Here is a 56,326-nt window from a genome sequence, read left to right as displayed (position 1 = left end):
ACCCCCTCGCCCCCCGAGGAGGACCCCGTCCTTTCCGCCCTTCGCAGGCTCAGGGCGGTGCCCTGGACGGGGCCATCCGGGCTCGCGGCGGGCCCCGGCGAGGGGGCCCCGTCCTGGTGGCGTGCGCGCACGGCACCAGGAGCCCCACCGGCCGGCGACTGATCGCCGAACTGGCCCTCGCCGCTCGGGGGCTGCGTCCCGGCCTGGTGACCACGGCCGCCTTCGTCGACGTGCAGCCGCCCACCGTGGTCGACGTGGTGGCCGGGCTCTCGGCCTCGGGACACCCCACGGTCGTCGTCCCGCTGCTGCTGTCCGGCGGCTACCACGTGCACGTCGACATCGCCGGTGCGGTCGCCGACGCCCCGGACGCCGTCGCCGCGAGGCCGCTCGGCCCGGATCCGCGGCTGGTCGAGGTGCTGCACGACCGGCTCGTGCAGTCGGGCGCCGATCCCCGCGATCCGTTGACCGCCGTCGTGCTCGCGGCCGCGGGCTCCAGCGACCCCCGCTCGGTGGCCGATGTCGAGAACACCGCCCACCTGCTGCAGCGGTCGTGGGCCGGGCCGGTGACCACCGGCTACGGCTCCGCCGCGCAGCCCCCCGTGCCGGACGCGGTGGCCGCCGCCCGGCGGGCCGGTGCCGACCGCGTGGTGGTCGCCAGCTACCTGCTGGCGCCGGGGCACTTCCACGACAAGCTCGCCGGGGCGGGCGCCGACGCGGTCACTGCTCCCCTGCTGCCCGACGACCGGATCGCGGCCGTCCTCCTCGACCGCTACGACGCCGCGGTACGGGCATCCACGTCGGTCTGACGCCCGCGCCGCGTCGGGCCGCCCGAAGGGGCAGCGTGACCACCAGCAGCCACGACGCCGCGGCGAGCACCGGGACGGCGAGGATCCACCAGGAGCCCCGGACGGCCAGCCGCAGGAGCCGCCAGGCCTGCGCGGCCCACCAGATCCACAGCGGGACGAGCACGTGGCGCGGCACGCCGGGACCGGAGACGGCGTGGACGTAGCCGACGACGAGGTGCGCCGCGGCCGCGAGGACAGCGGCGGCGAGGACACCGCGGGAGCACCGCCGCCCGGTGCTCCCCTACGTCGGGTTCATCCGCGCCAGCCGAGGACCTGCTCCCCGACGGTGATCACCACCAGGAACAGGGCCGCGGCCAGGAGCGGGACCGCCGGCGTCCACCAGGAGCGCCGGACGGCCAGGTACACCAGCCAGGCGGCGAAGGCGCCCCAGATCGCCCAGAGAGGGAACAGCACGGCGCCGGGGACCATGAGCCCGCCGGCGATGTAGAGGATCCCGACGCCCAGGTGCGCGATGCCGGCGAGAACGGCGACGGCGACGGGACCGGCGGATCGGGACCGGGTCGGCTGGGGTGAGGTCGGGCTGCTCATGACCGGGAGTCTGGTCGGGCCGGGGACCGCGGGGATCAGGGTTTTCCCGCTGTCCGCACCGTGCCGTACCGACCGCGCGGCTCAGCCGGGAGCCGGTCCGGTCGCGGCCGGCCGCCGCGGATCGGCCGACCACTGCGACCACGAGCCCGGCCACAGCGCCGCGTCGATGCCCGCGGCGGCCAGCGCCGCCACCTCGTGGGCCGCGGTGACCCCCGATCCGCAGTAGACGCCCACGGTGGTGCCCGGCCCGACCCCCAGCTCGGCGAACCGCTGCGCCAGCTCGGTGGCGGGCCGGAAGGTGCCGTCGGACGCGAGGTTTCCCGTCGTCGGTGCGCTGACCGCACCCGGGACGTGCCCGGCCCGTGGATCGACCGGCTCCACCTCGCCGCGGTACCGCTCCCCTGCCCGCGCGTCCAGCAGGACGCCGGTCGAGGGCAGTGCCGCCGCCTCGTCGATCGAGAGCACCGGCATGCCGCCACCGGTCAGTACGACGTCCCCCGGCTCGGGCACGACGTCCCCGAGCTCGACGTCGCCTCCCGCCCGGACCCACGCGTCCAGGCCGCCGTCGAGCAGACGGACGTCGCTCAGCCCGCCCCACCGCAGGAGCCACCACGCTCGCGCGGCGGCCAGTCCCCCGGTCGCGTCGTAGGCGACGACGGCGCCGCCCTCGCGGATCCCCCAGCGCCGGGCCGCTGCCTGCAGCCGCTGTACCGACGGCAACGGATGACGGCCACGCGCGGCCGACGGCGGATCGGCCAGCTCGGTGTCCAGGTCGACGAAGACGGCTCCGGGCAGGTGTCCGGCCAGGTACCGTTCACGGCCCCGGTCGTCGCCGAGCGCCCAGCGGACGTCGAGCAGCACCGTGCGACCGCGGTCGGCGGCCAGCAGCTCGCCGGCCGTGACCAGGACGCTCACTGGGGGGCGAGCAGGCCGCGCAGCTCCTCGGTGAGGGCCTCGCGCTCCTCCGGGAAGCCGTGGAAGGCGGCAGGTGTCGACTGGAAGAGCGAGATCCGCCAGCGCCCACCACCCTCGTCGACCGCCACCAGGGTGTGCACGGTGTGCAGGTCCGGATCCAGGTCGTTGCCGCCGGGCGGGATCATCCCGGCGTGCGCCAGCAGCAGGGCCACCCCCGGGGCGATCGGCCGCACGTCGCGGATGATGCCGACGTAGGCGGGGGTCTGGTGGCTGCTGAAGATCGCCCGCAGGTCGGCGGCGATGGACAGTCGACCGCGGTGGTGGCTGCCGTCGAACCCGATGATGTCCCCGTCGTCGGCGAACGCGGCCGCCACCGACGCACCGCTGCGCCGGTTCCACCCGTCGAGGAACTGGTGGTACAGCGCGCGGATCTGGGCGTCCTGCGGGTGGGCTGCGGTCACGTGCTCTCGAACTCCTCTTTCCGTACCGGGACAGGAGTGACGGTAGTGCTCAGGCCACCTCGACCGTTCGATGCTCGCCGTCCGCGAACTGCGTCCGGTACAGGTCTGCGTAGCGCCCACCGAGTGCCAGCAACTGTTCGTGCGTGCCCGACTCCGCAACGCGACCGTCGTCGATGACCAGGATCTGGTCCGCGCTGCGGATCGTCGACAGCCGGTGCGCGATCACCAGCGACGTCCGGCCGGTCAGCGCGGTGTCCAGGGCGTGCTGGACGGCGACCTCCGACTCGCTGTCGAGGTGCGCGGTGGCCTCGTCCAGGATGACGATGCCGGGCCCCTTGAGCAGCACCCGGGCGATCGCCAGCCGCTGCTTCTCCCCGCCCGACATCCGGTAGCCGCGGTCACCGACGACGGTGTCCAGCCCCTCCGGCAGCGACCGGACCAGCGCCGCGATCCGGGCACCCTCCATCGCCGACCACAGCTCCGCCTCGCTCGCCTCGGGCCGGGCGTACAGCAGGTTGGCCCGGATCGTGTCGTGGAAGAGGTGCGCGTCCTGGCTGACCACGCCGATCGAGTCCCGCAGCGACTGCAGGGTCGCCTTCCGGACGTCCACGCCGCCGACCCGCACCGCCCCGCCGGTGACGTCGTACAGCCGCGGCACCAGGTTCGCGATCGTCGACTTCCCCGCGCCCGAGTGCCCGACCAGGGCCACCAGCTGCCCGGGCTCGACGCGGAAGGAGACGTCGTGCAGGACGTCGACCGGCCCGCCGTGCTCGGGCAGCGACACCTCTTCCAGTGACGGCAGCGAGACGTCGGACGCCGACGGGTAGCTGAACGACACGGAGTCGAGCTCGATCGACCGGTCGTCGGCCGGCAGGGGCACCGCGTCGGGCGCCTCGCGGATCATCGGCTCCAGGTCCAGCACCTCGAAGACCCGGTCGAAGCTCACCATCGCACTCATCACGTCGACGCGGACGTTCGCCAGCGCCGTGAGCGGCCCGTACAGCCGCGACAGCAGCAGCGCGAGGGCGACGACGTCGCCGGCGCTCAGCGAGCCGGTGAACGCCAGCCAGCCACCGAGCCCGTAGACCAGGGCGGTCGCCAGCGCGGCGACCAGGGTGAGCGCCGTGAAGAAGGTGCGCCCGTACATGGCAGAGAGGACGCCGATGTCGCGGACGCGCGCGGCCCGCTCCCGGAAGGAGTCCGCCTCCGCCGACGGGCGGCCGAACAGCTTGACCAGCAGCGCGCCGGCCACGTTGAACCGCTCGGTCATGGTCGCGTTCATCGAGGCGTTGAGCCCGTAGGACTCCCGGGTGATCTCCTGCAACCGCCGGCCGATCCGCCGCGCCGGCAGCACGAACAGCGGCACCATCACCAGCGAGAGCAGGGTGATCTGCCACGACAGGCTCAGCATCACCCCGGCGGTCAGGGCCAGGCCGATGACGTTGGAGACGACGCCGGACAGGGTCGAGGTGAACGCCTGCTGCGCGCCGATGACGTCGTTGTTCAGCCGGCTCACCAGCGCACCGGTCTGGGTGCGGGTGAAGAAGGCCACCGGCATGCGCTGCACGTGCTCGAAGACCCGGCTGCGGAGGTCGTAGATGACCCCCTCGCCGATGCGGGCGGAGAACCAGCGGGTGGCCAGCGAGATGCCGGCGTCGACGACCGCCAGCCCGGCGATGAACAGCGCGATGCGGACGATGTCGCCGGCCGTTCCCTCGAGCCCGGCGATGCGGTTGACGATCTGCCCGGCCAGCAGCGGCGTGACCACGCCGATCAGCGACGAGCCCACCACGAGGACCAGGAAGAACGTCAGCTCCCGCCGGTACGGCCGGGCGACACCGAGGATCCGGCGCACCGTGCCCTTCGGCAGCTCCCGTGCGGTGACCGACGGATCGCGCCGGAACGACCGCATGGCGGCCATGGAGGTCATCGACGAGCTCACGTCCACACCGCCTCCTTCCCGTCGACCGGCCAACAGCGCCCGCGGCCGGGCTGTTCCGGGGGCAGTCTGCCAGCGCCCCCTGTCAGGAACGGGAGACGAGTTCCTGCAGCCGCAGCACCTGCGCGGCCCGTTCGGCGGCGTCCTGCGTGGCGGGGTCGTTGCGGACCGCGGACCGGACCAGCGCCGCCGTCGCGCGGCTGGCGGCCACCGGCGGGGCGGTGAGCGCCGCGACGAGGTCGGCCACGGTGGCGTCGAGCTCGGCCACCGGGACGACGACGTTCGCCAGGCCGAGCGCCTGCGCCTCGGCCGCCTTGACCGCCCGCCCGGTCAGGCAGATCTCCATGGCGCGCGAGTACCCGACCAGCTCCATGAGGGTGCTCGTGCCGGTCAGGTCGGGCACCAGACCCAGGGTGGTCTCCGGCAGCCGCAGCTGGGCGTCGTCCGCCAGGATCCGCAGGTCGCAGGCGAGGGCCAGCTGGGCGCCGGCACCGATCGCGTGCCCCTGCACGGCGGCGACCGAGACGATCCCCGGTGAGCGCAGCCACCGGAAACCGGCCTGGTAGGCGCGGATGCGCTCCTGCGCCTCCTCGGCCGGCAGCCGTCCGAGCTCGCCGAGACCCCCGCCGGTCGCCGGGTCGGCGCTGAATAGGCTGCGGTCCAGACCCGCGGAGAAGGCACGTCCCTCGCCGCGCACGACGACCACCCGGACGTCGGGGTCGAGCGAGGCGCCGACGCCGGCCAGGGCGGTCCAGGTGGCCGGCGTCTGCGCGTTGAGCTGGTCGGCGCGGTCGAGGGTGACGGTGAGGACGGCGCCGTCCCGTCTCGTGCGGACCCAGCCGTCGGTGTCGGCCGCGCTCACGCCTTCTTGGTGTTCCGGTTGGCCCCACCGCGGCTGCGCAGCGTGGCCCCGGACTCCGACAGCAGGCGGTGCACGAACCCGTAGGAGCGGTTCGTCGACGTGGCCAGGGAACGGATGCTCTCGCCGCCGTCGTAGCGCTGGCGGAGCTCGTCGGCCAGCGAGGACCGGTCCCCTCCCGTGATGCGCTTGCCCTTGCCGAGATCCGCAGTGTTCGAGTCGGCCATGACTCCCCTCCGTGTCAGCCGCCGGCCCACGTCAGCACCGGAATGTGGCCGGTCGCTGCCGGCCCGGTGATGGCAGTGCGTCCCGCTGGGCGCCGCCGTCCCGCTGACCACGGCGTCCCTCGACCCATGATCACCCAGGCCTCAGAGGTCGGCCACGCGAAACCGGCCCTTCTCAGGCCAGTTCGACGAGATCGGCGAGGTCCTCGCTCCAGGCGTCCTCGGTGCCGTCGGGGAGCAGGATGACCTTGTCCGGGTCGAGGGCGCGGACGGCGCCCTCGTCGTGGGTGACGAGCACGATGGCTCCGGTGTAGGTGCGCAGCGCCTCGAGCACCTGCTCCCGGCTGGCCGGGTCGAGGTTGTTGGTGGGCTCGTCGAGCAGCAGCACGTTGGCACCCGAGACGACGAGCGTGGCCATGGCCAGCCGCGTCCGCTCACCGCCCGAGAGGGTGCCGGTCCGCTGGTCGACGGCCTCGCCGGAGAAGAGGAACGCGCCCAGGATGCGGCGCAGCTCGGTGTCGGTGCTCTCCGGCGCCGACGACCGCATGTTCTCCAGCAGCGTCCGGTCCATGTCCAGGGTCTCGTGCTCCTGGGCGTAGTAGCCGACCCGCAGCCCGTGCCCCGGCTTGACCTCGCCGGTGTCGGGGGACTCGGTGCCGGCGAGCATGCGCAGCAGCGTCGTCTTGCCGGCGCCGTTCAGCCCGAGGACGACGACGCGGGCGCCCCGGTCCACCGCGAGGTCGACGTCGGTGAAGATCTCCAGCGAGCCGTAGCTCTTCGAGAGGCCCTCGGCGGTGAGCGGCGTGCGGCCGCACGGTGCCGGGGTCGGGAAGCGCAGCTTGGCTACCTTGTCGTGCACCCGGACCTCGGCGAGGCCGGCGGCCAGCCGCTCGGCCCGCTTGTCCATGCTCTTGGCGGCGCGGGCCTTGGTGGCCTTGGCGCGCATCTTGTCCGCCTGCGCGGTCAGCGTGTCGATCTTGCGCTCGGTGTTGGCCCGCTCCTGCTTGCGACGCCGCTCGTCGGTCTCCCGCTGCTCGAGGTAGCGCTTCCAGCCGAGGTTGTAGATGTCGACCGTGGCGCGGTTGGCGTCGAGGTGCCACACCTTGTTCACGACGGCCTCGAGCAGCTCGACGTCGTGGCTGATCACGATCAGCCCGCCCTTGTGGCTGGAGAGGAAGCCCTTGAGCCAGGTGATCGAGTCGCCGTCCAGGTGGTTGGTGGGCTCGTCGAGCAGCAGCGTCTCGGCGTCGGAGAAGAGGATGCGGGCCAGCTCCACGCGGCGGCGCTGCCCACCGGAGAGGGTACGCAGCGGCTGGGCGAGCACGCGGTCGGGCAGGCCGAGGTTCGTGCAGATCCGGGCGGCGTCGCTCTCGGCGGCGTACCCGCCCATCGCGGCGAACTGGTCCTCCAGCCGGCCGTAGCGGCGTACCGCCTTGTCGCGCTCGTCGTCGTCGGCCGGCTCGGCCATGGCGACCTGCGCCTTGACCAGCTGCGCCCGCAGGACGTCGAGGCCGCGCCCGGAGAGCACGCGGTCGCTGGCGGTGATGTCCAGATCGCCGCTGCGCGGGTCCTGCGGGAGATAACCGATCTCGCCGACCACCTCTACCTTGCCGGCGTGCGGGACCCGCTCGCCGGCCAGCGTGGTGAGCGTGGTGGTCTTGCCGGCGCCGTTGCGGCCGACGAGGCCGATCCGGTCGCCGGGCTGCACGCGGAGGTTGGCCTCGCTGATGAGGATGCGGGAGCCGGCGCGCAGCTCGAGGCCGGTCGTCGTGATCACTGGTCCCAGGATAGGCGGCCTCCGGTCCTCGACCGACCGGTTTCCGGGGTGCGGCGGATCACCCCACGGGGCACGTCGGGGGAAAACCCCGATCCGCGGAGCCGGCCCGCACGGCGAACCTTCCGTCATGACGACGTTCTCCGCCCTGCAGTGCCCGGTCTGCGGACGTCCCGTGGAGGATCCGCCGCCCCCGGCCTGCCCGGCCTGCGGCCTCCCGGGTGTGGGCCAGGCGGCGCGGGTGATGACCCGTATCGGCGTCACGCTGCGCGACCTCGCCGCCGAGCGGGACGCGTTCCTGCAGACGCTCCACGCCGCGGCATCGGCCCGGACGCCCGTCACCGGCGAGGCGCCCGGACGGCCGCCCCAGGCGCCGGTCCCGGCGCCCGCCCCACCGGCCGGGTGGCGACCGCCTGCCCCACCGACCGGATGGCGACCGCCCGCCCCGCCGCCGCTCCCTCCCACCCCGCGCCGACGGCTCACCCCGCAGGAGGTGCTCCTCGGCCTCGGCGCCCTGCTCCTGGTGGCGGCCGCCGTCGCCTTCGTCGCGGTCGCCTGGACCCGCCTCGGCGTGGGCTTCCAGGCCGGCGTCATGTCGGTGGTGACCGCGGTCGCCTGCGGGGCCTCGGGCTGGTCGGCGCGGCGCGGTCTGCGGGCGACCGAGGAGGCCCTGGCCGCGGCGGGTGTCGCGCTCCTGGCGATCGACCTGGCCGCCGCACGATGGCTGGGCCTGTTCCGGCTGGAGGACGTGCCCCTGCGCACGTGGACGGCCGTGTCCTGCACGGTGGTCGTCGCGGCCGGACTGCTGCTCGGCCGGCTCACCCGCAGCACCACGACGTGGCCGTTGGCGGCCCTCGTCGCCGCCCAGCCGGTGCCCTTCCTGCTGCTGCCGACCGACGCCGTGGACGGCCCGGCCGGCGTGGCCGCCGCCCTCGCCCTGGCCACCACCGACCTGCTGCTGGTCCTGCGGCTCCGCTCCGGGCTGCGGATCCTCGCACGGGTGCTCGCCGCGGGGCAGGCCGCGCTCGGCGGCGTCGCGGGGCTGCTGCTCAGCGGTCTGGGGACGCCGGCCGAGTCCTGGACCGCCACCGCGATGCTCGCCGCGGCCGGCGCGGCCGCCGTCGCTGGCGCGTCGCTGCGGCCGGAGCTGCTCCCCCGGCCGGACGCCGTCGCGGCATCCGCCGCGATGGTGGCCGCGCTGTCGCTGGCGATGTCCCTGGAGCGGCTGGGCGACGAGGGCCCCGTCGTGGCGGCCGGGCTCGGGATCGCCGTCCTCACCGGCGCCGTCCTGCTCGTGGGACGGCGGGCCGGCGAGGTCGCCGCCTGGGCCGGTGGCGCCACCCTGACCCTCGTCGGCGCCGGGCTGCTCGCCGAGGAGGAGCGCTGGGCGGCCCTGTCCGTCCTCGCGCTGGCCGCCGTCGTGCCCAGCCTGCTGGCGGCCGTCCGGAGGGAGGACCTCCGATCAGGGGCCACCGGCACGGCGCTGCTGGCCGCCGCCGCGTCGATCGGGCTGGCTCACGGCGGTGACCTCCTCGAGGCCACCCGGGCCGGTCTGCTCCTGGCCCTGGTCGCAGCCCTCGGCCTGGCGGTCGCGACGCTGCGGGCCGGAGGTCCCGAGGAGCGGGTCGCCGCCGGGGCCGCCGCGGTCGCCGGGCTGGCCGCGGCGGTCACGAGCGGCACCGTGGGCGCGTGGGGTCAGGTGGGTCTGCAGCTGGCCGTGGTGGGTGCCGCGGGGGCGGGGTACGCGCTGATCGCCGGCCGGCGGCCGGTCGCCGTCCTGGCGGTGGCCGACCTGGTCGTCGCCGCATGGATCGCCCTCGCCGGGGCCGACGTCACCACGCCGGAGGCGTACACGCTGCCTGCGGCGGCCGGGCTGCTGCTGCTCGCGCTCCCCGGCCTGCGCGCCGGTGCGCCGTCCTGGTCGGCGGAGGGCACCGGCCTCGCCGTGGGTCTGGCGCCGTCGGCGATGGTGGTGGTGGCCGATCCGACCGCCCTGCGCCTGGTCCTCCTGGTCGCCGCGGCGGGCGCCGTCACCGTCGTCGGGACCCTGGCGCACCGCCAGGCACCGTTCCTCGTCGGGGCGGCGGCGCTCGCGTTCGTGGCCGTCGGCCTCCTCGGACCGGACGTGCTGCTCCTCCCCCGATGGCTGACGCTGGGCACCGTGGGGCTGCTGCTGCTGGTCGTGGGCGCCACGTACGAGCGGCGCCGCCAGCAGGCGCGGGAGGCCGTGGCCTGGGTGGCGCAGATGCGCTGACCGGCTGCCGGACGACGGCCCTGCCCCTACCGTGAGGAACGCGTCGGGGAACGGGAGGGGCGTGGTCATGGCGGGTCCGGCCCGGACGACGACGCCCGTGCCACCGCTGCCCTACCGGGCGCGGCCGCCGCAGGTGGTGCTGGTGGTCGGCGCGGTGCTGGTGGTCACGGCCGCGGCGACGCTGGCCCGGGTCCATGCGGGTGCCCTCGCCCAGCTGCTCCTGCTGACGGCGGCCGGTGCGCTGGCGGCCCTGTCGCTCGGCGGATCGGGCGTCCGGCTGCGCAGCTCGGCGGAGACCCTGGCCGCAGCGGCAGCCACGCTCGGGCTCGCGGCGGCGCTGGCGGACGGTCCGGCGACGCCCGGGGACCCGGTGACGTCGCTGGTGCTGGCGGGCGCGTTCCTCGGTCTCCACGTCGTCGCCCCGGACACCGTCACCTGGCCGCTGGCCTCGTGGGCCGCCCTCCAGCTGGGGACGCTGCGGCTGCTCGACGTCCTGCCGGGCGGCGTCGCCACCGAGGTGCAGCTCGGCGTCGCGCTGGTGGGACTGGGCGTCGCCCTGTCCGCGCGCCGGTTCGTCGCCCGCGTCGTGCTGGTGACGACGGCGCCGTGGTGGGTGGTCGGGGTGGTGAGCGGCTCGGCCGACGCCTGGGCGGGCGGCCAGGGTAGCCGCTGGTTCGCCGCCGTCCTGATGGTGGCGGCCGGGGCCGGGCTCGTGGCGGCGCGCCTGCGCCGCGAGCTGGAACCCCTGCTGGGGCCCCGCGAACTCGCGCCCGTCGTGGCCGGGGTGGTGTCGGGTGCGGCGGTGACCGGGGCCCTGTCGCCCAACGGCACCGGCGCGCTGGTGGCGGCCGGCTGGACGGGCGTGGCCGTCGCCAGCCTGGCGGCCGTCTTCCTGACCGGCTGGCGACGCGGCCTGCTGCTACCCGCCGCGGTCGCCGGCGGCACCACCACGACCGCGCTGTGCGTCGGCCAGCTCGTGCAGGACCGCGCCTGGGGCGCACTCAGCCTGCTGCTGCTCCTCGTCGCGCTCCCGCCGGCGGGAGTCGCCCTGCTGCGGCGCTCGACCCGCCACGTCACGGTGCCCGTGTCGGTGTGGTGCCTGTCCGGCTCGGTGCTCCTGGCGCTGCCCGCGGACCTGGCGACGGCGCCGGGCGCCGGCATCCTGCTCGCGGCGGTGTACGCGGCGGCCATGGCGCTGGGCTCGGGGCTCGAGGCGGACGTACGGCGCCCGACGGCGCGGGCCGCGGCCGGAACCGGAGCCATCGCGGTCCTGCTGCCGGCCGTGGCCGGGGACCGCGGAGGCCTGCTCGTCGTCCTCCTCGTCCAGGGGCTGGCCACGCTGGCCTGGGCGGTGCGCACCCGGCGACGCACCGGCGCCGACGTGGTGGCTGCTCCGCACGATCCCGTCGCGGAGGAGATCTCGCGAGGCTGGCGGGTCGGCGCCGCCCATCTGGTGGTCGCCGGCTGGACCGGGGTCGCGCTGGTCGACCTGCGCCTCCTGGAGGGCTGGACGCTTCCTCTCGCCGTGGGCCTGCTGGTTGCCGCCGGGCCGCACCTGGTCCGCGACCGCTCGTGGCCGTCCTGGGGACCCGGGCTCCTCGTCGCGCTGGCCCCCTCCACCGTGTGGGGGGTGGTCGAGCCCGACGGCTGGCGATCGGTCTGGGTGCTGTCCCTCGCCGTGGTGGCACTCGTGGCCGGCAGCACGAAGGGGGTGCTGGCGCCGCTCGTCGTGGGCGCCGGCACCGCGGTCGTCCTGGTGCTGGGACTCGCCGTGCCGGCGCTGCCGTGGCCGCTGACGGCGGCGCTGCTGGTGGGCGCCGGGCTGCTGGCGCTGGGCACGCTCCGCGAGTGGCGGCCGGTGGCCGGCTTCCGGCTCCGGCTGGCCCAGCTGCGCTGACGCACGCAGCGGCCTCGGCCGGTGGACGGAGCGCCCCCATGACGACGTCCTCCGGACCTCGGCGAGCAGGCCGGTGCGAGCGAGCCCGGCCGCACCTGGCCGCCCGGGTCAGCGCAGCGACGGGGACCCTCTACCGACGACGACTGCCCGCGCCCCGGGAGGCGCGGGCAGCACGGTGACCGATGCGTCGGCCGGGGCTACGAGCCCCGCCGGCGCGCGGTGCTGGATCGGCGGCCCCTGCAGGCCCCACCGCGAGCTCGCGAGCGGTGGGGCACGAGGGTGTTCTCAGACGCGGAAGCCGAGCGCGCGCAGCTGCTCGCGCCCGTCGTCGGTGATCTTGTCCGGCCCCCACGGGGGCATCCAGACCCAGTTGATCCGGATGTCGTCGACCAGGCCGGGCCCGGGACCGCCGGTCAGGGCCTGCCGCGTCTGGTCCTCGATGACGTCGGTCAGCGGGCAGGCCGCCGAGGTCAGCGTCATGTCCAGGATCGCGACGTTGTTGTCGTCGACGTCGATGCCGTAGACGAGGCCGAGGTCGACGACGTTGACGCCGAGTTCGGGGTCGACGACGTCGCGCATGGCCTCCTCGACGTCCTCCAGCAGCGCCGACTTGTAGGCAGGCAGCTCGGCCGGGGTCTCGTCGGCGGTCACGTTCTCCGTGGTTTCGCTCATCAGTTGGTGCCTCCAGCCGGGGCGGTGGGGTGGGCGGCCGACAGGGCTCGGGCGCTGGCGTCCTTGAGCGCCATCCAGCTCATCAGCGCGCATTTGATGCGGGCCGGGTACTTGGACACGCCGGCGAACGCCACGGCGTCCTCCAGCTCGTCCTCGAGCTTCTCGGCGACGCTCGGGTCGCCCTTCGCCTGCATCAGGGTCATGAAGTGCTCGCCGGTCTCCAGCGCCTGCGGCACGGTCCTGCCGACCACGAGGTCGTACATCGCCGACACCGAGGCCTGGCTGATCGAGCAGCCCATGCCCTCGTACGAGACGTCGGCGATCGTGTCGCCGTCGACCTTCAGCCGCAGGGTCACCTCGTCGCCGCAGGTGGGGTTGACGTGGTGCACCTCGGCGTCGAACGGCTCCCGCAGCCCACGCCCGTGGGGGTTCTTGTAGTGGTCCAGGATGATCTCCTGGTACATCGACTCGAGCTGCATCAGCGGATCGACCTCACACCGTTCCGAAGAACTTCTGGGCCGCGCGAATTCCGTCCGCCAGTGCGTCGATGTCGTCGTACCCGGTGTGCACGTAGAACGTCGCCCGCGTGGTCGCCGGCACGCCGTAGCGGCGGACCACGGGCCAGGCGCAGTGGTGCCCCACGCGGACGGCGATCCCCAGGTCGTCGAGGACCTGACCGACGTCGTGCGGGTGGATGTCCTCGACCGTGAAGGACACCGCTCCGCCGCGGGCGACAGTGTCCGGCGGGCCGATCACCGTGACCCCGGGGATCTCGGCGAGCTTCTCCAGCGCGTAGGCGGTCAGCGCCTTCTCGTGCTCCTCGACCTTGTCCATGCCGAGTGCCTGCAGGTAGTCGACCGCGGCGGCCAGGCCGATGGCCTGCGCGGTCATCGGCACGCCGGCCTCGAACCGCTGCGGCGGCGCGGCGAAGGTGCTGGCCTCCATGCGGACGACCTCGATCATCGAGCCGCCGGTCAGGAACGGCGGCAGCTCGTCGAGGACCTCGTACCGGCCCCACAGGACGCCGATGCCGGTGGGCCCGAGCATCTTGTGCCCGGAGAACACCAGGAAGTCCGCGCCCAGCGCGGTCACGTCGACGGGCTGGTGCGGCACCGACTGCGCGCCGTCGACCAGTACGAGCGCGCCGACCTGGTGCGCCCGCTCGACGATCGGCGCGATCGGGTTGATCGTGCCGAGGATGTTCGACTGCTGGGTGACCGCGACCAGCTTCGTGCGCTCGTTGACGACCGTGTCGAGGTCGGAGAGGTCGAGCCGGCCGTCGTCGGTGAGCCCGAGCCAGCGCAGGGTCGCCCCGGTGCGCTCGCACAGCTGCTGCCACGGCACGAGATCGGCGTGGTGCTCCATCTCGGTGACGACGATCTCGTCCCCCTGACCCACGGCGTAGGTGCGGAACTCCGGCTCCTTGGCGGTGGCCGCGTTCGACAGCGCGTACGCCACCAGGTTGATCGCCTCGGTGGTGTTGCGGGTGAAGACGATCTCCTGGGCCGGCGCGCCGATGAAGGCGCCGATCTTCCGCCGCGCCTCCTCGTAGGCGCCGGTCGCCTCCTCGGCGAGCTGGTGGGCTCCCCGGTGCGGCGCGGCGTTGACGTTCTCGTAGAACCAGCGCTCGGCGTCCAGGACGCTGCGCGGCTTATGCGACGTGGCCCCGGAGTCGAGGTAGACCAGCCGCTTCCCGTCCCGCACGGTGCGGGACAGGATCGGGAAGTCGGCCCGGATCGCCTCGACGTCCAGAGGCAGGGGCGCCTTCTGCGCCCCTTCGGGACGCGAGACGGTCTGGGTCATGCCTGTGAAACCTCCAGGGCGGCCTTCTCGGCGCTCGCCTGCTCGTTGGAGTCCTTGACGTAGGCGGCGTAGCCCTCGTCCTCCAGCTTCTCCGCCAGCTCCGGGCCGCCCTCCTCGGCGATCCGGCCGTTGACGAACACGTGCACGAAGTCCGGCCTGATGTAGCGCAGGATCCGCGTGTAGTGCGTGATCAGCAAGACGCCCACGTCGCTGTCCTCGCGGCTCTTGTTGACGCCCTCGGACACCACGCGCAGCGCGTCGACGTCGAGCCCGGAGTCGGTCTCGTCGAGGATCGCGATGCGCGGCTTCAGCAGCCGCATCTGCAGGATCTCGTGGCGCTTCTTCTCACCGCCGGAGAAGCCCTCGTTCACGTTGCGCTCGGCGAACGCGGGGTCCATCTCCAGGCCGGCCATCTCGGTCTTGACGTCCTTGACCCAGGTGCGCAGCTTCGGCGCCTCGCCCTTGACCGCGGTGGCCGCGGTGCGCAGGAAGTTCGACACCGAGACGCCGGGGACCTCGACCGGGTACTGCATGGCGAGGAACAGGCCGGCGCGGGCGCGCTCGTCGACGGTCATGGCGAGGACGTCCTCGCCGTCGAGGGTCACCGTGCCGCCGGTGATCGTGTACTTCGGGTGGCCGGCGATCGAGTAGGCCAGGGTCGACTTGCCCGACCCGTTCGGCCCCATGATCGCGTGGGTCTCGCCCGAGCGGACGGTCAGGTCGACGCCGCGCAGGATCTCCTTGGCGTCGTCACCCTCCCCCACGCTGACGTGCAGGTCGCGGATCTCGAGAACGGACACTTCGCTCCTCAGTTGCTGGCTCAGTTGGCCGCACGCATGGCGGGGAGGCTGTCGTCGACCGACACGTCGACGTACACGTCCTCCCCCTCCACGCGGACCGGGTAGACGGACACCGGCTCGGTGGCCGGCAGGTTGGTGGGCTCGCCGGTGCGCAGGTCGAAGCACGACCCGTGCAGCCAGCACTCGATGGTCGGGGCGCCGTGGAACTCCTCGACGTCGCCCTCGGACAGCGGGACCTCGGCGTGCGAGCAGAGGTCCTCGATCGCGTAGACGCCGCCCTCGAACCGGACGACGGCGATGTCGACGTCGTCCAGCTCGACCCGCAGGGAACCGGGCTCGGGGATGTCGTTCAGCGAGCAGACCCGCTCGAAGCTCATGCCGACTGCTCCACCGGCTGCTCGTCCAGGCCCGGGAGTGCGCCGAGCCGGGTCTCGATGGAGGCCATCAGCCGGTCCTGCAGGGCGTCGATGCCGATGAGCTGGACGACGTCGGCGAAGAAGCCGCGCACCACCAGGCGGCGGGCCGTCTCCGCGTCGATGCCGCGGGAGCAGAGGTAGAACAGCTGCTCGTCGTCGAACCGGCCGGTGGCGCTGGCGTGGCCGGCGCCGACGATCTCGCCGGTCTCGATCTCCAGGTTGGGCACCGAGTCGGCGCGGGCGCCGTCGGTGAGGACGAGGTTCCGGTTCAGCTCGTAGGTCTCGGTGCCGGTGGCGGCCGGGCGGATGCGGACGTCGCCGATCCAGACCGTGCGGGCGTTCTCGCCCTGCAGCGCACCCTTGTAGAGCACGTTGCTGCGGCAGTTCGGGACGGCGTGGTCGACCCAGAGCCGGTGCTCCTGGTGCTGGGTCTCGTCGGCGAAGTAGACGCCGAAGAGCTCCGCGCTGCCGCCGGGGCCCGCGTACTGGACGTTGCTGACCAGCCGGACGAGGTCGCCGCCGAGGGTGACCACGACCTGCTTGAAGGTCGCGTCCCGGCCGACGACGGCGTCGAACTGTCCCCCGTGCACCGCACCGGGCGCCCAGTCCTGCACGGAGACGAGCGTGACCTGCGCGCCGTCGCCCACGAGCACCGCGACACCGGCGGCGTAGCGGGCGAGTCCGCTGTGGTCGAGCACGACGGTGGCCTGCGCGAAGGCACCGACCTCGATGACGAGCTGGCCCCACACGACTGCGTCATCAGGGCTGTCCGAGCCGGCGCCCGCCAGGCCGAGGGTGACCGGGCGGTCGAGAACCGCCTCCTTGGCGACCCGCACCACCGCAGCGCCGCCGCTGCGCTGCCGGGCGAGCGCGGCCAGCCGGTCGGCCGGCTCGGGCAGGCCCTTGAGCAGCGGGTCGTCGGCCTCGACGCTGGTCAGCTCGACGCCCTCGGGCAGGTCGGTGGTCCAGGTCAGGTGGGCGTCGGAGGGGGCGCCGTCCAGCAGCGGACGGATCCGCTTCATGGGCGTGAACCGCCAGGTCTCCTCCCGGCCGGTGGGCACGCCGAACGCGTCGGGGTCGGTGGAGGTGAACCGCTCGGCGGGCGAGCCGGTCGGCGCCGGACCGCCGTGCGAGTGCGCACCGGGGGTGGCCTGACCGGCGGTGCCGGTGCCGGCGGCCGGGGTGGTGGGCGGGCCCGCCTGGGCGCCCACGCCGTCGGCGAAGATCTCGCCGGCGAGCGTGGACGACTCCGTGGTCAGGCCCGTGGCGTTCGTGTGGTCGGACGGCATCAGCCGACGGCACCTTCCATCTGCAGCTCGATGAGCCGGTTGAGCTCGAGGGCGTACTCCATAGGCAGCTCGCGGGCGATCGGCTCGACGAACCCGCGCACCACCATGGCCATGGCCTCGTCCTCGGAGAGGCCGCGGCTCATCAGGTAGAACAGCTGGTCGTCGCTGACCCGGGAGACCGTGGCCTCGTGGCCCATGGCCACGTCGTCCTCGCGGACGTCGACGTAGGGGTAGGTGTCCGAGCGGCTGATCGTGTCGACGAGCAGGGCGTCGCACTTCACCGTCGACTTGGAGCCGTAGGCGCCCTCGTCGATCTGCACCAGGCCGCGGTACGACGTCCGGCCGCCGCCGCGGGCCACCGACTTCGACACGATCGTCGAGGAGGTGTGCGGCGCGGCGTGCACCATCTTGGCGCCGGCGTCCTGGTGCTGGCCCTCGCCGGCGAAGGCGATCGAGAGCACCTCGCCCTTGGCGTGCTCGCCGGTCATCCAGACGGCCGGGTACTTCATCGTGACCTTGGAGCCGAGGTTGCCGTCGACCCACTCCATGGTCGCGCCCTCGTGGGCCACGGCTCGCTTGGTGACCAGGTTGTAGACGTTGTTCGACCAGTTCTGGATGGTCGTGTACCGGCAACGCGCGTTCTTCTTGACGATGATCTCGACGACCGCGGAGTGCAGCGAGTCCGACTTGTAGATCGGCGCGGTGCAGCCCTCGACGTAGTGCACGTAGGCGCCCTCGTCGACGATGATCAGCGTCCGCTCGAACTGGCCCATGTTCTCGGTGTTGATCCGGAAGTAGGCCTGCAGCGGGATCTCGACGTGCACGCCCTTGGGGACGTAGATGAACGAGCCGCCCGACCAGACGGCGGTGTTCAGCGCGGCGAACTTGTTGTCGCCGGAGGGGATCACCGAGCCGAAGTACTCCCGGAAGATGTCCTCGTGCTCCTTGAGCGCCGTGTCGGTGTCGAGGAAGATGACGCCCTGCTCCTCGAGGTCCTCACGGATCTTGTGGTAGACGACCTCGGACTCGTACTGGGCGGCGACGCCGGCGACCAGCCGCTGCTTCTCCGCCTCGGGGATGCCCAGCTTGTCGTAGGTGTTCTTGATGTCCTCGGGCAGCTCCTCCCACGAGGTCGCCTGGGCCTCGGTGGAGCGCACGAAGTACTTGATGTTCTGGAAGTCGATGCCGGAGAGGTCCGAGCCCCAGTCGGGCATGGGCTTCCGGTCGAACAGCTTCAGCGCCTTGAGCCGCCGCTCGAGCATCCACTCGGGCTCGTTCTTGCGCGCGGAGATGTCGCGGACGACGTCTTCGTCCAGCCCGCGGCGCGCCGACGCCCCGGCGACGTCGGCGTCAGCCCAGCCGTACTCGTAGCGGCCGAGCTGCTCGATCTGCTCGTCCTGCGTCAGCGGCGTGCTGGTCACCGGCTGCTGGGTGCTGGTCATGCGGGCGTCCTCTCCCGGTCGTTCGCGGGGGCGTTGCTGGTGGGTGCCGTGCTGGTGGTGGACGACGCGGAGCGCTCGCGAGGGGGCGCTGCTCGCTCACCGTGTACAGGGCGTTCGGGGGCCGTTCTGTTCCCCGGACGTACCGGCCCGGGGATGTGTGTGGTGCAGATCCCGTCGCCGTGGGCGATCGTGGCCAGCCGCTGGACGTGGGTGCCCACGAGCCGGCCGATCACCGCGGTCTCCGCCTCGCACAGCTGGGGGAACTCCGCCGCCACGTGCGCCACCGGGCAGTGGTGCTGGCAGAGCTGCCCCCCGCCGGAGATCGCCGAGGCCGAGGCAGCGTAGCCCTCGGCCGTGAGGGCCGCTGCGAGCGCCTGGGCCCGGTCGACCGGCGCTCCCCCGCTGCCGCTGACCGCCGCGTCCACGGCGCTGGAGGCACGCGCCTCCAGACCGGCCAGCTGCTGCTCGGCCACGGCGCGGACGGCGTCGGCGCCACCGGAGGCGGCGACGTACCGGAGCGCGGTCAGGGCCAGGTCGTCGTAGGCGTGCGGGAAGGTGGCGCGACCGGCGTCGGTGAGGTGGAAGCGCCGGGCCGGGCGGCCGCGGCCGCGGTGGGCGTCCCGGGTCAGCCGCTCCTCCAGCCGGCCGGCGGCCACCAGGGAGTCCAGGTGCCGGCGGACGGCGGCCGGCGAGATGCCCAGCCGCCCCGCGAGCTCGGTCGCGGTCTGCGGCCCGTGCTCCAGGAGCAGGGCGCTGACGCGGTCACGGGTACGCCCGTCGTCGGCCGGTGCCGACGAACGAGGGTGTGCCGCGACGGTTTCCACAACACGAGTGTGTCCTATTTCGGCGACCTCGCAAGGAAGGTGGACCTAAGAACGGAGCTCCTGGAGCACCGTCGGTGAGCAGGCTCACGCGCCGGCCCGCTGCGGGGGCCGCCGCGGGCCTGGTGAGGTGCTGGAACAGCCCCGTTGCAGGGCCCCGCGGCGAGCCCGCGAGGCGCGGGGGGCAGCGGGGTCCTGCAACTAGCATCGGTGACGTGCCGGTCCTGCCCACGTCCTTCTCCCCCTCGACCGTCTCCCGCGTCGCGCTGATCAACGCGGTGGCCAACGGGCTGATCGTGGTGACCGGCGGGCTGGTGCGGCTCACCGGGTCCGGGCTCGGCTGCCCGACGTGGCCGCGATGCACGGACGAGAGCTTCGTCGCGACGCCCGAGCTGGCCGGCCACGGCGCGATCGAGTTCGGCAACCGGCTGCTCACCTTCGTGCTCACGGCGGCCGCGATCGCGACGGTCGTCGTCGTCTGGCGCTCCCCCCGGCGGGACCTGCGCGCCCTCGCCGTCCTCACGTTCCTGGGCATCCCGGCGCAGGCCCTGCTCGGCGGCGTCACGGTGCTGACGGGACTCAACCCCTGGACGGTGGCCGCGCACTTCCTGGTGTCGGCGGTCCTCGTCGCGTTCGCGACGACGCTGTGGCTGCGCTCGCGCGAGCCCGGGGTCGGCCAGCCGCTGCTGCGCCGCCCCTTCGTCCTGCTGGTCGGCGGCATCGCTGCCGTCACCGCCCTCGTGCTCGTGCTCGGCACCGTCGTCACGGGCAGCGGTCCGCACAGCGGCGACGTGCCCGACGACCCCGACGCCGCGCCGGTCCGCATGGGCTTCGATCCCGAGCTGGTCAGCCAGCTGCACGCCGACGTCGTCTTCCTGCTCCTCGGGCTGACCGTGGCGTTGCTGGTCGCGCTCCACGCGACCGACTCCCCCGCCCGGGTCCGCCGGGCCGCCCGCGACCTGCTGGTCGTGCAGCTCGCGCAGGGGGTGGTTGGCTACGTGCAGTACTTCACCGACCTGCCGATCGCGCTCGTGCTGCTCCACATGCTGGGTGCGGTGCTGATCACCGCCTACACGGCGCGGCTGGTCTGGTCGGTCCGCGGCCCGGCGTCGGAGCTGCCGCTCAGCGCGACGTCTGGAGCAGCGACCGCCACCCGTTGAGTCGGGTCGTCAGCGTGCGCCGATGCGCGATCCGGGGCCTCGATGCGCGCATCCCCGCACACCGTCGGCGCGACCACGCTGACTCGTGCCGGGGAGGAGCCGCCCGTGGGCGCATCGGCCAGCTCGCGGCGCACGCCGCTCAGACGATGGCGTCAACGACGATCGCGACCATCAGCAGCGCCAGGTACGAGATCGAGACGTGGAACAGCTGCATCGGCTTGGTCTCGCCACCGCGCTTGATGCGCGCCAGGAGACGGTGCGACTCCAGGACGAACCAGCCGCCGAGGAACGCCGCGGGGATCGTGTAACCCAGGCCGATGCCGTAGCCGGCGGCGACCGGCCACAGCAGCAGTGAGACCGCCACGGTCACCCACGCCCAGGCGACGGTCTGCCGGCCGACCGATCGCTCGGTCGTCACGACCGGCAGCATCGGCACGTGCGCACGGGCGTAGTCGGCCTTGAACCGCATGGCCAGCGCCCAGAAGTGCGGCATCTGCCAGCAGAAGACGATCCCGAAGACGACGACGGCGGGCCAGTCGAGGGAGCCGGTGACGGCGGCCCAGCCGATCAGCACGGGTGCCGCCCCGGGCACCCCGCCGAACTCGGTGCTGCGCCGGGTGTGCCGCTTGAACACCATCGTGTACAGGACGGCGTAGTAGAAGATCGCCCCCGCCGCCAGCGCCGCGGCCAGCGGCGTGGTCGTCAGCGCGAGCAGGACCACCGACGTGACGGTGAGCACCGCACCGAAGACCAGCGCCGCCCGCGGCGAGACCTGCCCGGTCACCAGTGGGCGCTTCTGCGTCCGGTGCATCAGCCGGTCGATGTCGCGGTCGAAGTAGCAGTTGAAGACGTTGGCCGCCCCCGCGGCGAGCGTGCCCCCGACGAGCGTGGCCACCAGCAGCCGCCACGACGGCCAGCCGCGCGCGGCCAGCATCATGGCCGGCACCGTCGTCACCAGCAGGAGCTCGATGATGCGGGGCTTGGTCAGCGCGACGTAGGCCCCGACCCGGGCGCGCAGCTGGGCGGGGAGCCGGGGAGCGGGATCGGTCCGGCGCTCGGACAGCGCCGTCACCGGGTGCCCTCGTGCGCGGCGGCGCGCGGGCAGCAGGGCGCTGCAGGCCTGGCGGAAAGCACGAGGGGGCCTACTCCGAACCGGGGATGGGAACGCGAGCCACTGTAGTCCGGCGGGCGCGCCGGCGATGTCACCGCATGGCCGCAGATGACTAGGGTTGATCACGTTGTTGCCGCGTGTGCAGCGGGTAGGGCCGACATCGACGTGACGACGGTGTGTCCCCGGCCCGGCGCCGGTCCGGGCGCAACGCTCAGCCACACGACGCTCAGCCACACGACGCTCAGCCACACGACGAGGGCCACATTCGAGGGAGCACCCAGCAGATGACGCAGAGCACCCGCTCCGAGGCGCCGGCCGAGGCCGCCACCGACAGCCCCACCGGAAGCCCGGCCCAGCCGCGGCCGACCCTTCCGGCCGACTTCGGCGACCTCGACCGGCGCGCCATCGACACCGCGCGGGTGCTGGCGATGGACGCCGTCCAGAAGGTGGGCAACGGGCACCCGGGAACGGCGATGAGCATGGCGCCCACCGCCTACCTGCTCTTCCAGAAGTGGCTGCGCCACGACCCGACCGACCCGAACTGGGTGGCGCGGGACCGATTCGTGCTCTCCATGGGTCACTCCAGCCTGACCCTGTACATCCAGCTCTACCTGTCCGGCTACGGCCTCGAGCTGGACGACCTGAAGGCGCTGCGCACCTGGGGCTCCAGGACCCCCGGCCACCCCGAGGTCAACCACACCCCGGGCGTCGAGACCACCACCGGCCCGCTGGGGCAGGGCGTCGGCAACGCCGTCGGTATGGCGATGGCTGCCCGGCGCGAGCGCGGCATGTTCGACCCCGACACCGCCGAGGGCGAGAGCCTCTTCGACCACACCATCTGGTGCTTCGCCTCCGACGGCGACCTGGAGGAGGGGGTAAGCGCCGAGGCGTCGTCGCTGGCCGGGACCCAGCAGCTGGGCAATCTGGTCGTCGTCTACGACGACAACCAGATCTCCATCGAGGACGACACCGACGTGGCCTTCACCGAGGACGTCGGCACGCGGTACGAGGCCTACGGGTGGCACGTCCAGCACGTCGACGACGGCGAGGACCTCGCCGCGGTCGACGCCGCCTTCGCCGCGGCCAAGGCCGAGACCGGCCGGCCCTCGCTCATCGTGCTGCGGACGATCATCGCCTGGCCCGCCCCCAACAAGCAGAACACCGGCGCCGCCCACGGGTCCGCCCTCGGGGACGAGGAGGTCCGGGCCACGAAGGAGATCCTCGGGTTCGACCCGGAGCAGACGTTCGAGGTCGCCCCCGAGGTCATCGACCACGCGCGGAAGGTCGTCGACCGCGGCCGGGAGGCCCACGCGGCCTGGCAGGAGCGCTTCGACGCCTGGAAGGCCGGCAACCCGGACGGCGCGGCGCTGCTCGACCGCATGCGCACCCGCACCCTCCCGAAGGGCTGGGCCGACGGGCTGCCCTCGTGGGACGCCGACCCCAAGGGCATGGCCACCCGCAAGGCGTCGGGCGAGGTCCTCGCGGCCGTCTACCCGGTGCTGCCGGAGCTGTGGGGCGGCTCGGCCGACCTGGCCGAGAGCAACAACACCGCGGTCAAGGGCGAGCCGTCGTTCCTGCCGGCCAACCGCCAGACCAAGATGTGGTCCGGCGGCCCGTACGGCCGGATCCTGCACTTCGGCGTCCGCGAGCACGGGATGGGCGCGATCATGAACGGGATCGCGCTGCACGGCGGCACCCGCGTCTACGGCGGCACGTTCTTGACGTTCTCCGACTACATGCGCGGCGCGGTGCGGCTGGCCGCCCTCATGCAGCTCCCGGTCATCTACGTGTGGACGCACGACTCGATCGGTCTCGGGGAGGACGGCCCGACCCACCAGCCGATCGAGCACTTCGCCGCGCTGCGGGCCATCCCCGGCCTCGACGTGGTCCGCCCGGCCGACGCCAACGAGACCGCCGTCGCCTGGCGGACGATCCTGGAGAACAACGACCGCCCGGCCGGGTTGCTGCTGTCGCGGCAGAACCTGCCGGTCTTCGACCGCACGCAGTTCGGCTCCGCAGAAGGCGTGGCGCGGGGCGCGTACGTCCTGGCGGAGGCCTCGAACGGCAGCCCGGAGGTCATCCTCATGGGCACCGGCTCGGAGGTGCAGATCGCGGTCGCCGCCCGGGAGCGGCTGGAGGCCGACGGCGTGCCGACCCGCGTGGTCTCCGTCCCGTGCGTCGAGTGGTTCGCCGACCAGGACCAGGCCTACAAGGACGAGGTGTTCCCGCCGTCGGTCCGCGCGCGGGTCAGCGTCGAGGCCGGCGTGCCGATGGGCTGGCGGGAGTTCGTCGGCGACGCCGGCCGGATCGTCGGCCTCACCCACTACGGGGCCAGCGCCGCCTACAGCGTCCTGTACGAGGAGTTCGGCCTCACCGACGAGGCGGTCGTCGCCGCCGCGCGCGAGAGCATCGAGGCGGCTGCCTCCGGCACCGCAGTCCCCGCCGGACCGGTCGCCGCGACCGGCGGGCTCCCCTATCCCACCGGCGATCGCTGAGCGACCCAGCCGCCCCCACCACTCGCAGGCTCGCGGCGGGACCCTCCAGCCGGGCCGTTCCCCACCCCATCGAGAAGGGCACAGAGACATGGCACAGAACGAGAAGCTGGCCGAGCTGTCCGAGGCCGGGGTCGCCGTCTGGCTGGACGACCTCTCCCGCGACCGCATCCGCAGCGGCAACCTGCAGTCCCTCGTCGACGAGTACTCGGTCGTCGGCGTCACCACCAACCCCACGATCTTCGCCGCGGCGATCAGCGGATCGGACTCCTACGACGACCAGTTGCACGCCCTCGCCGTGCGCAAGGTCAGCGTCGAGGAGGCCCTGCGGACCATCACCGCGGCCGACGTCCGGGACGCCTGCGACCTGCTGGCCCCCGTGGCGGAGGCCTCCCCCGGTGACGGCCGGGTCTCCTTGGAGGTTGCCCCTGGGCTGGCGCACGACACCGACGCCACGGCCGCCGAGGCCGGGCACCTGTGGTGGCTGGTGGACCGGCCGAACCTGTACATCAAGATCCCCGCGACGGAGGCGGGCCTGCCCGCGATCACCGAGTCCATCGCCAACGGGATCAGCGTCAACGTCACCTTGATCTTCAGCCTCGACCGGTACCGCGCGGTCATGGACGCGTACCTCTCCGGGCTGGAGAAGCGGGTGGCGAACGGCGCCTCCCTCTCGGGCATCGCGTCGGTGGCCTCCTTCTTCGTCTCCCGGGTGGACACCGAGATCGACAAGCGCCTCGACAAGGCCGGCGCCGACCCGTCCCTGAAGGGGAAGGCCGGGATCGCCAACGCCCAGCTCGCCTACCAGGCCTACGAGGAGGTCTTCTCCTCCGACCGGTGGCGGGCGCTGGAGGCGCAGGGCGCCGTGCCGCAGCGGCCCCTGTGGGCGTCGACGGGCGTGAAGAACCCCGAGTACTCCGACACGATGTACATCAGCGAGCTCATCGCACCGGGCACGGTCAACACCATGCCGGAGAAGACGATGATGGCCTACGCCGACCACGGCAGCCCTGGCACGCCGGTGCAGAAGGCCTACGACGAGGCCGCCGCGGTCATGCAGTCGGTCCGGGACGCCGGGGTGGACCTCGACGACGTCTTCCGGGTGCTGGAGAAGGAGGGCGTGCAGAAGTTCGCCGACTCGTGGGACGAGCTAACCGAGTCCGTCCGCACGCAGCTGGAGGACAAGGCCTGAGCCCGGCCACCGACGCCGACCGCACGCCGACGGGCAACGGCCGCTGCTTTCCCTGACCCACGACGCCGCGCCGGCTCATCGCGGCGCAGCGCCGGGGGAACGGGTACAGCCGCACGATCCGACCGCTGATCCGCCCCGTCGCCCGGTCCACCGCCGGGCCGGCGACGGGTTCCCTCCGACCTCGAGGACCGACATGATCCCCAACCCGCTGCGCGATCCGCGCGACCGGCGGCTGCCGCGGGTACCCGAGCCCTGTGCACTCGTCGTCTTCGGCATCACCGGCGACCTGGCACGCAAGAAGCTGCTGCCCGCGGTCTACGACCTCGCCAACCGCGGGCTCCTGCCGACCAACTTCGCGCTGCTGGGCTTCGCCCGTCGCGACTGGGGGGACCAGGACTTCGCGGAGCTGTCCCGCAAGGCCGCCCGGGAGCACGCCCGCACCCCGTGGCGGGAGGACGTGTGGGAGCAGCTGGCCGCCGACATCACGTTCGTGCAGGGCTCGTTCGACGACGACGACGCCTTCGACCGGCTGGCCGCGACGCTGGCCGAGCTGGAGGGCAGCCACGGCATCGGGGGCAACGCGGCCTTCTACCTCTCCATCCCCCCGGCCATGTTCCCCACCGTCCTCAAGCAGATGCAGCGCACCGGGATGGCCGAGAGCACGCCCGACCGCTGGCGACGGGTGGTCGTCGAGAAGCCCTTCGGCGAGGACCTGCCCTCCAGCCGTCAGCTCAACGAGCTGGTCGACTCGGTGTTCAGCGCCGAGGACGTCTTCCGCATCGACCACTACCTGGGCAAGGAGACGGTCCAGAACCTGATGGCGCTGCGGTTCGCCAACACCCTCTTCGAGCCGGTCTGGAACGGTCACCACGTCGACTCGGTGCAGATCACGATGGCCGAGGACGTCGGCATCGGCGGGCGGGCGGGCTTCTACGAGAAGACCGGCGCCGCCCGCGACGTCCTGCAGAACCATCTTCTGCAGCTGCTGGCCCTGACGGCCATGGAGGAGCCGGTCGAGTTCTCCGCCGAGGAGATCCGCACCGAGAAGCTCAAGGTGCTGCGGGCCATCTCGGTGCCGGAGGACATGGAGACCTTCGCCGTCCGCGGGCAGTACGAGCAGGGCTGGCTCGCCGGGGAGCGGGTCCACGGGTACCGGCAGGAGGAGGGCGTGGACCCCGAGTCCACGACCGAGACGTTCGCCGCCGTGCGGCTGGGCGTGGAGACCCGCCGGTGGGCCGGCGTGCCCTTCTACCTCCGCACGGGCAAGCGACTGCCCCGCCGGGTCACCGAGATCGCCCTGGTGTTCAAGCGCGCACCCCACCTGCCCTTCGCCGACACCGACACCGAGGAGCTCGGCAACAACCAGCTCGTCGTGCGGGTCCAGCCCGACGAAGGGGTCACCCTCAAGTTCGGGTCGAAGGTTCCGGGGAGCGTGATGGAGGTCCGGGACGTGTCCATGGACTTCCTGTACGGCGAGCAGTTCACCGAGAGCAGCCCCGAGGCCTACGAGCGACTGCTGCTCGACGTGCTGCTCGGCGACGCGACGCTCTTCCCCCGCAACGCCGAGGTGGAGGCGTCCTGGGCGGTGATCGACCCCCTGGAGGAGTTCTGGGCCGGCTCGACGCCGCACCCCTACCGCGCCGGCGAGTGGGGTCCCCGCGCGGCGGACGAGATGCTGGCCGCCGAGAACCGACGGTGGCGGCGTCCGTGAGCGGTGCCGGACCCGGTACCGCCCGCACCCGAGCAGAGGAGACGCCATGACGACGCTCTGGGACACCACCGGCTCGGCCGTGGTGAAGGAGCTGGCCGCGCAGCGACGCACCGGCGGCGCGGTGCTGTCCGGCGTCGCGCTCACGCTGATCGTCGTCGCCGACGAGAGCCGGGTCACCGAGGCGGAGGAGGCGGCGACGCACGCGGCCGAGATGCATCCGTGCCGGCTGCTGGTCGTCGTCCGCCGGCAGATCGACGCACCGGTCCCCCGCCTCGACGCCGAGGTGCAGATCGGGGGCCGGCTGGGCCCCGGCGAGGCCGTCGTGATGCGGATGTACGGCCGGCTGGGCTTGCACGCGGAGTCGGTGGTGCTGCCGCTGCTGGCCGCCGACGCCCCGGTGGTGGCCTGGTGGCACGCCGCTCCCCCGGAGCAGCTGGCCACCGATGCCCTCGCCGTCTTCGCCGACCGTCGGATCACCGACAGCTCGATGGCCGAGGACTGCCTGGCGGCGCTGCGCACCCGCGCGATCGACTACGCCCCCGGTGACACCGACCTGGCGTGGACCCGCAGCACCGGCTGGCGGGCGATCCTCACCTCGACGCTGGACTCGGTGTCCGGCCGGCGCGGCGCCCCCGTGCAGGTGCACGGCGGCCGGGTGACCGGCGACCCGGCCAGCCCGACCGCCCAGCTGCTGGCCGGGTGGCTGTCCTCCCGCTGCGGCTGCGCGATCACGGTCGAGGAGGCGTCCCGGACGCCCGGCCAGAGCGGGGTCGAGTCCGTCGTCCTCACCCTGGACCAGGACGAGGAGGTGCGGGTCCATTCCGACCGCAAGGGCGGGGCGGTGATCAGCCAGCCGTTCCGGCCGGACGCGGCGGTGCCCCTCCCCGAGCGCGACCTGGGCGACCTGCTCAGCGAGGAGCTGCGCCGCCTGGATCCCGACGAGCCCTACAGCGACGCCCTGGAGGCGGCGACCGGTGTGACCGGGCTGGCCGAGCGCCCCTCCCAACGCGAGTACGTCTGGTTCGACCCGGCCGAAGCCGAGAACGGCAACGGACGGCCGCGCAAGCGGGCGGCGGCGGCCAGGCGGGGCGACGGCTCGTGAGAAAGGACCCCCCTGCCCCCCACCACTCGCAAGCTCGCGGCGGGCCCCTGCAGGAGGGCCACGTGCCGGACGTGGTGGTCGAGGTCGACGCCGCGCACCTCGCGCGGTCGGTGGCCGAGGCCCTCGTCGCGCGGCTCGCCGCGGCCCAGGCCGTGCACGGGACGGCGTCGGTCGTGCTCACCGGCGGCGGGATCGGCACCGCCGTCCTCGAGGAGGTCGCCGACGTGGCGGCCGAGCCGGTCCGCGAGACGGTCGACTGGGCGGCGGTCGATGTCTGGTGGGGCGACGACCGGTTCGTCCCCGCGGCCGACGACGAGCGCAACGAGAAGGCGGCCCGCCGGGCGCTGCTCGACGTCGTCGGGGTACCGGCGGCACGGGTGCACGCCATGCCGGCCTCGGACGGCGAGTTCGCCGAGCCGGAGGACGCCGCCGCCTGGTACGCCGACGAGCTCGCCGCCGCGGCCGGGGACGGGCGTGCCCTGCCCCGCTTCGACGTGCTGCTGCTGGGCATGGGCCCGGAGGGGCATGTCGCGTCCATCTTCCCCGGGACGCCGGCAGCCCGGGACGAGCGTCCCGTCGTGGCGGTGCGCGACTGCCCCAAGCCCCCGCCCACGCGCGTGAGCCTCGGCTTCTCCGCCATCAACGCCGCCGAGGAGGTCTGGCTGCTGGTGTCCGGCGAGGCGAAGGCACCCGCCGTCGCCGCGGCCCTGGCCGAGGGCACGGACCCGGTGCAGCTCCCGGCGGCCGGCGTCCGGGGCGTGCGGGCGACCAGGTGGTTGCTCGACCGCGCCGCCGCGGGCAAGCTGCCCGCACCACCCGGCTAGCCGACCGGCGGGCCGGGATCCGGACGACGGACGGGCCCATGACAGAGACGACGGCCGGACCGGTGCGGGACCGGCTGCTCGACGTCCGGCCGGGTGACCGGTGGCTGGTCGCCGTGGCACATCCCGACGACGAGTCGTTCGGCTGCGGTTCGACGATCGCGCATGCCGCCGCCCGGGGCGCCGAGGTGACGGTGGCCTGTGCGACCCGGGGCGAGGCCGGTGAACCCGCGCCGGGCTCCCCGGACGGCGACCTCGGCACGGTGCGGGAGGGCGAGCTGCGCCGCGCGGCCGCCCGGCTGGGCGTGGGCCGCGTCGAGCTCCTGGGCTACCGCGACTCCGGCTTCGACGGCGATCCGCCGGCCGGCTCGCTCTGCGCCGCGTCCGTCCCCGAGGTCGCCGACGTCCTCCGCCGGCTGGTCCGCGAGCTGCGTCCCGACGTGCTGCTGGTCCTCGACGGGAGCGACGGTCACCGGGACCACCTGCACGTGGGGGCCGCCGCACGGGCCGCGCTCCAGGGCATGGACGGCGGCGCGCCGCTGCTCGTCGAGCACTGCCTGCCCAACAGCCTGCTGCGCCGGTGGCTGCAGGAGATGCGGTCGCTGCGTCCCGACACCGCCTACCACGCGCTCGACCCCGCGACCCTGGGCCGGGACGACGCGGACATCACCGACGTCCTCGACACCGCCGGTGTCCTCGACCGCCGGGAGGCGGCCATGGCCGAGCACCGCTCGCAGGCGTCGCCGTTCGACGGGCTCAGCCCGGACCTGCGCCGGGCGTTCCTGGTGCGCGACCACCTGGCGCGGGTCGACGTCCCCGGTGACCGGGCGTAGCGACCAGCCGCAGGCGGCGGCGCACGCACGTATCCGGGGGGACGGCGCGTGCCCTCTTCCCGGCGGGCGCGGCATGCTGCCGCCCAGTCCGGCCGTGCCGGACTCATGTGCACCAGGAGCGCACCCATGACCCTCGACGACCAGACCGTCCCGGACCTCGCCGCCGCCGACCTCGTCCCGGCGCCCCGCGCCTCCGTCGCCTGGACCGAGCCAGGGGCGCTCCCCCGGGGCCCGCGTCCCCGGTCGGAGTACTGGGACGTCGAATCGGCGCGGTGGGTCGCCCGCTCACCCGTCCCCGGCCCCCGTCGGGGCGACTGAGGCGGGCGGCCGCCGGCCTCAGGCGCCGCGGCGCTGGTGCAGCCGGGTGAGGGCTTCCTCGAGCAGGGCGTCACCGTCGGCGTCGCTGCGCCGCTCCCGCACGTAGGCCAGGTGGGTCTTGTAGGGCTCGGTCCGCGGCGCCGGCGGCGGGTTCTGCTGGTCCTGTCCGGCCGGGAGGCCGCAGCGCGGGCAGTCCCAGAGCTCGGGCACGTCGGCGTCCGACGCGAAGGCGACCCGCGTCTCGTGCCGGTTCGCGCACCAGAACGAGATGCGGTTCCGCGGTGCCGCCTCGCCGCGCTCTGCCTCACCCATCGGACCTGCTCCGACCCGGGTGCCCCGGATCGCGTTGCCACCAGCCACGAGCGCCCCCTGCATCCTCCGCCGATCGCGCCGCCGATCACGGCCGCGCGGGCAGTCTAGGGCCTCGAAGGACGATCTCCGGTCACGTTTTCGTGCCGGATGGATTCGTTCTGCGACCGGGGCGCACGAGAGCCGGCTACACCTTGAGCAGGATGCCGAGCCCGACGATGCAGACGGTCCAGATCAGGGCGCAGAACACCGTCAGCCGGTTGAGGTTCTTCTCCACGACCGAGGAGCCGCTCAGCGAGGAGGACACCGCGCCGCCGAACATCGAGGACAGACCGCCGCCCTTGCCCCGGTGCAGCAGGATCAGCACCACGAGGAGCGCGCTGGTGAGCACCAGCAGCACGTTGAGGACCAGCTCGATCATGAGTTCTCCAGGCTAGGCGGCCGGCAGGACGACACCGGGCTCTGGCCTCCGAGCGTAACCGACGCCCGGCGGCCCCCGGCCCCGGCGCGCATCCGCCCCGCTCCGTGCCTCACCGGCACCTGGTCGTCCCCAGCCCGGACCGGTCAGCGCACGCCGGCGGTGGCCAGGTCGTAGCCGCTGTAGGGCTGCATCACCACGCCGTTGCGCAGTCGCTGGCCGGCGACCAGCTGCACCCGTGTCTCGGCCAGCGGGACGTACACCGACATGGACTGCACCGCCGCGGCCACCTCGCGCCAGTCGGCCGGGTCGCCCGTCGTCCGCGCCGTGTCCACCAGCGCGTTGACCGCCGGGTCGTCGAGCCGGGCGTAGTTGGTGTTGCCGACGTCGCGGATGCTGCGCCCGTCGACCAGCGGCGTCAGGAAGGAGGCCGGCGTCGGGAAGTCCGCCGTCCACGTGGCGAGGACGAGCCCGAAGCCGTTGGCGGCCACGCTGGCGGGGTTCCCGACGTCCGTGGCGTAGAAGGTGGTGGCGCTCAGCGGCCGGACCTCCACCTGGATCCCGACCTCGGCCAGCTGCGCCGCGATCTGGTCGGCGACGTCGACGCTGGTCGGCGTGTCGGCGACCGCCAGGACGGTGCTGAACCCGTCGGGCTGCCCGCAGGCCTGGAGCGAGGCGCGGGCCGCGGACAGGTCCCGTTCCGGATCCGGGTCCTCGGGACCACCGCCCAGGCCGCGCGGCCACAGCTGCGACCGGCGGACCGCGTTGACCGCGCCGCCGAGCCGCTCCTGCACCGCCGCGCGGTCCACCGCCGCGGCCACCGCGGCCCGGCAGTCGGCGTTGTCCATCGGCGCCACGTCGGTCGGCAGCGCCAGCAGCCGGAGCGCCCCGGTGGTCGTGTCGTCGACCCGGTCGCGGACCGGGTGGTCCTCGTCCAGGGCCAGCCGGGCCGTGGTCGCCGGCTGGACGCCGGTGCCCGTCATGTCCACGTCGGCAGAGCCGGCCAGCAGCGCCTGGTCACGCTCGACCCCGGTCAGCCCGGTGCGGACGACGACCCGGTCGGGCAGCGCGGTCCGGACGGCGTCGGTGTCGGGATCCCACTCGGGATTGCGCTCGAGCAGGATGCCGGTCGCGGGGTCCACGGAGCTGACGGCGTAGGGCCCGGAGGAGACCGGGTCGCGGCCGTACTCGGCGGCGGTGTCGGCCTCGATGGGCACGGGGCTGCTCGACGGCAGGGCCATGACGAAGGGGAAGTCGGGTTGCGGCGCCCGGAGCCGGAAGACGATCGTCCGGTCGTCGGGGGTCTCGATGGCGGCCAGGCCCAGCTTGTCCGGCGACTCGTCCTGATAGGGGCCGGCGTAGGGGTTGGCGGGATCGTCGAGCAGGTCGACGACGTAGGTGGGTCCCCCGACGATCACGTCGGACGCGAAGGAGCGCTCGATGCCGTACTTGAGGTCGCGGCTGGTGACGGACCGGCCGTTCTCGAACCGAACGCCGTCGCGCAGGGTGAACGTCCAGGTCCGCCCGTCCTCGGACGCCGTCCCGAGGTCCGTGGCGAGGTCGGGGACCAGTTCGTCGGTGTGGCCGGGCTCGGAGGAGTACGTGACCAGCGTGCGGGTGTAGAGCCGCATGAGGTTCCAGACACCGGGCAGGTAGGACCGCTGCGGATCGAGGCTGTCGACCTCGGCCGACACCACCCGCAGCGTGTCCCCGGTCTGCGTGGAGGGTGCGCGCACACCGGTCACCCCGGCATCGGGGGTTCCCTCCACCACGGGGACGTCGGCGCGGCCGCCGGATCCGCCACCGCAGCTGACGGCGATCACGACCACGAGCAGGACGCCGGCCGCGGCGGCCAGGACGCGCCGGCGGGGCCAGTCGCGCGCCCACGCCGGGAGCCGCCTCCGCAGCCGCTCCAGGGTGCTCTCCACTGCCTGCTGCCCGCCCCCACCCACATGCGGCCGGCGGCGGCAGCGGGGCTCAGCTGCCGTCGGCGGCGATCCGACAGATCTGCGCGAACTCGTCGGCGTCCAGGCTGGCGCCGCCGACGAGTGCACCGTCGATGTCCGGCCCGGCCAGGATCCCGGCCGTGCTCGCGGCCTTCACCGACCCGCCATAGAGGATACGGACGGAGGCGGCCGTCTCCGGGCCGAACCGCTCGGCGAGCCGCGCCCGGAGTGCTCCGCAGACCTCTTGCGCGTCCTCGGGGGTGGCGACCTCGCCGGTTCCGATGGCCCAGACCGGCTCGTACGCGATGACGATCGGCGCACCGTCCGGGCCGCCCCCGCCGATCTGCTCCGCAGTCAGGCCCTCCAGCGAGGCATCGAGCTGGCTGGTGCAGAAGGCCACGTGCTCCCCGGCGCGCCGGACGTCGAGCCCCTCCCCCACGCAGACGATCGGCACGATGCCGTGCCGCAGGGCCGCCTGCGCCTTGGCCGCGACCACCGCGTCGTCCTCGTGGTGCATGGCCCGCCGCTCGGAGTGGCCGACGGTGACGTACTGGCAGGCCAGCGCCGCGAGCATCCCGCCGCTGACCTCACCGGTGTAGGCGCCGGAGTCGTGCACGGACAGGTCCTGCGCGCCGTAGCCGACGGGGAGCTTGTCGCCGGTCACCAGCGTCTGCACGCTGCGCAGCGCGGTGAACGGCGGCAGGACGACGACCTCGGCGGTGTCGAGCACCGCTTCGGGAACGCTGAACGCCAGCTTCTGCACCAGGCCGATGGCCTCGAGGTGCGTCAGGTTCATCTTCCAGTTGCCGGCGATGAGCGTCCGCCGGTCCTCCCCCTGGAAGGCGCCGCGCCTCGGCGCCGACCGTTCCTTGCGCGCCATCACTGCCCCGATCCGTCGGCGAGCACGACCAGACCGGGCAGCTCCCGGCCCTCGAGGTACTCCAGCGACGCGCCGCCGCCGGTGCTGATGTGGCCGTAGGCGTCCTCGTCCAGACCGAGCTGACGGACGGCGGCGGCGGAGTCGCCCCCACCGACGACCGACAGCCCGTCGACCGCGGCGACGGCCTGCGCGACGCCGCGGGTGCCGGCCTGGAAGGGCGCCAGCTCGAACACGCCCATCGGGCCGTTCCAGAACACCGTGCGGGCGTTGCCCAGTTCCGCGCCGAACGCCTCGACGGTGCGCGGGCCGACGTCGAGCCCCATCTGGCCGTCGGGGATCGCGTCGACAGGGACGACGGTGGTCTCGACCTCGGCGCTGAACTCCGGCGCGCAGACGACGTCGACCGGCAGCACGATGCGGTCGCCGGCCTCGGCCAGGAGCCGGCGACAGGTGTCGACCTGGTCGGCCTCGAGCAGGGACCTGCCCACCCCGTGGCCCTGCGCGGCGAGGAAGGTGAAGCACATCCCGCCACCGACCAGCAGCCGGTCGACCTTGGGCAGCAGCGCCTCGATGACCGCGAGCTTGTCGCTGACCTTGGAGCCGCCGAGGACGACGACGTACGGCCGCAGCGGGTCGGTGGTCAGCCGGGTGAGCACCTCGAGCTCGCGGGCCACCAGCCGGCCGGCGTAGCGCGGCAGGCGCTGCGCCACGTCGAACACGGACGCGTGCTTGCGGTGCACCGCCCCGAAGGCGTCGTCGACGTACACGTCGGCGAGGGCGGCGAACCGGTCGGCCAGCTTTCCGCGCTCGGCGTCGTCCTTCGACGTCTCCGCGGCCTCGAAGCGCACGTTCTCCAGCAGGAGGACGTCGCCGTCGCCGAGGGCCTCGGCCTTCGCGCGGGCGTCGTCGCCGGCGACGTCGGCGGTCAGGGGGACCGTCGTGCCCAGCAGCTCGCCCAGCCGCGCCGCCACCGGCGCGAGGGAGAACTGCGGGTCGGGGGCGCCCTTGGGCCGCCCGAGGTGCGCGGAGACGATCACCCGCGCGCCGGCGTCGCGCAGCGCCTGCACCGTGGGCAGGCTGGCGCGGATCCGGCCGTCGTCGGTGATGGCCCGGGTGGTCTTGTCCAGCGGGACGTTCAGGTCGGCGCGCAGGAACACGCGCCGGCCCGAGACGCCCTCGGCGAGGAGGTCGTCCAGAGATCGCATCGTCAGAGGGACTTGCCGACCATCGAGACGCAGTCGACCAGCCGGTTGGAGTAGCCCCACTCGTTGTCGTACCAGCCGAGCACCTTGGCCATCGGCCCGAACACCTTGGTGAGCTTCGCGTCGTAGATGCACGACGAGGGGTCGGTGACGATGTCGGAGCTGACGATCGGCGCGTCGGTGTAGGTCAGGTACTTGCCCAGCGGGCCGGCGGCGGCCTCCCGGTACGCGGCGTCGATCTCCTCCGCGGACGCCTCACGGGTCAGCTGGACGGTGAGATCGGTGGCCGAGCCGGTCGGCACCGGGACGCGGATGGCGTAGCCGTCCAGCTTGCCCTTCAGCTCCGGCAGCACCAGGCCGATCGCCTTCGCGGCGCCGGTGGAGGTCGGCACCATGTTGAGGGCGGCGGCGCGGGCGCGGCGGAGGTCCTTGTGCGGACCGTCCTGCAGGTTCTGGTCGGCCGTGTACGCGTGGATGGTGGTCATCAGGCCGCGCTCGATGCCGAACGCGTCGTTGAGGACCTTCGCCAGCGGCGCCAGGCAGTTGGTGGTGCAGGACGCGTTGCTGATGATCGTCTGCGAGCCGTCGTAGAGGTCGTCGTTGACCCCCATGACGATCGTGATGTCGTCGTCGGTGGCCGGCGCCGAGATGATGACCTTCTTGGCGCCACCGGCGTCGACGTGCTTGCGGGCGTCGGCGGCCTTGGTGAAGAAACCGGTGGACTCGACGACGACGTCGACGCCCAGGTCGCCCCACGGCAGGTTGGCCGGGTCGCGCTCCGACAGCACCTTCATGGTGTTGCCGCCGATCTTGATGCCCTCGCCGTCGGCGGCGACGTCCTCGGACAGCTTGCCGAGGATGCTGTCGTACTTCAGCAGGTGCGCCAGGGCCTCCGGGCTGGTGAGGTCGTTGACCGCCACGATCTCGATGTCCTGGCCGCTGGCCGCCGCGGCCCGCCAGAAGTTGCGGCCGATCCGGCCGAATCCGTTGATGCCCACGCGGACCGTCACTGCAGACCTCCCATTGACCGATGAAGTTCCCGCACCGGGGGCCGCGCATCGGCGCGCGGCCTCGCTCGCGGAAACCCTATCGGTCCGGCTCCGAACCGGCTCCCGTCGCCCGGGCAGGCGCCCCCGCTCGTCCCGGCCCGCCCTCGGGGCGGAGGGGATGCGGACGCACGGCTCCTGCAGTGCCCCGCCGCGAGCTTGCGAGCGGTGGGGGCAGGGAGTCCTCTTACTGCGCCAGCATGTCGTCGGTGACGACGGACTCCGTGTCCGGGATGCCGAGGTCCTTGGCCCGCTTGTCGGCCATCGCGAGCAGGCGGCGGATCCGCCCGGCGACCGCGTCCTTGGTCATCGGCGGGTCGGCGCGCTGACCGAGCTCCTCGAGCGACGCCTGGCCGAACTCCAGCCGCAGCCGGCCGGCGACGAGCAGGTGCTCGGGGGCGTCGTTGGCGAGGATCTCCAGCGCGCGCTCCACGCGGGCGCTGGCGGCCACGGCGGCACGGGCGGAGCGGCGCAGGTTCGCGTCGTCGAAGTTGGCCAGCCGGTTGGCCGTGGCCCGGACCTCGCGGCGCATCCGCCGCTCCTCCCAGGCGAGGACGGCGTCGTGGGCACCCATGCGGGTGAGCAGCGCGCTGATCGCGTCACCGTCCCGGATGACGACCCGGTCGGCGCCGCGGACCTCCCGCGCCTTGGCGGGGATGCCGAGCCGGCGCGCGGCACCGACGAGCGCCATCGCCGCCTCCGGGCCGGGGCAGGTCACCTCCAGGGAGGAGGACCGGCCCGGCTCGGTGAGCGACCCGTGGGCCAGGAACGCGCCGCGCCAGGCGGCCTCGGCGTCGTTGATACCGCCGGAGACGACCGCCGGCGGCAGGCCGCGGACGGGCCGTCCGCGCTGGTCGACCAGCCCGGTCTGACGGGCCAGGCCTTCACCGTGCTTGGCGATCCGCACGAGGTAGCGCACGCCCCGGCGGATGTTGCCGCCGGCGAGCACGCTGACCCCGCTGGTGTAGCCGTACACCTCGCTGATGTCGCGGCGCAGGCGCCTGGCCACCGAGCCCGTGTCGAGCTCGGCCTCGATGACCACCCGCCCGCCCACGATGTGCAGGCCACCCGAGAAGCGCAGCAGCGCGGTGACCTCTGCCTTGCGCTCCGAGGTCTTCGTGCACTCGACCCGTGAGAGCTCGTCCTTGACCATTGCGGTCATCGCCATGTGCGGCGTCTCCTTCCCCCTCGTACCGACCGCCCGGGATCGGAAGCTATCGCCGTCAGTTCCGGTACCCGGTCGGACATCCGTACTCCTTACCGCGCACCGACCACGGAGGCCAGCGCCGCCGACAGGCGCACCGGATCGTGCCGTGGTGCGCCGTCGAGCTCGGCGACCGAAGCCAGGACGAGCTCGGCACCGCACTCGCGCACTGCTGACAGGAGACCACGACGGTCAACCACCGAGTCAGCATCCGCGATCACCGTGTGCAACGCCACCCCGTTCAGGTGCGCCTGCAGCACGCTGAGGTGCTCCTCGGGCGAGAAGCCGTCGGTCTCACCGGGCTGCGGAACGAGATTGAGCACCACCACCACCCGTGCCTGCGTCGCGGCCAGCGCCGCACGCAGCCGCGGGACCAGCAGGTGCGGCAGGACGGAGGTGTACCAGGACCCGGGGCCCAGCGACACGACGTCGGCCGCGGCGATGGCCTCGAGCACGGCGGGGTGCACCGGCGGGTCCGGCGGTGAGACGAGGATCTCGCTGACGTGCCCGGGCGTCGCGGCGATGGCGACCTGCCCGCGGATCGTGCGGGTGCGCTCGGGGTCATCGGGGTCGGTGGTCTCGACGCGGGCCACGAGGTCGAGCGGGACGTCGGCCATCGGCAGGACCCGCCCGCAGCAGCCGAGCAGCTCCCCCAGGTAGTCGAGGGCCCGGGTGCTGTCGCCGCCGTGCATCTCGGTCAGGCCGGTGAGCATGAGGTTGCCCACCGGGTGCCCCGCGAGCACGCCGGTACCGCCCAGCCGGTGCTGCAGGAGCGCAGCGAGCTCCTGCCCCCGCGCGCTGTCCCCGGCCAGGGCCGCCAGCGCCATCCGGAGGTCGCCGGGAGGCAGCACCGGCATCTCGCGGCGGATCCGGCCGGAGGACCCGCCGTCGTCGGCCACGGTGACGACCGCGGTGAGCTCCGTGGTGATCCGCCGCCAGGCCCCGAGCGCGGCAGCCAGCCCGTGGCCACCGCCGAAGGCGACGACCCGGGGGTTCGTACCGCCCACTACTCGCGGCCCAGATCGCGGTGGCGGGCGGCGGCGGTGAGTCCCTCCGCGGTGAGGCGCCGCGCGAACTCCTCGGCGATGGCCACGCTCCGGTGCTTTCCGCCGGTGCAGCCGACGGCGAGCGTGAGGTACCGCTTGCCCTCCCGGCGGTAGCCCGGGATCAGCAGCCGCAGCACGTCGGTGTACCGGTCGAGGAATTCCCTGGCGTCGGGCTGGCCCAGGACGTAGTCGCTCACGTCCGCGTCCTTGCCGGTCTTGGGGCGCAGCTCGGGGATCCAGTGCGGATTCGGCAGGAACCGGGCGTCGACGACCAGGTCCGCGTCCAGCGGCAGGCCGTACTTGAAGCCGAAGCTCATGACCGTCGCGGTGAGCGGCGGGGTGCCACCCTCGCGGGCGAAGGCGTTCTCGAGCGTGGCCCGCAGTTGGTGCACGTTGAGGTCGCTGGTGTCGACCCAGAGGTCGGCCTCCCCCGCGATCCCCGTCAGCAGAGCCCGTTCCTCGGAGATTCCGTCGATGAGGGTGCCGTTGCCCTGCAGCGGGTGCTCGCGGCGCACGGACTCGTACCGCCGCACGAGGACGTCGTCGCGCGCGTGGACGTAGATGACCCGCGGCCGGTTACCGGCGTCCGCGAGGACGCGGATGGCCTCCTGGAGGTCGCTCGAGAAGGCACGGCTGCGCACGTCGACGACGGCGGCGAACCGCCGGATGTCCCCGCGCGCGCCGAGCTCCACCATCGGCTGGAGCAGCGCCGGCGGAAGGTTGTCGACGACGAACCAGCCGAGGTCCTCGAGGACGCGGCCGGCGCTGAGCTTGCCCGCGCCGGAGAGGCCGGTGACGACGACGATCTCGAGTGGCTGGACCTCCGTCGTGGTGGGGTCCAGCCCGGGCGGTACGTCGCTCTGCGGTCCGGCGGGGCCGTCCGGAGCTGCCGGTCCGGGCGCGGCCGCGGTGTCGTCCAGACCGCTGCGGGCACCGGTGGTCACGACGCCACCCGGCCGACCTCGGCGGTGGCGCCCGCACCGGCGCGCGCGGTGCCGCGTTCGGCGGGCCCCTCGGGGGCCGTCGTCGACTCCACCGGGCTGCCCTGCCCAGCGGGGTCCGAGTGCGCGCCCGACGCCCCCTCGGCCGCCGGCGGGGCGATCGCGGCCTGCACCGCCTCGGCCGTGCGCCGGCCGATGCCCGGCACCGCCATGAGCTCCTCGACGGTCGCGGCCCGCAGCCGCTTGAGCGATCCGAACTGCTTCATCAAAGCCTTCCGCCGCGACTCCCCGAGACCCGGGACGTCGTCCAACATCGAGACCAGCATGCTGGTGGACCGCTTCTGCCGGTGGTAGGTGATCGCGAACCGGTGGGCCTCGTCGCGTACGCGCTGGAGCAGGTACAGGGCCTCCGAGGTGCGGGGCAGGATGACCGGGTCGCTCTCCCCGGGCAGCCACACCTCCTCCATGCGCTTGGCCAGGCCGCACACGGCGACGTCCACGATGCCCAGCTCGTCGAGGGACCGCGCCGCGGCCGCGACCTGCGGCGCGCCGCCGTCGACGACGAGGAGGTTCGGCGGGTAGGCGAACCGGCGGGGCCGGCCCTCCTCCGCTGCGACCCCCTGCTCGTCCCTGCGGTCGGCCTCCTCCTTGAGATGGCGGGCGAACCGGCGGCGCACCACCTCGGCCATCGCGGCGGTGTCGTCGGTTCCGTTCGTGACGCTGAACCGGCGGTAGTCGGACTTCTTGGCCAGGCCGTCCTCGAACACCACCATCGAGGCCACGACGTTCGTGCCCTGGACGTGGGAGATGTCGATGCACTCGATGCGCAGGGGCGCATCGGGCAGCTCCAGCGCCTCCTGCAGCTCGGACAGGGCGAGCGACCGCGCCGTCAGGTCGCTGGCGCGCTTGACCCGGTGCCGGGCGAACGCCTCCTTGGCGTTGCGCTCCACCGTCTCCAGGAGGCTCCGCTTGTCGCCGCGCTGCGGCACCCGGAGGGAGACCTTGCCGCCGCGCAGCTCCTCGAGCAGCTCGGTGTAGACGTCGGCGTCCTCGGGGAGCTCGGGGACGAGCACCTCGCGCGGCACCGCCTCACCGGCCTCCCCCACGCCGGTCTGCTCGTCGACACCCCCGTACACCTGCAGCAGGAACTGCTCGACGAGCTCGCCGGTGGTGACCTCCTCCACCTTGTCCACGATCCAGCCGCGCTGCCCGCGCACCCGGCCGCCACGGACGTGGAACACCTGGACGGCGGCCTCCAGCTCGTCCTGCGCGAACGCGATGACGTCGGCGTCCGTCCCGTCGCCGAGGACGACGGCCTGCTTCTCCATCGCGCGCTTGAGGGCACCCAGGTCGTCGCGCAGCCGGGCGGCCTTCTCGAACTCGAGGGCCTCGGACGCCTCGGCCATCTCGCGCTCGAGGCGCCTGATCATCAGGTCGGTCCGGCCGGCCATGAAGTCGCAGAAGTCGTCGACGATCTGCCGGTGCTCCTCGGCGCTGACGCGGCCGACGCAGGGAGCCGCGCACTTGCCGATGTAGCCGAGCAGGCAGGGCCGCCCGATCTGGCCGGCACGCTTGAAGACGCCGTTGGAGCACGTCCGCGCCGGGAAGACACGGGTGAGCGTGTCGAGGGTCTCGCGGATGGCCCAGGCGTGGGCGTACGGGCCGAAGTACCGGACGCCCTTGCGTTTGGGCCCGCGCATCACCTGCAGCCGGGGGTACTCCTCGTTGAGGGTCACCGCGAGGCTGGGATAGCTCTTGTCGTCCCGGTACCGGACGTTGAACCGCGGGTCGAACTCCTTGATCCAGTTGTACTCGAGCTGGAGCGCCTCGACCTCGGTGCCGACGACCGTCCACTCGACACTGGCCGCCGTGGTGACCATCTGCCGGGTGCGCGGATGGAGGCCCGCGACGTCGGCGAAGTAGCTGTTCAGCCGCTGCCGGAGGCTCTTGGCCTTGCCGACGTAGATGACCCGGCCGTGGGGGTCGCGGAACTTGTACACCCCCGGCGACTCGGGGATGGAGCCGACCGCCGGGCGGTACGTGGACGGATCGGCCATGGCTCCAGCCTAGGTCGCGGGAACGACACGCCGTCGGGGCGCTCGGCTCTCCTGCGCCACCCGCCACGGACGTCACAGCGCTTCCTGCGAGGCCGACATCTGCCTGTGGACGGCGGTCCCGTGGAGCGGGCCTCTCCTGACACGCTCTCCGCTCCGGAAATGACCAGGGAGGGCAGGGTGCGGAGGACGGTGACGGACGCGTCGGGCGTCCGCTGGACGGTGCGGCTCCGGCGGTTGCGCGGCGCGGGAACGCCACCGCCGCTGCCGGGACCGGAGGTGGAGTCGCTGCGCCGGAGGCTGGCCGGCGTCCTGGCGCGGCGCCCGGTTCCGACCGCCGACCGCCGGCCCGGCGGACCGTCCCCCTGGCCGCTGCCCGGGGACACCGCCGACGTGGAGATGCGGGCCACGCTCGCCGAGTTCCACCGTGACCCGATGCGGACGAGCACCGAGGTGTGGGCGCTGCGCCAGCTCGTCCGGATGTTGCGCGAGGCCGTGGACCATGTCAGGACGCCGCCGTCCGACACCTGGCAGGTCGAGCTCGTCGCCCGTGGCCGGATCCGGCGCTGGGCCCGGTGGGAGGTCACCGGTCAGGAGGCCGCGACGCAGACGGCCGCCACGGTGGCCGCCGGCGTACGGGACGGCCGGGTCCCGGAGCCGTGGGGCGCCACGCTCGTCGACGTCGTCGACCAGCGGCCGCTCCCCCTGCCGCTGCCGCGCCGGCCGGTCGCCTGACCCGGGCGGTCCCCACCCGGGCCGGACGACGGTCGTCGCGGTCAGCTGGCCTTCTTGCGGGCCCGCTTCCTCGGCGCGGTCGCGGCGGCGATCGCCTCGGGGTCGAGGATCTTGGCGAGGTACCGACCGGTGTGGCTCTCCGCGACGGTGGCGACGAGCTCGGGGGGCCCCTCCGCCACGACCGTGCCGCCCCGGAAGCCGCCCTCGGGCCCCATGTCGATCAGCCAGTCGGCACTCTTGATCACGTCGAGGTTGTGCTCGATGACGATGACCGAGTTGCCCTTGTCGACCAGCCCCTGCAGGACGAGCAGCAGCTTGCGGATGTCCTCGAAGTGCAGGCCGGTCGTCGGCTCGTCGAGGACGTAGATGCTGCGGCCGTTGGACCGCTTCTGCAGCTCGCTGGCGAGCTTGACCCGCTGCGCCTCACCACCGGAGAGCGTGGTCGCCGGCTGCCCGAGCCGCACGTAGCCCAACCCGACCTCGCTCAGGGTGCGCAGGTACCGCGCGATCGCGGGGATGGCCGCGAAGAACTCGGCGGCCTCCTCGATGGGCATGTCGAGGACCTCGGCGACCGTCCTGCCCTTGTAGTGCACCTCCAGGGTCTCCCGGTTGAACCGGGCGCCCTTGCACACCTCGCACGGCACGTAGACGTCCGGCAGGAAGTTCATCTCGATCTTCAGCGTGCCGTCTCCCGAGCACGCCTCGCAGCGCCCGCCCTTGACGTTGAAGGAGAACCGGCCGGGCAGGTAGCCCCGCATCTTCGCCTCGGTCGTGCTCGCGAAGAGCTTCCGGACGTGGTCCCAGACACCGGTGTAGGTGGCCGGGTTGGAGCGCGGGGTGCGGCCGATCGGCGACTGGTCGACGTGCACGACCTTGTCCAGCTGGTCGAGGCCGGTGATGGTGCGGTGCCGGCCGGCGACGTGCCGCGCGCGGTTCAGCTGGTTGGCCAGCGTGGTGTAGAGGATGTCGTTGACCAGGGTCGACTTGCCGGAGCCGGAGACACCGGTGACCGCCACCAGGCAGCCCAGCGGGAAGGCCACGTCGATGCCGCGGAGGTTGTTCTCGCGGGCGCCCTTGACCACCAGCTCCCGTCCCGGGGTGGGCTCCCGCCGTTTCTCCGGGACGGCGATCTCCTTGCGCCCCGACAGGTACTGGCCGGTCAGCGAACGCTCGCTGGCCAGCAGCTCCTCGACGGTGCCGCTGACGACGACCTCACCGCCGTGCTCGCCGGCGCCCGGGCCGATGTCGACCACCCAGTCGGCGGTCTTGATGGTGTCCTCGTCGTGCTCGACGACGATGAGCGTGTTGCCCATGTCGCGCAGCCGCACGAGGGTCTCGATCAGCCGGGTGTTGTCCCGCTGGTGCAGGCCGATGGAGGGCTCGTCCAGGACGTAGAGGACGCCGACCAGACCGGACCCGATCTGGGTGGCCAGCCGGATCCGCTGCGCCTCGCCACCGGCGAGCGTGGCCGCCGGCCGGTCGAGGGACAGGTAGTCGAGGCCGACGTCGACGAGGAAGGACAGGCGGGCCTGGATCTCGCGGAGCACGCGGTCGGCGATGGCCCGCTCCCGCTCCCCCAGCTCGAGGACGTTGAGCCACTCGGAGGCGTCCCCGATGGACAGGTTGGTCACCTCGGCGATGGACCGGCCGTTCAGCTTCACGGCCAGGATCTCCGGCTTCAGCCGCGTGCCGTGGCAGACGGGACAGGGCACGTCGCGCATGTAGCCCTCGTACTTGTCCCGCATGTAGTCGCTGTCGGTGTCCTCGTGCCGGCGCTCGAGGAAGGGCAGCACGCCCTCGAAGGCGGCGTAGTAGCTGCGCTCGCGGCCGTAGCGGTTCTTGTAGCGGACGTGCACCTGGTCCGGGGACCCGTGCAGGATCGCCTTCTGCGCCTTGGCCGGCAGCCGCTCCCACGGGTCGTCCATGGAGAAGCCGAGCTGCTGCGAGAGACCGGTGAGCAGCCGGGTGAAGTACTCGTTGCTCATGGACGTCGACCACGGCGCGACCGCGCCCTCGGCGAGGCTCTTCCCGGGGTCGGGCACGACGAGCTCGGGGTCGACCTCCTTGCGGGTGCCGATGCCCGTGCACTCGGGGCAGGCGCCGAAGGGCGAGTTGAAGGAGAACGAGCGGGGCTCGAGGGCCTCGAACGACAGCCCGTCGTCGACGCAGGCGAGGTGCTCGGAGAAGGTGCGCTCGCGCTGCGGGTCGTCGTCCGGCAGGTCGACGAAGTCGAGGACGACCAGACCGCCGGCGAGGCCGAGCGCGGTCTCCACCGAGTCGGTGAGCCGGCGCTTGGCGCTCTCCTTGACCGTCAGCCGGTCGACGATCACCTCGATCGTGTGCTTCTCCTGCTTCTTGAGCTTCGGCGGCTCGGTCAGCGGGTGCACCACCCCGTCGACGCGCACGCGCGAGAAGCCCTGCGTCTGCAGGGAGCTGAACAGGTCGACGTACTCGCCCTTGCGGGCCCGGACGACGGGGGCCAGCACCTGGAAGCGGGTGCCCTCCTCCATGGCGAGCACCTGGTCGACGATCTGCTGCGGCGTCTGCCGGGAGATCGGCTTGCCGCAGTTCGGGCAGTGCGGCTGGCCGGCGCGGGCGTAGAGGAGGCGGAGGTAGTCGTAGACCTCCGTGATCGTCCCGACCGTCGACCGCGGGTTGCGGTTGGTCGACTTCTGGTCGATGGAGACCGCCGGGGACAGCCCCTCGATGAAGTCGACGTCGGGCTTGTCCATCTGCCCGAGGAACTGGCGGGCGTACGCCGACAGCGACTCGACGTAGCGCCGCTGCCCCTCGGCGAAGATCGTGTCGAAGGCGAGGCTGGACTTCCCCGACCCGGAGAGGCCCGTGAACACGATGAGCGCGTCGCGGGGCAGGTCGAGGTGGACGTCCTTGAGGTTGTGCTCACGGGCGCCGCGGACGACGAGCCGGTCCATGTAATCCCTGTCGGTCGCTGTGTCTGGAGTGCGGTGGAGCCCCGGCCGGCCGTGGTTCCGGCCGAGGTGGTGCCGGCCGCGGACGCCGCGGCGCCGGTGTCTCCTCGGAAGCAAGGCGCTGCAGCCGGTGACTGTTCCCCCGTTTCCGCGCGTCCCGGTGTCACCCAGGTCACCGCTGCCCGACCCCGGTGACACCACCGGGTCAGCCCCGGATCCGGGGCACCTAGGCCGGTGTCACGGTGGGATCGAAGACGGGTGCATGACGCCGCCAGGGCTGCAGGCGCTCCAGCTCTCCGGCCAGCCAGAGTAGTCGTCCTTCGGCGCCCGGGGGACCGCCGAACTGCACGCCCACCGGTAGCCCGTCGGGGCGCACCCCGGCCGGCACCACCGCCGCCGGGAGGCCCGCCAGGTTCCAGGCCGCCGTCCACGGTGCCCAGCGGGCGTTCGCCGTGACGTTCGCCAAGAAGGAGCGCTCGTGCCACGGGCGGGCCGCCAGCGGAGGACCAGTCGTGACCGGGCTGAGGAGCACATCAAGGACCTCCCCGCCCCCCGGCCCTCGCACGCTCGAGCCGGGCCCCTGCGCCGAGGCCTCCTGACCGAAGAACGCCACCATCCGCTCCCGGAACCGCTCCGCCGTCCGCGGGCGCACGAGCCCCGCCCGGCGGACGACCCGGCCGATCCGCGCGTGGGTGCGGCTCCGCGGCTGCAGCGCCCGGCGGTCGAGGCCCAGGTGCTCGGCGTCGTCGTGGGCACCCGCCATCCATCGGGCGATGGCCCCGGCCGCGGCCCCCGGGGTGATCGGCGGTTCCCGGCGCACCACCGTGTGGCCGGCCGCGGCCAGCAGTGCGACGACCGCGTCGACGGCGGCCCGCGTCGGCTCGTCGGCGCGGACGCCCGGAACCGGGGAGCGGGTCGACAGCGCGATCCGCAGCGGCCGGTCCGGAGCCGCCGGCTGTGTGGCGGCCTCCCCCGCCATGACCGCCTGCGCGACCACCAGGTCGGCCACGGTGGTCGCCAGCGCCCCGTTGACCCCCATGCCCGACCAGCTGTCGGCGCCGAGCCCGGCGGGCACGACCCCCGTACCCGCCTTCAGCGTGACCAGCCCGCAGGCCGCGGCCGGGAGCCGGAGGGAACCCATGCCGTCGTTGCCGTGCGCGAGCGGCACCGCTCCGGAGGCCACCGCCGCCGCGCTGCCACCGGAGCTGCCGGCCGGCGACCGGGCGGTGTCCCAGGGGTTGCGGGTGACCGTGCCCGGGGCGTCGGTCGCCGCGTAGAGGCAGAGCTCGGGCACGCGCGTGATGCCCACGATCACGGCCCCGGCCTTGCGGAGGCGGGCCACCACCGGGTGGTCGCGCGACTCGGGACCGGCGGTGCGGGCCGCCGAGCCGTCGGTGCAGGTCTCCCCGGCGACGGCGACGTTGTCCTTGACCGCGATGGGGACGCCGGCCAACGGCAACGCGAAGCGGGTGAGCGCGGTGTCGACGGCGTGGGCCTCGGCGAGCGCGGCCTCCCTGCGCACGACCCGGAAGGCGCCGATCCGCGCGTCGACGGCGTCGATGTGGTCGAGGTGCGCCCGCACGATGTCGACCGCGGTCACCTCCCCCGAGCGCACCAGGCGCGCGATCTCCGTCGCCGGCAGCCCGACCGTCCGCGCCGCGCTCGCCGGAGCCGATGGGGCACGGTCGAGGGCTCCGCTAGCGTCCATGCCCTGGACCGTAACGGCGGTCGCTGACACTTTCGATCGGAGTCCCCATGAGCGCTTCTCCCCCGGCCGGCGAGCACCGTTACACCGGAGACGTCGAGGTCGGCGGCCCGGCGGACGTGCGGGAGCTGCCCGGCCTGACCATCAGCAAGCTCGCCGTCAGCGAGATGGCGAACAACGCCTACCTCCTCCGCTGCACGGCCACGGGGCAGGCGCTGCTGGTGGACGCGGCCGCCGAGCCGGAGGCGCTGCGCGCGCTGATCGGGGACGCCGACCTGCGCACCGTCGTCACGACCCACGGCCACTGGGACCACCACCGGGCGCTGCCCGAGATCGTGCGGGCGACCGGCGCCGAGACCGTCGCGCACCCTGCGGACGCCGCCGACCTCCCCGTCCCCGTGCAGCGGGCCGTCGAGCACGGCGACACCGTCCCGGTGGGCGAGCAGACCCTGGAGGTCGTGCACCTGCGCGGCCACACGCCCGGCAGCATCGCGCTGGTCTGGCGTGGGCCGGGGAACGCCGGGGTGCACGTGTTCACCGGCGACAGCCTCTTCCCCGGCGGGGTCGGCAACACACAGCAGGACCCGGAGCGCTTCGCCAGCCTCATCGCCGACGTCGAGGAACGCCTGTTCGGCGCGCTTCCGGACGAGGCGTGGGTGTACCCCGGGCACGGCAAGGACACGACCATCGGCGCCGAGCGACCTCACCTCGGGGAATGGCGCGCGCGCGGTTGGTGACCCTGGAGACGGCTTCATGGACATCTCGACTCAGCGCCCCCAGTCCCTATGGCGCAGAGCGAGTCGACTACGACAACGTTTGCGCGCGGTTGCCATTCGGCTCACGGATGATGCGAACGAACGCGAGACCGCTGGGGGCGGACTTCGCCCTCTCGCTGGCTACGGCAGCGATTCCACCCGATCCTTGATGATCCGGATCTCTTTCTCCATGGTCCTGCGAACACCGGGCGCAATCAGTGGCGAGAGGAGCCGAAAGGTGCCCCTTGGCTCAGCTTCAACCTCGTAGAAAATGCGGGTGCTCGCCTCTCCGATTGGTTCCAGACGCCAGCCGAACCGGATGGGGAAGGGGATCACTTTCGTGAAGCGAATCCGCCGTTCCGGCTCATGCGCATCCACGGTGAGCGTGGCTTCGCGCTCCCTGCCGAGGAGGCGCAGCACCTGGCGTGCCGTCTTCCCGACCTCAGTGGGGCCCGCTGCGTCCCAGCTGCATGAACGGATGTCCGGCTGCCACTCAGGCTGCCGCTCGACGTCGCAAAGGTAGGACATGGTCTTCGCAGACGTGGCATTGACATCGATCGTCGTCTGATACCGGAACACGGCGCCCTCCAGCGGAAGAGGACTCGCTGTCGAACGCAGCGTTGCACCCGGTGGGACACCTCGTCAACGTCGCACGCCACCACGGTGCACCACTCCCCAGATCGACCTACTGATGGCGCAACCCGCGAAGCACGCAGGAAAATGTCTCGACCCCGAGAAGCGCAACGACAGCAGCATGCGCAAGCGCGGTGCCATTATTCTCACAAGGCGCGACGAGAAAGAGATTCCAGCACAGTCACCGGTCGCCGTCGAACTCCGAAGACCGGCCCGCACGGCGCTTCGTGGCGCGCCTGTCCGGGCACGCTCCCGGACGAGACGTGGGTGTACGCCGGGCACGGCAAGGACACCACCATCGGCGCCGAGCGCCTGCACCTCGCCGAGTGGCGGGCGCGGGGTTGGTAGCGGCCGAACGGGCGCGAGCGCGCTGTCCCTGGTCGGCAGACGAAACCGGCCTGCCGCAGATCCGACCGTGTCACCGGGGTCGGGGTCACCCGACCCCGACCTCGACACGAATCCGAACCGGAACCGGTCAGGCCATGGGGCCGGCCGGAACCTCCTGGCGCGGGATCGACGGGACGCCGGCGCCCGTCCACGCCCACATGGTCCAGTGGTAGCTGCCGTACTCCTCGACCTCGTACTCGCCGAGCGCCCACCTCGCCGAGCGGCGGGCCCGGCTGGTGACCATGAAGGCGGCTCCAGGGTCACCGCGGGCCTTGTCGTCGCCGACGTCGTCCCGTGGCCGGCGCGTTCCCTGCCGCCACTCGTCCGGAGATGGAGGAAGGGGGGCCACAGGCACTTCCCGGTCCGGCGCCCCGGCACCAGGATGTCGGGCATGACCGGCCCGGATGACGCCTTCTTGGCGCCCGACGACGCGCTGCAGGACTTCGACGAGGCCGTCGACCTGACGGCGGACGAGGACGAGGCCCCGACCGCACCCCCCGCCGACGACGAGGCCGACCCGCCCGGCGCCGTCGGCACCGAAGTCGCCCCCGGGTAGCGGCCGACCGGGACACCTGCGGCGCCCAGCGAGGGACGTCGTCGACTCGCGCAACCCGCAGGTTCGAGTCGAGGTGCCCATCGGTGAGCGGTACGCCGCCAGCCGTACCGCGGCAGGAGCCGCGCGCTACTCCTCGTCGAAGAGCTCCACGACCTCCTCCACGGTCCCCGGCTGGTAGAGGGGGACCACCGAGACCATCCACTCCGGCCGGCGCTCGTCGACGCCGACCGCCAGGTCCCAGGCGGCCCGTGCCGTCAACGGGCCGAAGCACCCGTCGTCGCCGTCCTCGCCGACGGCGACCTCCACCAGCCACTGGTCGGAGAGATCCGCGGCGAGCTCGGCGAACATCGGTTCGGCGTCCTCGTCGGGGTCGGGTGCGTCGGCCTGGACGGGATAGATGAGTGCCATGAGCGCACGCTAGAGCTTCGTCGTGCTGTCTGCGGATCAGAGTTGGATGCCGCGGGTCAGGGCGCCGTCGATCACCAGGTTGGTCCCCGACGTGAAGCTCGAGACCGGGCTGGACAGGAAGACCACGGCCTTCGCCATCTCCTCGGGAAGGCCCATGCGGCCGGTCGGGTTGAGGGCGAGGGAATCGGCGTAGAGGTCGGGATCGCCCTGCTTGATGCCGTCCCAGATGCCGCCCGTGAAGAACGTGTTGCCCGGCGACACGGTGTTCGCCCGCACACCGCGGCCGGCCAGCTGGAACGCCAGCCCACCGATGTAGCCGACGATCGCTGTCTTCATCGTCCCGTACGGACCGGAGGCGAAGTCGGCCTCGCGGCCGGTGACGCTGGACAGCGCGACGATCGAGCCCCTGCCGCTGGCCTCCAGGTAGGGCAGCGAGGCCTTCGCCAGGCGGACCGTGTGCATCAGGTCCACCTCGAAGGAGAGCTGCCAGTTCTCCTCGGTGTCCGGCACGGCGAGCGCGCTGACGTTGGCGACGACGGCGTCGAGCCCGCCCAAGCGCCCGGCCGCCGCCTCGACCCAGCTGATCAAGGAAGGGCCGTCGGCGACGTCCACCTGGACACCGGTGGCCCGCCCGCTCCCCCGGTCGGCCACGGCCTTCTCGGTGGCCTCGATCTCCCCAGCGTCCCGGGCGCAGAACTCCACGACGGCGCCCTCGTCGACGAACGCCTCGACGATCGCCCGGCCGATGCCCCGGGTGCCGCCGGTGACGAGCACGCGGGCTCCGCTGAGCTGCAGGTCCATGACGGTGTCCTCCGGGGTCTGGGGGTCAGAGCAGCGTCGCCGCGCGGCGGCGCAGGTCGTCGTGCACGCCGTCGTACGCGAGGGCGGGTGGGAGCAGCTCCTTGCGGGCCTTCACCACCGCGCTGTAGTTGGCGTCGACCACGTTCGCGATCGGCGCCTCGCTGATCTGCGAGAGCAGCTGGTAGGCGTCCATGGGGTGCAGCCCGTAGAGCTCGCCGAACCACCGCACGAGCTCCACCGCTGCGATCCGCCAGGCGTCCTCGAGCGGGCGGCTGGACCCCACGGTCATCCAGTGGGTGTCGTCCTCGATCCGCGGCCATGCCGGGAGCGCTTCCGGCGCCCCGCCCTTGATCAGCTCCACGATCAACGTGGTGGACATCGCGCCCTCGACGGCGGTACCGCAGGCCTCGCCCTCACCCTGCCGGTAGTGCCCGTCACCGATGGAGAACAGGGCGCCCTCGACGTTCACCCGCAGGAAACAGGTGGAGCCCGCCCGCATCTGCGGAGTGTCCATGTTGCCGCCGAAGCGGTCGGGCACCAGCGAGCTGCGCACTTCTGCCCCGGCCGGGGCCACGCCGACCGTGCCGAGCATGGGTTCCACGGGCAGCTCGACGCTGAGGTCGCTGTGCTGGGCCACGAAGGTCACCGTGTTGCGCGCCCGGTCCAGCTCGTAGATCCACGTCGTGTCCGGCAGCGCGTCCTGGAGGGTGGCGACGCGGTCGGTACTGGTCAGCCCGCCGAAGAACGGGATGGCCGCGGAAGCCCCCCAGTCGCGGGCCGGTTCGACCGCCACGAAGTGCAGCGCCAGGGTGTCGCCGGGCTCGGCGCCCTCGACGAAGAACGGTCCGGTCTGCGGATTGACGAAGCGCAGGTCGACCTTCTCGCTGGAAAGGTCCTTGGCCGAGCGGAGTGCGCCGCAGAAGGCGTCGTCGGACCACAGGCGCAGCGCGGTACCCGGCCTGACCCGCCGCAACGGCGCCACCCCACCGAAGGTGAACGCGTACTCCTCGAACGACGGGACCACCTCGACGACGTCCATGCCGCACCCTAGGAACCCGCAGGTCCGGGGGCAACACCTGGCCGGACGCCCCGACGGTCACGAGCGGAGACGCACCCGGTCGGGCGTGAGCTCCGCGATCGACGTGACGCCCAGCAGCTGCAAGGTGTTCACCACGTCGCGGGCGAACATGTCGGCGACGCGCTGCACCCCGCGCTGGCCCCCGGCCATGAGGCCGTACAGGTAGGCCCGGCCCACGAGGGCGGCGCGGGCGCCCAGCGCGACGGCCGCGACGACGTCGGCGCCGTCCATGATCGCGCCGTCGATGTAGACCTCGGCGCGGTCGCCGACCGCCTGCACGACCGCCGGCAGCTGCTCGAGCGGCGTGGGCGCGCGGTCGAGCTGCCGGCCGCCGTGGTTGGACACGATGACCGCGTCGGCGCCGGCGTCGACCACGGCCCGCGCGTCGTCGGCTCCCTGCACGCCCTTCACGACGAGCGGCCCGGCCCAGGTCTCCCGCAGGGCCCGGACGTCGGCGAGGGTGGCGGCCGGCTCGAACACCCGGTCGACCAGCTCGGCAACGGTCCCGCCCCACGACCGCAGCGACGCGAACTCCAGCGGCTCGGTCGTGAGCAGGTCGACCCACCAGCGCGGATGCACGGCCGCGTTGGCCATGGTCCGCAGCGTCAGCGACGGCGGGATGGTGAACCCGTTGCGCACGTCGCGCAGCCGGGGTCCGGCGACCGGGGTGTCGACGGTCAGGACCAGCGCCTCGTAGCCGGCCGCCCGGGCGCGGTCGACGAGCGCCGCGCTGGCCTCGCGGTCCCGCCACAGGTACAGCTGGAACCACCGGCGGGAGCCGGGGGCTGCCGCCGCGACCTCCTCCAGAGAGGTCGTGCCCATCGTCGACAGGGCGTAGGGGATGCCGGCGCGCTCGGCGACGCGCGCGACCGCGGTCTCGCCCTCGGTGTGCATGAGCCGGGTGAACCCGGTCGGCGCGAACGCCAGCGGCAGCGCCGCCGGTGCGCCGAGCACGGTGGTGGACGGATCGACGGACGACACGTCCCGCAGCACGCTGGGGCAGAACTCCACGCGCTCGAACGCCTCGCGGGAGCGGCGGAGGCTGATCTCCGCCCCCGCCGCGCCGTCGGTGTAGTCGAAGACCGCCCGTGGCACGCGACGCCGCGCGAGCTCCCGCAGGTCCTCGACGGTCACGGCCGCGGCCAGCCGCCGCTCCGTCGCGTTCCCGACCAGCGGACGCGGCCGGACGACCTCCCGCACCTCCGACCAGCGGGGCATCCGGCGCTGCACCACGGCGAGGCCTCCTCCGGCGACGGGGAACGCGGCAGTGCGACGCTAGCGCGAGTCGACCCGGGTGGCGCGCACGGTGAGCGGCTGGGCATCGGGCTCCGCGGCCGTCGTACCGGCGTCGTCCTCACCGGTCCCCGGGACCGGCGGCCCCTCGACCAGCTCCGCCGCCGGTCCCGGGTTCTGCGCGCTCGGCAGCCACCGTGCCCACCACCGGAGGATGTGCTCGAACCGGGCGAGGCGGTGACGGGGCCGTCCCGACCGCGACAGCTCGTGCCCCTCCCCGGGGAAGAGCAGCAGCTCCGACGGGACGCCGCGCCGCTTCAGCTCCACGTACAGGCGGGCGCCCTGCTCGACGGGACAGCGCCAGTCCTCCTCGGAGTGGATGACGAGGGTCGGGGTGGTGATGGCGCCGGCGGAGGCCATCGCGCTCTGCGCGGCCACGCGGGCGGGGTCGGTGCCGAGGTACTGGTCGGGGAAGGCCCAGCCGATGTCGGACGACCCGACGAAGCTGACCGGGTCGAGAAAGGCGCGCTCGCTGATCGCTGCGGCGAAGCGGGGCGTGCGGCTGATCAGCAGCGTCGTCAGGTAGCCGCCGTAGGAACCGCCCATGATGCCGACGCGGTCGGCGTCCAGCTCGGATTCCTCCAGCGCGGCGTCCAGGAAGGCGAGCACGTCGGCGGCGTCCAGCTCGCCCCATCCGCCGCGGATGGCCCGCCCGTGCGCCGCGCCGTACCCCGACGAGCCCCGGGGGTTGCACTGCACGACCGCGTAGCCGGCGGAGACGTAGACCTGCGTCTCGTCGAACAGGCTCCAGCCGTACTGGGTGAAGGGGCCGCCGTGGATGGTCAGGAGGACCGGGTGCGGGCCGGGCCCGGGCGGGACGGTGACCCAGCCGTGCACCGGGTACCCGTCGGGGGCGGTCGCGGTCCGCTCCCGCACGCGGTGCACCCGACCGGTCTCGCCCAGCCGCCGGCCGAACGCGGTCAGCAGCCGGCGGCGGCCGGACGTGATCGCGATGAGCTCCCCGGCCGACCGGTCGTGCGCGACCACCGCGACCACGACGCCACCGGCGGCGGCGAAGCTGCGCACCGTGAAGGGGCCGTCGACCAGGGCCTCCGGGGCGGCGCCGTCCAGCGGCACCCGCACCAGCTCCACCGCGCCGCGGCGCTGCAGTCCGACGAGCACCGCCCCGTCCACGAGCACCGTCGCCGGCGTCTCGTCGCCGCGATGCTCCAGCTCCGGGTCCAGCAGCGGCACCAGGACCCCGCCGTCGGCGTCGACCCGGCACGGCACCGCCTGCCGCGCGACGAAGTCGAGCCCGTCAGGGCCCAGGTCGGGAACGGCGGTCACGTAGATCAGCCGACCGGTGGGGTCGTAGGCGGGCACGGCGCAGTCCCCACGGGAAGCGGTCACCCTCCGCAGGCCGGTCCCGTCGGGCCGGACGGCGTAGACGTCCCGCACCAGGTCGCGGTCGGCCCGCGGATGGCGGGCGGACACGAAGGCCAGCTCGGCGCCGTCGGGCCGCCAGGTCACGTCGGCGCAGTCGGCGTCGCCGGTGGTGACCTGGCGCGCCGGGGGCAGGGGTGCGCTGTCGTCCGCGAAGTCCTCGGGCAGGTCGAGGACGAACACCTGGCTCCGGCGGTCGGTCAGGAAGCCGACGTCGTCCTGCCGGTACTGCAGCGTGGTGATCAGCCGCGGCGGTTCGGCCTCGGGCCCGACCCCCTCGACCGTTCCGTAGCGACCGTGCTCCGGGACCCGCACCGTGTAGGCCAGCCGCCGGGAGTCCGGCGACCAGACCGGTGCGCCGGCCCCCAGGTGGTGGTCGGTGAGGCGTCGTGGCGCACCACCCGCGGTGGGCAGCAGCCACACCTGCGGCCGGCCGCCGGGCTCGGCGCCGAGATAGGCCAGCCACCGCCCGTCCGGGGAGAAGACGGGGGCGGAGTCCCGGTGCCCGGACGTCAGCGGCCGCGCCGGCGCGGAGGCGTCCGTGGGCACCGCCCACAGCTGGCTGCGGTACGCGTCGCCCTCCACATCCGGACGGGCGACGGCGACGACGGCGATCCGGCCGTCCGGGGAGACGGTGGGCGCCCCGGGCGTGCGCAGGAGCGCGAGGTCGTGCGGCCGCATGACAGGCGAACGTAGCCGAGCGTGCCGGCACGTCGGTCAGCGGACCGACGTGCCGGCGGCGGGCTCAGTGGCGGCTGCGCTCGTCCGCTTCGACCTGCTCCTTGATCCGCGCCTCGGCCTGGGCGGCCGCCTCCGGGCCGCGGCCGGCGAGGCCGCGGGCCTCCTCCGGCTCGATGACCGGCTCCTCCGAGGTGAACTGGCCGCGGGTCTTCACCAGGCTCGCCACGGTGGCGATCACGAGCACGCCCAGGATGATCGTGAGCGACAGCCAGATCGGGACCGTGGGCACGGCGTCGATGTGCTCACCGCCGTTGATGAACGGCAGCGTGTTCTCGTGCAGGGCCTCGAGGACCAGCTTCACGCCGATGAAGGCGAGGATCACGGCGAGGCCCGTCGACAGGTAGACCAGCCGCTTGAGCAGGCCGCCGAGCAGGAAGTACAGCTGCCGCAGCCCCATCAGCGCGAACACGTTCGCGGTGAAGACGATGAACGGCTCGCGGGTCAGACCGAAGATCGCCGGGATGCTGTCGAGCGCGAAGATCAGGTCGGTCGTGCCGATGGCGATGAAGACGATGACGAGCGGGGTGAAGAAGCGCTTGCCGTTCTCCTTCACCCGGATCTTGCTGCCCTGGTAGTCCTGCGTGAGCGGCAGCACCCGCCGCATCCGGCGGATGAGGGCGTTCTCCTCGTACTCCTCCTCCTCGTCCTTGTGCCGGACGAGGTTGATGGCGGTGTACACCAGGAACGCGCCGAAGATGTAGAAGACCCAGGTGAACCGGGAGATCAGCGCCGCGCCGGCGAGGATGAACAGGCCGCGCAGGACCAGCGCGATGATGATGCCGATCATCAGCACCTCCTGCTGGAGGTACCGGGGCACCCGGAAGCGCGCCATGATGATCACGAAGACGAACAGGTTGTCCACCGAGAGGCTGTACTCGGTCAGCCAGCCCGCGTAGAACTCGGTCGCGTACTGGCCGTTGGTGAACGCCAGCAGCAGGACGCCGAACAGCAGCGCCAGCGTGACGTAGAAGCCCACCCAGAGACTGGCTTCCTTCATCGACGGCTCGTGCGGACGACGGACGACAAGGGCCAGGTCGGCGAGCAGCAGGACGGTGAGCCCCACGAACGTCGCGATCTCGAACCAGACGGGCAGCTCCACGGGGCCTCACTCTACGGGGGACGTCCTCGCGCCGCGCTCGGGCGAAGAGGTGATGGATGGTGGGTCCGGCCACGGCGGAGACGTCGTCGGCTCCGCAGTGACCGTGGTGCGGTGACTTACCGGGACGGGGGAACGGTGAGTTCGGGGACGGGCCGTGCGGCGGTCGGGTGGTGATCGTGGGCCGGGAACGCCTCCACCGCCGACGCCACGGACCCGGCCTCGGTGGCGAGCCGCTGCGCGCGGTCCCGCCGGCTCCTGGCCAGGCTCGCCAGGGTCGTCACCAGCAGGGTCGCCAGGATCACCGTCAGGGACAGCCAGGTCGGGATCTCCGGGATGAGCGTCACGTGCTCGCCGCCGTTGACGAACGGGAGCTCGTTGGTGTGCAGCGCGTGGATGACCAGCTTGGCGCCGATGAAGCCGAGGATCACGGCCAGCCCGTAGGAGAGGTACACCAGGCGGTCGAGCAGCCCGTCGATGAGGAAGAACAGCTGCCGCAGGCCCAGCAGCGAGAAGGCGTTGGCGGTGAAGACCAGGAACGTCTCCTGGGTCAGGCCGAAGATGGCGGGGATCGAATCGACGGCGAAGATCACGTCCGCGGTGCCGATGGCGATCAGGGCGATGGCCAGGGGGGTCAGGTAGCGGGTGCCGTCGATCCGGACCGCCATCTTGTCGGAGTGGTACTCCTCCGTCGTCCGCAGGTGCCGGCGGGCGAACCGCAGGACGCCGTTCTCCTTGTAGTCCTCCTCGTCGCTGTGCCCACCGCTGCGCGCCTGCACCCAGGCGGTGTAGATGAGGATCCCGCCGAACAGGTAGAAGACCCAGCTGAAGTTCTCGATGGCGGCCGCGCCGACGAGGATGAACACGGTCCGCAGGACGAGCGCGAACGTGATGCCGAAGAGCAGCACCTTCTGCTGCAGCTCCCGTGGCACTCCGAACGCGGCCATGATCAGCACGAACACGAAGAGGTTGTCGACCGAGAGGCTCTTCTCGGTGATGTAGCCGGCGAAGTACTCACCGGCGAATCCGCCGCCCCAGCCCCACCACACGAGGAAACCGAAGACCACCGCGATGCCGAC

Annotated in this window: 52 protein-coding genes (1 of these 52 cut by a window edge); 15 read left to right on the top strand and 37 right to left on the bottom strand. The window is 73.3% G+C overall.

Features of this window, described 5'->3' with window-relative positions; translation table 11 throughout:
- Positions 1–116: 116 nt before the first annotated feature.
- On the top strand, positions 117–806 hold the full coding sequence (locus ACFSHS_RS22125; protein ID WP_376880960.1) for a sirohydrochlorin chelatase: 690 nt from the start codon (positions 117–119) through the stop codon (positions 804–806).
- A 35-nt stretch (positions 807–841) separates the two neighbouring features.
- Positions 842–1,009, top strand: coding sequence for a hypothetical protein (locus ACFSHS_RS22120; protein WP_376880957.1), 168 nt, complete (start codon positions 842–844; stop codon positions 1,007–1,009).
- An 88-nt stretch (positions 1,010–1,097) separates the two neighbouring features.
- Here ACFSHS_RS22120 and ACFSHS_RS22115 read toward each other — a convergent pair whose 3' ends face one another.
- The 7 genes from ACFSHS_RS22115 to ACFSHS_RS22085 all read right to left on the bottom strand — a co-directional run bounded on the left by ACFSHS_RS22115 (position 1,098) and on the right by ACFSHS_RS22085 (position 7,569).
- On the bottom strand, positions 1,098–1,394 hold the full coding sequence (locus tag ACFSHS_RS22115; protein WP_376880955.1) for an ECF transporter S component family protein: 297 nt from the start codon (positions 1,392–1,394) through the stop codon (positions 1,098–1,100).
- Positions 1,395–1,475: 81 nt separating this feature from the next.
- Complete coding sequence (locus ACFSHS_RS22110; RefSeq protein WP_376880953.1) at positions 1,476–2,309, bottom strand: sulfurtransferase; 834 nt, start codon at positions 2,307–2,309, stop codon at positions 1,476–1,478.
- Positions 2,306–2,770, bottom strand: coding sequence for an SgcJ/EcaC family oxidoreductase (locus tag ACFSHS_RS22105; RefSeq protein ID WP_376880951.1), 465 nt, complete (start codon positions 2,768–2,770; stop codon positions 2,306–2,308). Before ACFSHS_RS22105 ends, ACFSHS_RS22110 begins: the two co-directional genes overlap by 4 nt.
- A gap of 49 nt (positions 2,771–2,819) precedes the next feature.
- On the bottom strand, positions 2,820–4,712 hold the full coding sequence (locus ACFSHS_RS22100) for an ABC transporter ATP-binding protein (protein ID WP_376880949.1): 1,893 nt from the start codon (positions 4,710–4,712) through the stop codon (positions 2,820–2,822).
- Positions 4,713–4,794: 82 nt separating this feature from the next.
- Positions 4,795–5,571 carry an enoyl-CoA hydratase/isomerase family protein gene (locus tag ACFSHS_RS22095; protein ID WP_376880947.1) on the bottom strand — a complete coding sequence of 259 codons (777 nt, stop codon included), beginning with the start codon at positions 5,569–5,571 and terminating at the stop codon, positions 4,795–4,797.
- A complete protein-coding gene (locus ACFSHS_RS22090) occupies positions 5,568–5,795 on the bottom strand; it encodes a helix-turn-helix domain-containing protein (RefSeq protein ID WP_376880944.1) in 228 nt (75 codons plus the stop codon). The genes ACFSHS_RS22095 and ACFSHS_RS22090 overlap by 4 nt, the downstream gene beginning before the upstream one ends.
- Positions 5,796–5,967: 172 nt before the next feature.
- On the bottom strand, positions 5,968–7,569 hold the full coding sequence (locus ACFSHS_RS22085) for an ABC-F family ATP-binding cassette domain-containing protein (protein WP_376880942.1): 1,602 nt from the start codon (positions 7,567–7,569) through the stop codon (positions 5,968–5,970).
- A gap of 127 nt (positions 7,570–7,696) precedes the next feature.
- Here ACFSHS_RS22085 and ACFSHS_RS22080 point away from each other — a divergent pair, with 127 nt between their 5' ends.
- Both ACFSHS_RS22080 and ACFSHS_RS22075 read left to right on the top strand, forming a co-directional pair.
- Positions 7,697–9,820, top strand: a complete 2,124-nt coding sequence (locus ACFSHS_RS22080) for an SCO7613 C-terminal domain-containing membrane protein (protein WP_376880939.1) — start codon at positions 7,697–7,699, stop codon at positions 9,818–9,820.
- A gap of 67 nt (positions 9,821–9,887) precedes the next feature.
- Complete coding sequence (locus ACFSHS_RS22075; protein ID WP_376880936.1) at positions 9,888–11,717, top strand: SCO7613 C-terminal domain-containing membrane protein; 1,830 nt, start codon at positions 9,888–9,890, stop codon at positions 11,715–11,717.
- Between the two features lie 285 nt (positions 11,718–12,002).
- On the opposite strand, the gene ACFSHS_RS22070 is transcribed toward ACFSHS_RS22075, so the two are convergent.
- From ACFSHS_RS22070 to ACFSHS_RS22035, 8 genes are read right to left on the bottom strand one after another with little or no spacing between them, the layout of a single operon-like run.
- Positions 12,003–12,389 (bottom strand): metal-sulfur cluster assembly factor, encoded by a 387-nt coding sequence (locus ACFSHS_RS22070; RefSeq protein ID WP_376880933.1) that lies wholly within the window; start codon positions 12,387–12,389, stop codon positions 12,003–12,005.
- On the bottom strand, positions 12,389–12,868 hold the full coding sequence (gene sufU / locus ACFSHS_RS22065) for a Fe-S cluster assembly sulfur transfer protein SufU (RefSeq protein WP_376880930.1): 480 nt from the start codon (positions 12,866–12,868) through the stop codon (positions 12,389–12,391). Before sufU ends, ACFSHS_RS22070 begins: the two co-directional genes overlap by 1 nt.
- A gap of 13 nt (positions 12,869–12,881) precedes the next feature.
- On the bottom strand, positions 12,882–14,192 hold the full coding sequence (locus ACFSHS_RS22060) for a cysteine desulfurase (RefSeq protein WP_376880928.1): 1,311 nt from the start codon (positions 14,190–14,192) through the stop codon (positions 12,882–12,884).
- A complete protein-coding gene (sufC, locus tag ACFSHS_RS22055; protein ID WP_376880925.1) occupies positions 14,189–14,992 on the bottom strand; it encodes a Fe-S cluster assembly ATPase SufC in 804 nt (267 codons plus the stop codon). Before sufC ends, ACFSHS_RS22060 begins: the two co-directional genes overlap by 4 nt.
- Positions 14,993–15,012: 20 nt before the next feature.
- Positions 15,013–15,369 carry a non-heme iron oxygenase ferredoxin subunit gene (locus ACFSHS_RS22050; RefSeq protein WP_376880923.1) on the bottom strand — a complete coding sequence of 119 codons (357 nt, stop codon included), beginning with the start codon at positions 15,367–15,369 and terminating at the stop codon, positions 15,013–15,015.
- Positions 15,366–16,697: a Fe-S cluster assembly protein SufD gene (gene sufD, locus ACFSHS_RS22045; RefSeq protein ID WP_376880921.1), complete on the bottom strand. Its 1,332-nt coding sequence runs from the start codon at positions 16,695–16,697 to the stop codon at positions 15,366–15,368. The genes ACFSHS_RS22050 and sufD overlap by 4 nt, the downstream gene beginning before the upstream one ends.
- The gene (gene sufB, locus ACFSHS_RS22040) at positions 16,697–18,139 is read right to left on the bottom strand and encodes a Fe-S cluster assembly protein SufB (protein WP_376880918.1); all 1,443 of its coding nucleotides are present in this window, start codon (positions 18,137–18,139) and stop codon (positions 16,697–16,699) included. Before sufB ends, sufD begins: the two co-directional genes overlap by 1 nt.
- Positions 18,136–18,963 (bottom strand): helix-turn-helix transcriptional regulator, encoded by an 828-nt coding sequence (locus ACFSHS_RS22035; protein WP_376880916.1) that lies wholly within the window; start codon positions 18,961–18,963, stop codon positions 18,136–18,138. Before ACFSHS_RS22035 ends, sufB begins: the two co-directional genes overlap by 4 nt.
- A gap of 212 nt (positions 18,964–19,175) precedes the next feature.
- On the opposite strand from ACFSHS_RS22035, the gene ACFSHS_RS22030 reads away from it, so the two are divergent.
- Positions 19,176–20,120, top strand: a complete 945-nt coding sequence (locus tag ACFSHS_RS22030) for a COX15/CtaA family protein (protein ID WP_376880913.1) — start codon at positions 19,176–19,178, stop codon at positions 20,118–20,120.
- Between the two features lie 139 nt (positions 20,121–20,259).
- Here the strand turns inward: ACFSHS_RS22030 and ACFSHS_RS22025 are convergent, their stop codons facing one another.
- Positions 20,260–21,192: a heme o synthase gene (locus tag ACFSHS_RS22025; protein WP_376880911.1), complete on the bottom strand. Its 933-nt coding sequence runs from the start codon at positions 21,190–21,192 to the stop codon at positions 20,260–20,262.
- A 323-nt stretch (positions 21,193–21,515) separates the two neighbouring features.
- Here ACFSHS_RS22025 and tkt point away from each other — a divergent pair, with 323 nt between their 5' ends.
- From tkt to ACFSHS_RS21990, 7 genes are all read left to right on the top strand, one after another.
- Positions 21,516–23,726 carry a transketolase gene (gene tkt / locus ACFSHS_RS22020; RefSeq protein WP_376880909.1) on the top strand — a complete coding sequence of 737 codons (2,211 nt, stop codon included), beginning with the start codon at positions 21,516–21,518 and terminating at the stop codon, positions 23,724–23,726.
- 88 nt (positions 23,727–23,814) lie between these two features.
- Positions 23,815–24,915 (top strand): transaldolase, encoded by a 1,101-nt coding sequence (gene tal, locus ACFSHS_RS22015; RefSeq protein WP_376880906.1) that lies wholly within the window; start codon positions 23,815–23,817, stop codon positions 24,913–24,915.
- A 193-nt stretch (positions 24,916–25,108) separates the two neighbouring features.
- A complete protein-coding gene (zwf, locus tag ACFSHS_RS22010) occupies positions 25,109–26,626 on the top strand; it encodes a glucose-6-phosphate dehydrogenase (protein WP_376880903.1) in 1,518 nt (505 codons plus the stop codon).
- A 46-nt stretch (positions 26,627–26,672) separates the two neighbouring features.
- Complete coding sequence (locus ACFSHS_RS22005; RefSeq protein WP_376880901.1) at positions 26,673–27,728, top strand: glucose-6-phosphate dehydrogenase assembly protein OpcA; 1,056 nt, start codon at positions 26,673–26,675, stop codon at positions 27,726–27,728.
- A gap of 62 nt (positions 27,729–27,790) precedes the next feature.
- Entirely contained in the window at positions 27,791–28,552 is a 762-nt protein-coding gene (pgl, locus tag ACFSHS_RS22000; protein WP_376880898.1) for a 6-phosphogluconolactonase, read from the top strand.
- Between the two features lie 38 nt (positions 28,553–28,590).
- Entirely contained in the window at positions 28,591–29,382 is a 792-nt protein-coding gene (locus tag ACFSHS_RS21995; RefSeq protein ID WP_376880896.1) for a PIG-L deacetylase family protein, read from the top strand.
- 126 nt (positions 29,383–29,508) lie between these two features.
- On the top strand, positions 29,509–29,700 hold the full coding sequence (locus tag ACFSHS_RS21990; protein WP_376880893.1) for a hypothetical protein: 192 nt from the start codon (positions 29,509–29,511) through the stop codon (positions 29,698–29,700).
- A gap of 18 nt (positions 29,701–29,718) precedes the next feature.
- Here ACFSHS_RS21990 and ACFSHS_RS21985 read toward each other — a convergent pair whose 3' ends face one another.
- The 10 genes from ACFSHS_RS21985 to uvrC form a co-directional block, all read right to left on the bottom strand.
- Positions 29,719–30,075, bottom strand: coding sequence for an RNA polymerase-binding protein RbpA (locus ACFSHS_RS21985; RefSeq protein WP_458199567.1), 357 nt, complete (start codon positions 30,073–30,075; stop codon positions 29,719–29,721).
- A gap of 121 nt (positions 30,076–30,196) precedes the next feature.
- Entirely contained in the window at positions 30,197–30,430 is a 234-nt protein-coding gene (secG, locus tag ACFSHS_RS21980) for a preprotein translocase subunit SecG (RefSeq protein ID WP_376880888.1), read from the bottom strand.
- Between the two features lie 143 nt (positions 30,431–30,573).
- A complete protein-coding gene (locus tag ACFSHS_RS21975) occupies positions 30,574–32,355 on the bottom strand; it encodes an ABC transporter substrate-binding protein (RefSeq protein ID WP_376880885.1) in 1,782 nt (593 codons plus the stop codon).
- A 49-nt stretch (positions 32,356–32,404) separates the two neighbouring features.
- Positions 32,405–33,253 carry a triose-phosphate isomerase gene (gene tpiA / locus ACFSHS_RS21970; protein ID WP_376880883.1) on the bottom strand — a complete coding sequence of 283 codons (849 nt, stop codon included), beginning with the start codon at positions 33,251–33,253 and terminating at the stop codon, positions 32,405–32,407.
- A complete protein-coding gene (locus ACFSHS_RS21965; protein WP_376880880.1) occupies positions 33,253–34,458 on the bottom strand; it encodes a phosphoglycerate kinase in 1,206 nt (401 codons plus the stop codon). Before ACFSHS_RS21965 ends, tpiA begins: the two co-directional genes overlap by 1 nt.
- A gap of 2 nt (positions 34,459–34,460) precedes the next feature.
- On the bottom strand, positions 34,461–35,465 hold the full coding sequence (gene gap / locus ACFSHS_RS21960) for a type I glyceraldehyde-3-phosphate dehydrogenase (protein WP_376880878.1): 1,005 nt from the start codon (positions 35,463–35,465) through the stop codon (positions 34,461–34,463).
- A gap of 223 nt (positions 35,466–35,688) precedes the next feature.
- Positions 35,689–36,669 (bottom strand): DNA-binding protein WhiA, encoded by a 981-nt coding sequence (gene whiA, locus ACFSHS_RS21955; protein ID WP_092201032.1) that lies wholly within the window; start codon positions 36,667–36,669, stop codon positions 35,689–35,691.
- 89 nt (positions 36,670–36,758) lie between these two features.
- Complete coding sequence (locus ACFSHS_RS21950; protein ID WP_376880875.1) at positions 36,759–37,712, bottom strand: gluconeogenesis factor YvcK family protein; 954 nt, start codon at positions 37,710–37,712, stop codon at positions 36,759–36,761.
- Positions 37,712–38,695 carry an RNase adapter RapZ gene (gene rapZ / locus ACFSHS_RS21945; RefSeq protein WP_376880872.1) on the bottom strand — a complete coding sequence of 328 codons (984 nt, stop codon included), beginning with the start codon at positions 38,693–38,695 and terminating at the stop codon, positions 37,712–37,714. The genes ACFSHS_RS21950 and rapZ overlap by 1 nt, the downstream gene beginning before the upstream one ends.
- Entirely contained in the window at positions 38,692–40,749 is a 2,058-nt protein-coding gene (gene uvrC, locus ACFSHS_RS21940) for an excinuclease ABC subunit UvrC (protein ID WP_376880869.1), read from the bottom strand. The genes rapZ and uvrC overlap by 4 nt, the downstream gene beginning before the upstream one ends.
- A gap of 189 nt (positions 40,750–40,938) precedes the next feature.
- Between uvrC and ACFSHS_RS21935 the strand changes: the two genes are divergently transcribed.
- Positions 40,939–41,481 (top strand): hypothetical protein, encoded by a 543-nt coding sequence (locus tag ACFSHS_RS21935; RefSeq protein WP_376880867.1) that lies wholly within the window; start codon positions 40,939–40,941, stop codon positions 41,479–41,481.
- Between the two features lie 41 nt (positions 41,482–41,522).
- On the opposite strand, the gene uvrA is transcribed toward ACFSHS_RS21935, so the two are convergent.
- Entirely contained in the window at positions 41,523–44,414 is a 2,892-nt protein-coding gene (gene uvrA, locus ACFSHS_RS21930; protein WP_376880864.1) for an excinuclease ABC subunit UvrA, read from the bottom strand.
- 223 nt (positions 44,415–44,637) lie between these two features.
- A complete protein-coding gene (locus tag ACFSHS_RS21925; protein WP_376880861.1) occupies positions 44,638–46,119 on the bottom strand; it encodes an amidase in 1,482 nt (493 codons plus the stop codon).
- Between the two features lie 47 nt (positions 46,120–46,166).
- Here ACFSHS_RS21925 and ACFSHS_RS21920 point away from each other — a divergent pair, with 47 nt between their 5' ends.
- The gene (locus tag ACFSHS_RS21920; RefSeq protein WP_376880859.1) at positions 46,167–46,853 is read left to right on the top strand and encodes an MBL fold metallo-hydrolase; all 687 of its coding nucleotides are present in this window, start codon (positions 46,167–46,169) and stop codon (positions 46,851–46,853) included.
- A gap of 159 nt (positions 46,854–47,012) precedes the next feature.
- On the opposite strand, the gene ACFSHS_RS21915 is transcribed toward ACFSHS_RS21920, so the two are convergent.
- Together ACFSHS_RS21915 and ACFSHS_RS21910 are read right to left on the bottom strand one after the other, a co-directional pair.
- Positions 47,013–47,450, bottom strand: coding sequence for an SRPBCC family protein (locus ACFSHS_RS21915; RefSeq protein ID WP_376880857.1), 438 nt, complete (start codon positions 47,448–47,450; stop codon positions 47,013–47,015).
- Positions 47,451–47,979: 529 nt separating this feature from the next.
- Positions 47,980–48,135, bottom strand: coding sequence for a hypothetical protein (locus tag ACFSHS_RS21910; protein WP_376880854.1), 156 nt, complete (start codon positions 48,133–48,135; stop codon positions 47,980–47,982).
- A 147-nt stretch (positions 48,136–48,282) separates the two neighbouring features.
- Here ACFSHS_RS21910 and ACFSHS_RS21905 point away from each other — a divergent pair, with 147 nt between their 5' ends.
- Positions 48,283–48,447, top strand: a complete 165-nt coding sequence (locus ACFSHS_RS21905) for a hypothetical protein (RefSeq protein WP_376880851.1) — start codon at positions 48,283–48,285, stop codon at positions 48,445–48,447.
- Positions 48,448–48,573: 126 nt separating this feature from the next.
- On the opposite strand, the gene ACFSHS_RS21900 is transcribed toward ACFSHS_RS21905, so the two are convergent.
- The 7 genes from ACFSHS_RS21900 to ACFSHS_RS21870 all read right to left on the bottom strand — a co-directional run.
- On the bottom strand, positions 48,574–48,855 hold the full coding sequence (locus ACFSHS_RS21900) for a hypothetical protein (RefSeq protein WP_376880849.1): 282 nt from the start codon (positions 48,853–48,855) through the stop codon (positions 48,574–48,576).
- A 36-nt stretch (positions 48,856–48,891) separates the two neighbouring features.
- Complete coding sequence (locus ACFSHS_RS21895) at positions 48,892–49,656, bottom strand: SDR family NAD(P)-dependent oxidoreductase (RefSeq protein WP_376880847.1); 765 nt, start codon at positions 49,654–49,656, stop codon at positions 48,892–48,894.
- Between the two features lie 25 nt (positions 49,657–49,681).
- Positions 49,682–50,695, bottom strand: a complete 1,014-nt coding sequence (locus tag ACFSHS_RS21890) for an acetamidase/formamidase family protein (protein WP_376880845.1) — start codon at positions 50,693–50,695, stop codon at positions 49,682–49,684.
- A 57-nt stretch (positions 50,696–50,752) separates the two neighbouring features.
- Positions 50,753–51,967 carry an alpha-hydroxy acid oxidase gene (locus ACFSHS_RS21885; RefSeq protein WP_376880843.1) on the bottom strand — a complete coding sequence of 405 codons (1,215 nt, stop codon included), beginning with the start codon at positions 51,965–51,967 and terminating at the stop codon, positions 50,753–50,755.
- Between the two features lie 42 nt (positions 51,968–52,009).
- Positions 52,010–54,091, bottom strand: coding sequence for a S9 family peptidase (locus tag ACFSHS_RS21880; protein WP_376880840.1), 2,082 nt, complete (start codon positions 54,089–54,091; stop codon positions 52,010–52,012).
- A gap of 64 nt (positions 54,092–54,155) precedes the next feature.
- Positions 54,156–55,250 (bottom strand): TerC family protein, encoded by a 1,095-nt coding sequence (locus ACFSHS_RS21875; RefSeq protein ID WP_376880837.1) that lies wholly within the window; start codon positions 55,248–55,250, stop codon positions 54,156–54,158.
- A gap of 116 nt (positions 55,251–55,366) precedes the next feature.
- Positions 55,367–56,326: the 3' portion of a TerC family protein gene (locus ACFSHS_RS21870; RefSeq protein WP_376880835.1), read on the bottom strand. 135 nt of this gene lie beyond the right edge of the window; only the last 960 of its 1,095 coding nucleotides appear in the window; its start codon lies beyond the right edge, outside the window — the gene reads right to left on this strand; its stop codon occupies positions 55,367–55,369.

It is taken from the genome of Blastococcus deserti, assembly GCF_042682525.1.
Classification (GTDB): domain Bacteria; phylum Actinomycetota; class Actinomycetes; order Mycobacteriales; family Geodermatophilaceae; genus Blastococcus_B; species Blastococcus_B deserti.
The sequence above is the reverse complement of the archived record's forward strand: the minus strand, read 5'-3'. Positions and strand labels throughout refer to the sequence as shown.

Bases quoted from the DNA above. Each gene is read 5' to 3' on its own strand.
- tal (WP_376880906.1), top strand. From the start codon at position 23,815: ATGGCACAGAACGAGAAGCTGGCCGAGCTGTCCGAGGCCGGGGTCGCC.
- sufU (WP_376880930.1), bottom strand. From the start codon at position 12,868: ATGCAGCTCGAGTCGATGTACCAGGAGATCATCCTGGACCACTACAAG.
- ACFSHS_RS21995 (WP_376880896.1), top strand. From the start codon at position 28,591: ATGACAGAGACGACGGCCGGACCGGTGCGGGACCGGCTGCTCGACGTC.
- ACFSHS_RS22090 (WP_376880944.1), bottom strand. From the start codon at position 5,795: ATGGCCGACTCGAACACTGCGGATCTCGGCAAGGGCAAGCGCATCACG.
- ACFSHS_RS22080 (WP_376880939.1), top strand. From the start codon at position 7,697: ATGACGACGTTCTCCGCCCTGCAGTGCCCGGTCTGCGGACGTCCCGTG.
- ACFSHS_RS21985 (WP_458199567.1), bottom strand. From the start codon at position 30,075: ATGCAGGGGGCGCTCGTGGCTGGTGGCAACGCGATCCGGGGCACCCGG.
- ACFSHS_RS21920 (WP_376880859.1), top strand. From the start codon at position 46,167: ATGAGCGCTTCTCCCCCGGCCGGCGAGCACCGTTACACCGGAGACGTC.
- tkt (WP_376880909.1), top strand. From the start codon at position 21,516: ATGACGCAGAGCACCCGCTCCGAGGCGCCGGCCGAGGCCGCCACCGAC.
- zwf (WP_376880903.1), top strand. From the start codon at position 25,109: ATGATCCCCAACCCGCTGCGCGATCCGCGCGACCGGCGGCTGCCGCGG.
- ACFSHS_RS21880 (WP_376880840.1), bottom strand. From the start codon at position 54,091: ATGCGGCCGCACGACCTCGCGCTCCTGCGCACGCCCGGGGCGCCCACC.
- secG (WP_376880888.1), bottom strand. From the start codon at position 30,430: ATGATCGAGCTGGTCCTCAACGTGCTGCTGGTGCTCACCAGCGCGCTC.
- ACFSHS_RS21895 (WP_376880847.1), bottom strand. From the start codon at position 49,656: ATGGACCTGCAGCTCAGCGGAGCCCGCGTGCTCGTCACCGGCGGCACC.
- ACFSHS_RS22070 (WP_376880933.1), bottom strand. From the start codon at position 12,389: ATGAGCGAAACCACGGAGAACGTGACCGCCGACGAGACCCCGGCCGAG.
- ACFSHS_RS21990 (WP_376880893.1), top strand. From the start codon at position 29,509: ATGACCCTCGACGACCAGACCGTCCCGGACCTCGCCGCCGCCGACCTC.
- ACFSHS_RS21910 (WP_376880854.1), bottom strand. From the start codon at position 48,135: ATGGTCACCAGCCGGGCCCGCCGCTCGGCGAGGTGGGCGCTCGGCGAG.
- ACFSHS_RS22115 (WP_376880955.1), bottom strand. From the start codon at position 1,394: ATGAGCAGCCCGACCTCACCCCAGCCGACCCGGTCCCGATCCGCCGGT.
- ACFSHS_RS22005 (WP_376880901.1), top strand. From the start codon at position 26,673: ATGACGACGCTCTGGGACACCACCGGCTCGGCCGTGGTGAAGGAGCTG.
- tpiA (WP_376880883.1), bottom strand. From the start codon at position 33,253: ATGGCGCGCAAGGAACGGTCGGCGCCGAGGCGCGGCGCCTTCCAGGGG.
- ACFSHS_RS21890 (WP_376880845.1), bottom strand. From the start codon at position 50,695: ATGGACGTCGTCGAGGTGGTCCCGTCGTTCGAGGAGTACGCGTTCACC.
- ACFSHS_RS22050 (WP_376880923.1), bottom strand. From the start codon at position 15,369: ATGAGCTTCGAGCGGGTCTGCTCGCTGAACGACATCCCCGAGCCCGGT.
- uvrA (WP_376880864.1), bottom strand. From the start codon at position 44,414: ATGGACCGGCTCGTCGTCCGCGGCGCCCGTGAGCACAACCTCAAGGAC.
- ACFSHS_RS22075 (WP_376880936.1), top strand. From the start codon at position 9,888: ATGGCGGGTCCGGCCCGGACGACGACGCCCGTGCCACCGCTGCCCTAC.
- ACFSHS_RS21900 (WP_376880849.1), bottom strand. From the start codon at position 48,855: ATGGCACTCATCTATCCCGTCCAGGCCGACGCACCCGACCCCGACGAG.
- ACFSHS_RS22060 (WP_376880928.1), bottom strand. From the start codon at position 14,192: ATGACCCAGACCGTCTCGCGTCCCGAAGGGGCGCAGAAGGCGCCCCTG.
- sufD (WP_376880921.1), bottom strand. From the start codon at position 16,697: ATGCCGTCCGACCACACGAACGCCACGGGCCTGACCACGGAGTCGTCC.
- sufB (WP_376880918.1), bottom strand. From the start codon at position 18,139: ATGACCAGCACCCAGCAGCCGGTGACCAGCACGCCGCTGACGCAGGAC.
- whiA (WP_092201032.1), bottom strand. From the start codon at position 36,669: ATGGCGATGACCGCAATGGTCAAGGACGAGCTCTCACGGGTCGAGTGC.
- ACFSHS_RS21965 (WP_376880880.1), bottom strand. From the start codon at position 34,458: ATGCGATCTCTGGACGACCTCCTCGCCGAGGGCGTCTCGGGCCGGCGC.
- uvrC (WP_376880869.1), bottom strand. From the start codon at position 40,749: ATGGCCGATCCGTCCACGTACCGCCCGGCGGTCGGCTCCATCCCCGAG.
- ACFSHS_RS21925 (WP_376880861.1), bottom strand. From the start codon at position 46,119: ATGGACGCTAGCGGAGCCCTCGACCGTGCCCCATCGGCTCCGGCGAGC.
- ACFSHS_RS21905 (WP_376880851.1), top strand. From the start codon at position 48,283: ATGACCGGCCCGGATGACGCCTTCTTGGCGCCCGACGACGCGCTGCAG.